The 57671-nt window shown below is 38.2% G+C and carries 55 protein-coding genes, 3 tRNA genes, 1 pseudogene and 1 riboswitch (2 of these 60 running past the window's edge); of the genes and pseudogenes, 51 read left to right on the plus strand and 8 right to left on the minus strand.

Annotated elements, in window-relative coordinates; genetic code table 11:
• The 5 genes in view from nusA to rbfA are tightly spaced (at most 24 nt apart) and all read left to right on the plus strand, a layout consistent with a single transcriptional unit that may run on beyond the window.
• Positions 1 to 764: the 3' portion of a transcription termination factor NusA gene (nusA, locus tag IGI63_RS01105; RefSeq protein ID WP_429975158.1), read on the plus strand. Its footprint begins 436 nt before the window's first position; only the last 764 of its 1200 coding nucleotides appear in the window; the start codon falls outside the window, past its left edge; it ends in the stop codon at positions 762 to 764.
• 19 nt (positions 765 to 783) lie between these two features.
• Positions 784 to 1083, plus strand: a complete 300-nt coding sequence (gene rnpM, locus IGI63_RS01110) for an RNase P modulator RnpM (protein WP_025193322.1) — start codon at positions 784 to 786, stop codon at positions 1081 to 1083.
• Entirely contained in the window at positions 1073 to 1378 is a 306-nt protein-coding gene (locus tag IGI63_RS01115) for a YlxQ-related RNA-binding protein (RefSeq protein WP_002357860.1), read from the plus strand. Before rnpM ends, IGI63_RS01115 begins: the two co-directional genes overlap by 11 nt.
• Before the next feature lie 12 nt (positions 1379 to 1390).
• A complete protein-coding gene (gene infB, locus IGI63_RS01120; protein ID WP_429975159.1) occupies positions 1391 to 3787 on the plus strand; it encodes a translation initiation factor IF-2 in 2397 nt (798 codons plus the stop codon).
• A gap of 24 nt (positions 3788 to 3811) precedes the next feature.
• Positions 3812 to 4162, plus strand: a complete 351-nt coding sequence (gene rbfA, locus IGI63_RS01125) for a 30S ribosome-binding factor RbfA (RefSeq protein WP_002360497.1) — start codon at positions 3812 to 3814, stop codon at positions 4160 to 4162.
• 372 nt (positions 4163 to 4534) lie between these two features.
• On the opposite strand, the gene IGI63_RS01130 is transcribed toward rbfA, so the two are convergent.
• Both IGI63_RS01130 and IGI63_RS01135 read right to left on the minus strand, forming a co-directional pair.
• Complete coding sequence (locus IGI63_RS01130) at positions 4535 to 5020, minus strand: toxin (RefSeq protein ID WP_002382232.1); 486 nt, start codon at positions 5018 to 5020, stop codon at positions 4535 to 4537.
• Between the two features lie 34 nt (positions 5021 to 5054).
• Positions 5055 to 5537: a helix-turn-helix domain-containing protein gene (locus tag IGI63_RS01135; protein WP_002361687.1), complete on the minus strand. Its 483-nt coding sequence runs from the start codon at positions 5535 to 5537 to the stop codon at positions 5055 to 5057.
• Positions 5538 to 5706: 169 nt separating this feature from the next.
• Here IGI63_RS01135 and IGI63_RS01140 point away from each other — a divergent pair, with 169 nt between their 5' ends.
• From IGI63_RS01140 to IGI63_RS01250, 23 genes and pseudogenes are all read left to right on the plus strand, one after another.
• Positions 5707 to 5889 (plus strand): hypothetical protein, encoded by a 183-nt coding sequence (locus tag IGI63_RS01140; RefSeq protein WP_002410734.1) that lies wholly within the window; start codon positions 5707 to 5709, stop codon positions 5887 to 5889.
• Between the two features lie 45 nt (positions 5890 to 5934).
• Positions 5935 to 6690, plus strand: coding sequence for a DnaD domain protein (locus IGI63_RS01145; RefSeq protein WP_429975970.1), 756 nt, complete (start codon positions 5935 to 5937; stop codon positions 6688 to 6690).
• An 18-nt stretch (positions 6691 to 6708) separates the two neighbouring features.
• Entirely contained in the window at positions 6709 to 7551 is an 843-nt protein-coding gene (locus tag IGI63_RS01150; RefSeq protein ID WP_429975160.1) for an ATP-binding protein, read from the plus strand.
• Between the two features lie 66 nt (positions 7552 to 7617).
• Positions 7618 to 8010, plus strand: a complete 393-nt coding sequence (locus tag IGI63_RS01155) for a hypothetical protein (RefSeq protein WP_002360492.1) — start codon at positions 7618 to 7620, stop codon at positions 8008 to 8010.
• A 19-nt stretch (positions 8011 to 8029) separates the two neighbouring features.
• Positions 8030 to 8437 (plus strand): RinA family phage transcriptional activator, encoded by a 408-nt coding sequence (locus tag IGI63_RS01160; RefSeq protein WP_002360491.1) that lies wholly within the window; start codon positions 8030 to 8032, stop codon positions 8435 to 8437.
• A 221-nt stretch (positions 8438 to 8658) separates the two neighbouring features.
• On the plus strand, positions 8659 to 9075 hold the full coding sequence (locus tag IGI63_RS01165; RefSeq protein ID WP_002382237.1) for a hypothetical protein: 417 nt from the start codon (positions 8659 to 8661) through the stop codon (positions 9073 to 9075).
• A gap of 12 nt (positions 9076 to 9087) precedes the next feature.
• The gene (locus IGI63_RS01170) at positions 9088 to 9600 is read left to right on the plus strand and encodes a phage major tail protein, TP901-1 family (protein WP_429975161.1); all 513 of its coding nucleotides are present in this window, start codon (positions 9088 to 9090) and stop codon (positions 9598 to 9600) included.
• A gap of 32 nt (positions 9601 to 9632) precedes the next feature.
• Positions 9633 to 9992: a tail assembly chaperone gene (locus IGI63_RS01175; protein WP_002357848.1), complete on the plus strand. Its 360-nt coding sequence runs from the start codon at positions 9633 to 9635 to the stop codon at positions 9990 to 9992.
• A 17-nt stretch (positions 9993 to 10009) separates the two neighbouring features.
• On the plus strand, positions 10010 to 10378 hold the full coding sequence (locus IGI63_RS01180) for a hypothetical protein (RefSeq protein WP_425139955.1): 369 nt from the start codon (positions 10010 to 10012) through the stop codon (positions 10376 to 10378).
• Entirely contained in the window at positions 10368 to 13301 is a 2934-nt protein-coding gene (locus IGI63_RS01185) for a phage tail protein (protein ID WP_429975162.1), read from the plus strand. The genes IGI63_RS01180 and IGI63_RS01185 overlap by 11 nt, the downstream gene beginning before the upstream one ends.
• A gap of 1 nt (position 13302) precedes the next feature.
• Positions 13303 to 14229: a distal tail protein Dit gene (locus IGI63_RS01190; protein WP_429975163.1), complete on the plus strand. Its 927-nt coding sequence runs from the start codon at positions 13303 to 13305 to the stop codon at positions 14227 to 14229.
• Positions 14230 to 14241: 12 nt separating this feature from the next.
• Positions 14242 to 15699 (plus strand): phage tail protein, encoded by a 1458-nt coding sequence (locus IGI63_RS01195; RefSeq protein ID WP_429975164.1) that lies wholly within the window; start codon positions 14242 to 14244, stop codon positions 15697 to 15699.
• A 32-nt stretch (positions 15700 to 15731) separates the two neighbouring features.
• Entirely contained in the window at positions 15732 to 17501 is a 1770-nt protein-coding gene (locus IGI63_RS01200; RefSeq protein WP_429975165.1) for a hypothetical protein, read from the plus strand.
• 23 nt (positions 17502 to 17524) lie between these two features.
• A pseudogene (locus IGI63_RS01205) lies at positions 17525 to 17921 on the plus strand (phage holin family protein).
• A 118-nt stretch (positions 17922 to 18039) separates the two neighbouring features.
• The gene (locus tag IGI63_RS01210) at positions 18040 to 19164 is read left to right on the plus strand and encodes an SH3 domain-containing protein (RefSeq protein WP_429975166.1); all 1125 of its coding nucleotides are present in this window, start codon (positions 18040 to 18042) and stop codon (positions 19162 to 19164) included.
• Positions 19165 to 19317: 153 nt separating this feature from the next.
• Positions 19318 to 20238, plus strand: a complete 921-nt coding sequence (truB, locus tag IGI63_RS01215) for a tRNA pseudouridine(55) synthase TruB (protein ID WP_002357840.1) — start codon at positions 19318 to 19320, stop codon at positions 20236 to 20238.
• A 25-nt stretch (positions 20239 to 20263) separates the two neighbouring features.
• Positions 20264 to 21214 carry a riboflavin biosynthesis protein RibF gene (ribF, locus tag IGI63_RS01220; RefSeq protein WP_002363808.1) on the plus strand — a complete coding sequence of 317 codons (951 nt, stop codon included), beginning with the start codon at positions 20264 to 20266 and terminating at the stop codon, positions 21212 to 21214.
• Complete coding sequence (locus IGI63_RS01225; protein WP_429975167.1) at positions 21214 to 21810, plus strand: GNAT family N-acetyltransferase; 597 nt, start codon at positions 21214 to 21216, stop codon at positions 21808 to 21810. The genes ribF and IGI63_RS01225 overlap by 1 nt, the downstream gene beginning before the upstream one ends.
• A gap of 149 nt (positions 21811 to 21959) precedes the next feature.
• Positions 21960 to 22283 carry a PadR family transcriptional regulator gene (locus IGI63_RS01230; protein ID WP_429975168.1) on the plus strand — a complete coding sequence of 108 codons (324 nt, stop codon included), beginning with the start codon at positions 21960 to 21962 and terminating at the stop codon, positions 22281 to 22283.
• A gap of 3 nt (positions 22284 to 22286) precedes the next feature.
• Positions 22287 to 22628, plus strand: coding sequence for a DUF1048 domain-containing protein (locus tag IGI63_RS01235; RefSeq protein ID WP_429975169.1), 342 nt, complete (start codon positions 22287 to 22289; stop codon positions 22626 to 22628).
• Between the two features lie 25 nt (positions 22629 to 22653).
• Positions 22654 to 22914, plus strand: coding sequence for a DUF2087 domain-containing protein (locus tag IGI63_RS01240; RefSeq protein ID WP_002360471.1), 261 nt, complete (start codon positions 22654 to 22656; stop codon positions 22912 to 22914).
• Between the two features lie 158 nt (positions 22915 to 23072).
• Complete coding sequence (locus tag IGI63_RS01245; RefSeq protein WP_002357834.1) at positions 23073 to 24248, plus strand: FtsW/RodA/SpoVE family cell cycle protein; 1176 nt, start codon at positions 23073 to 23075, stop codon at positions 24246 to 24248.
• On the plus strand, positions 24214 to 25362 hold the full coding sequence (locus IGI63_RS01250) for an FtsW/RodA/SpoVE family cell cycle protein (protein ID WP_429975170.1): 1149 nt from the start codon (positions 24214 to 24216) through the stop codon (positions 25360 to 25362). The genes IGI63_RS01245 and IGI63_RS01250 overlap by 35 nt, the downstream gene beginning before the upstream one ends.
• 61 nt (positions 25363 to 25423) lie before the next feature.
• Here IGI63_RS01250 and IGI63_RS01255 read toward each other — a convergent pair whose 3' ends face one another.
• Together IGI63_RS01255 and IGI63_RS01260 are read right to left on the minus strand one after the other, a co-directional pair.
• Entirely contained in the window at positions 25424 to 26311 is an 888-nt protein-coding gene (locus IGI63_RS01255; protein ID WP_002357832.1) for a LysR family transcriptional regulator, read from the minus strand.
• A gap of 23 nt (positions 26312 to 26334) precedes the next feature.
• On the minus strand, positions 26335 to 27210 hold the full coding sequence (locus IGI63_RS01260; protein WP_002382245.1) for a LysR family transcriptional regulator: 876 nt from the start codon (positions 27208 to 27210) through the stop codon (positions 26335 to 26337).
• Positions 27211 to 27462: 252 nt separating this feature from the next.
• A riboswitch (M-box (ykoK) riboswitch) is annotated at positions 27463 to 27633 on the plus strand.
• A 113-nt stretch (positions 27634 to 27746) separates the two neighbouring features.
• Here IGI63_RS01260 and mgtA point away from each other — a divergent pair.
• From mgtA to IGI63_RS01320, 12 genes are all read left to right on the plus strand, one after another.
• Complete coding sequence (gene mgtA / locus IGI63_RS01265; RefSeq protein ID WP_429975171.1) at positions 27747 to 30407, plus strand: magnesium-translocating P-type ATPase; 2661 nt, start codon at positions 27747 to 27749, stop codon at positions 30405 to 30407.
• A gap of 244 nt (positions 30408 to 30651) precedes the next feature.
• Positions 30652 to 31800: a radical SAM family heme chaperone HemW gene (gene hemW, locus IGI63_RS01270; protein ID WP_429975971.1), complete on the plus strand. Its 1149-nt coding sequence runs from the start codon at positions 30652 to 30654 to the stop codon at positions 31798 to 31800.
• A 225-nt stretch (positions 31801 to 32025) separates the two neighbouring features.
• Positions 32026 to 33069, plus strand: coding sequence for a heat-inducible transcriptional repressor HrcA (gene hrcA / locus IGI63_RS01275; RefSeq protein WP_156189974.1), 1044 nt, complete (start codon positions 32026 to 32028; stop codon positions 33067 to 33069).
• A gap of 54 nt (positions 33070 to 33123) precedes the next feature.
• Positions 33124 to 33663 (plus strand): nucleotide exchange factor GrpE, encoded by a 540-nt coding sequence (gene grpE, locus IGI63_RS01280; protein WP_002357827.1) that lies wholly within the window; start codon positions 33124 to 33126, stop codon positions 33661 to 33663.
• A gap of 59 nt (positions 33664 to 33722) precedes the next feature.
• Positions 33723 to 35552, plus strand: coding sequence for a molecular chaperone DnaK (gene dnaK, locus IGI63_RS01285; protein ID WP_002357825.1), 1830 nt, complete (start codon positions 33723 to 33725; stop codon positions 35550 to 35552).
• A 114-nt stretch (positions 35553 to 35666) separates the two neighbouring features.
• A complete protein-coding gene (locus IGI63_RS01290; RefSeq protein WP_002357824.1) occupies positions 35667 to 35789 on the plus strand; it encodes a hypothetical protein in 123 nt (40 codons plus the stop codon).
• A 54-nt stretch (positions 35790 to 35843) separates the two neighbouring features.
• Positions 35844 to 37013, plus strand: a complete 1170-nt coding sequence (gene dnaJ / locus IGI63_RS01295; RefSeq protein WP_002357822.1) for a molecular chaperone DnaJ — start codon at positions 35844 to 35846, stop codon at positions 37011 to 37013.
• 238 nt (positions 37014 to 37251) lie between these two features.
• Positions 37252 to 37986 (plus strand): metallophosphoesterase family protein, encoded by a 735-nt coding sequence (locus IGI63_RS01300; protein WP_002369513.1) that lies wholly within the window; start codon positions 37252 to 37254, stop codon positions 37984 to 37986.
• A 97-nt stretch (positions 37987 to 38083) separates the two neighbouring features.
• Positions 38084 to 40276, plus strand: a complete 2193-nt coding sequence (locus IGI63_RS01305; RefSeq protein ID WP_429975172.1) for a Tex family protein — start codon at positions 38084 to 38086, stop codon at positions 40274 to 40276.
• A gap of 26 nt (positions 40277 to 40302) precedes the next feature.
• On the plus strand, positions 40303 to 40764 hold the full coding sequence (locus IGI63_RS01310; protein WP_002365561.1) for a SprT family protein: 462 nt from the start codon (positions 40303 to 40305) through the stop codon (positions 40762 to 40764).
• A gap of 68 nt (positions 40765 to 40832) precedes the next feature.
• Positions 40833 to 40916, plus strand: a tRNA-Leu gene (locus IGI63_RS01315).
• Positions 40917 to 41162: 246 nt separating this feature from the next.
• Positions 41163 to 42380 (plus strand): pyridoxal phosphate-dependent aminotransferase, encoded by a 1218-nt coding sequence (locus IGI63_RS01320; protein WP_002357817.1) that lies wholly within the window; start codon positions 41163 to 41165, stop codon positions 42378 to 42380.
• Positions 42381 to 42445: 65 nt separating this feature from the next.
• Here the strand turns inward: IGI63_RS01320 and IGI63_RS01325 are convergent, their stop codons facing one another.
• Entirely contained in the window at positions 42446 to 42622 is a 177-nt protein-coding gene (locus tag IGI63_RS01325; RefSeq protein WP_002357816.1) for a hypothetical protein, read from the minus strand.
• Between the two features lie 177 nt (positions 42623 to 42799).
• Between IGI63_RS01325 and IGI63_RS01330 the strand changes: the two genes are divergently transcribed.
• Together IGI63_RS01330 and nagA are read left to right on the plus strand one after the other, a co-directional pair.
• Positions 42800 to 43627, plus strand: a complete 828-nt coding sequence (locus IGI63_RS01330; RefSeq protein ID WP_002381942.1) for a helix-turn-helix domain-containing protein — start codon at positions 42800 to 42802, stop codon at positions 43625 to 43627.
• A 100-nt stretch (positions 43628 to 43727) separates the two neighbouring features.
• Positions 43728 to 44876: an N-acetylglucosamine-6-phosphate deacetylase gene (gene nagA, locus IGI63_RS01335; RefSeq protein ID WP_002357814.1), complete on the plus strand. Its 1149-nt coding sequence runs from the start codon at positions 43728 to 43730 to the stop codon at positions 44874 to 44876.
• Positions 44877 to 44918: 42 nt separating this feature from the next.
• Here the strand turns inward: nagA and IGI63_RS01340 are convergent, their stop codons facing one another.
• Both IGI63_RS01340 and IGI63_RS01345 read right to left on the minus strand, forming a co-directional pair.
• Positions 44919 to 45305, minus strand: coding sequence for a hypothetical protein (locus tag IGI63_RS01340; RefSeq protein ID WP_002357813.1), 387 nt, complete (start codon positions 45303 to 45305; stop codon positions 44919 to 44921).
• Positions 45306 to 45318: 13 nt separating this feature from the next.
• Positions 45319 to 45978 (minus strand): DNA/RNA non-specific endonuclease, encoded by a 660-nt coding sequence (locus IGI63_RS01345; protein WP_429975173.1) that lies wholly within the window; start codon positions 45976 to 45978, stop codon positions 45319 to 45321.
• A 160-nt stretch (positions 45979 to 46138) separates the two neighbouring features.
• Between IGI63_RS01345 and IGI63_RS01350 the strand changes: the two genes are divergently transcribed.
• From IGI63_RS01350 to IGI63_RS01385, 8 genes are all read left to right on the plus strand, one after another.
• The gene (locus tag IGI63_RS01350; RefSeq protein ID WP_002380223.1) at positions 46139 to 46840 is read left to right on the plus strand and encodes an ABC transporter ATP-binding protein; all 702 of its coding nucleotides are present in this window, start codon (positions 46139 to 46141) and stop codon (positions 46838 to 46840) included.
• 9 nt (positions 46841 to 46849) lie between these two features.
• On the plus strand, positions 46850 to 49486 hold the full coding sequence (locus tag IGI63_RS01355) for an FtsX-like permease family protein (RefSeq protein WP_429975174.1): 2637 nt from the start codon (positions 46850 to 46852) through the stop codon (positions 49484 to 49486).
• Between the two features lie 183 nt (positions 49487 to 49669).
• A complete protein-coding gene (locus IGI63_RS01360; protein WP_185931576.1) occupies positions 49670 to 50203 on the plus strand; it encodes a hypothetical protein in 534 nt (177 codons plus the stop codon).
• Between the two features lie 16 nt (positions 50204 to 50219).
• Positions 50220 to 51689: a flotillin family protein gene (locus IGI63_RS01365; protein WP_002357808.1), complete on the plus strand. Its 1470-nt coding sequence runs from the start codon at positions 50220 to 50222 to the stop codon at positions 51687 to 51689.
• Between the two features lie 146 nt (positions 51690 to 51835).
• On the plus strand, positions 51836 to 52069 hold the full coding sequence (locus IGI63_RS01370; protein ID WP_002357806.1) for a DUF2969 domain-containing protein: 234 nt from the start codon (positions 51836 to 51838) through the stop codon (positions 52067 to 52069).
• A gap of 96 nt (positions 52070 to 52165) precedes the next feature.
• Positions 52166 to 52246: transfer RNA gene (locus tag IGI63_RS01375), tRNA-Tyr, on the plus strand.
• Positions 52247 to 52255: 9 nt separating this feature from the next.
• A tRNA-Gln gene (locus tag IGI63_RS01380) sits at positions 52256 to 52327 on the plus strand.
• 154 nt (positions 52328 to 52481) lie between these two features.
• Positions 52482 to 52661 (plus strand): hypothetical protein, encoded by a 180-nt coding sequence (locus tag IGI63_RS01385; RefSeq protein WP_002357804.1) that lies wholly within the window; start codon positions 52482 to 52484, stop codon positions 52659 to 52661.
• 55 nt (positions 52662 to 52716) lie between these two features.
• Here the strand turns inward: IGI63_RS01385 and IGI63_RS01390 are convergent, their stop codons facing one another.
• Positions 52717 to 53328 carry a TetR/AcrR family transcriptional regulator gene (locus tag IGI63_RS01390; RefSeq protein ID WP_002357803.1) on the minus strand — a complete coding sequence of 204 codons (612 nt, stop codon included), beginning with the start codon at positions 53326 to 53328 and terminating at the stop codon, positions 52717 to 52719.
• 175 nt (positions 53329 to 53503) lie between these two features.
• On the opposite strand from IGI63_RS01390, the gene IGI63_RS01395 reads away from it, so the two are divergent.
• Positions 53504 to 57671: the 5' portion of an acyl-CoA dehydratase activase-related protein gene (locus IGI63_RS01395; RefSeq protein ID WP_429975972.1), read on the plus strand. 80 nt of this gene lie beyond the right edge of the window; the window shows 4168 of its 4248 coding nt (coding positions 1–4168); the start codon lies at positions 53504 to 53506; its stop codon lies off the right edge, out of view.

A 57671-nucleotide genomic window follows, 5' to 3' on the forward strand; every position in this document is an offset into this window, starting at 1 on the left:
ATCGTCGTTATATCTATGTAAACTTAGGTAAAATCGAAGCAGTCTTATCAAAACAAGATCAAATGCCAAATGAATTTTACCAACCGCATGATCGGATTAAAGTTTACGTATCACGTGTTGAAAACACATCAAAAGGCCCACAAGTTTTTGTAAGCCGTAGTCATCCAGATTTACTAAAACGTCTTTTTGAACAAGAAATTCCAGAAGTTTATGATGGAATTGTTGAAATCGTAAGCGTCGCTCGTGAAGCTGGCGATCGTTCAAAAGTAGCCGTTCGTTCAACAGATCCTAATATTGATCCAGTGGGTACCTGTGTTGGTCCAAAAGGCCAACGTGTCCAAGCGATTGTGAATGAATTAAAAGGCGAAAATATGGATATTGTGGAATGGAACGAAGATCCAGCTATTTATATTAGTAATGCCTTGAATCCAGCTCAAGTATTAGATGTTATTTTTGATCCAGAAAATAGCAAAGCATGTACAGTTGTTGTACCTGATTATCAATTGTCATTAGCAATTGGTAAACGTGGTCAAAATGCGCGCTTAGCTGCTAAATTAACGGGCCATAAAATTGATATCAAATCAGAATCTGATATGGCTGAATTTTATGAACAACAAGCCAATCAAGAAGTTGCCGAAGTGGCAGAAGAAATGGATGAAGCAATTATCCATTCAGATATGACGGCAGATGATTACGAAAACTTGGCTACTGAAGAAGCAGTTGTTGAAGCAGAAATTACAGAAGGATTACCTGAACAAGAATAACGTTTTTGGAGGGTGAAAAATGAAAAAGAGAAAAATTCCAATGCGTAAATCGGTTGTTTCAGGCGAAATGAAACCGAAAAAAGAATTAGTCAGAATTACTCGCTCCAAAGAAGGCGAAGTGGCCTTAGATCCAACTGGTAAATTACCTGGACGTGGCGCTTACGTTGATTTGGATCCTGCGGAAGTCCAAAAAGCTTGGGATAAAAAAATTCTTGATCGTGTCTTAGAAACAAAATTAAGTGATGAATTTTATCAAGAACTATTGAATTATGTAACACATCAAAAAGCCCGCAAAGAGTTGTTTGGCGATGGAAAATAAAACCAAAATTTTGAACCTTTTAGGTTTAGCAATGCGCGCCGGTAAATTAGTCACAGGCGAGGAATTAACCCTTAAAGATATTCGTGCAAACAAAGCGAAATTTGTGTTTGTTGCGCAAGATGCCAGTGAGAATACTAGAAAGAAAATCAAGGACAAAAGTTCTTATTATAATGTTCCTGTTAGCGAACTGTTCAGTCAATTCGAGCTCAGCCAAGCGATTGGGCGACCACGAATGGTTATCGGAGTAACTGATGCAGGATTTGCCACCAAAATCAAGGAATTACTAAAAGGTTAGGAAGGTGATTGCATGGGAAAAAAAAGAATTTATGAACTAGCAAAAGAAATGAATAAAGCAAGCAAAGACGTTGTCGATAAAGCGCATCAATTAGGTATGGATGTTAAAAACCATATGGGCGCAATTAGTTCCGAGCAAGAAACAAAGCTTCGTCAAGCATTCGGAGGAGGAAGTACCGTAAATACTCAATCAAAAGCAACAAACAACCAAAAGCAACAAACAACACAAAATAAACCAGCCAATAAGAAACCAATGAACAATAAACCTGGTGAACAAAGAAATAACCAAAATCGTCCAAACAATCAATCAACGAATGGACAACAAAGAAACAACAACAACCAAAATCGTCACGGCCAAAGCAACACACAAAACCGTAGCAATCAAACAAATACAAACAATCAAAACCGCAATACCCAAAACAATAACGGTTCTACAACGAATCAAAATCGGACCAGCCAAAATAACAATGGCGGGAACAACCAAAACCGTGGCGGCCAAAACCGTAACAACAATTTTGGTGGCGGTCAAAATCGTAATAACCGGAATAACTTTAATAACCAAAACCGCAATCGTTTCAACAAAAAAGGGAAAAAAGGCAAACATCAACAAGAATCAGCGAAGCCAGCAGTACCAGCACGTAAATTCCGTGAATTACCAGATGTTTTAGAATATACAGAAGGTATGAACGTGGCGGATATTGCGAAAAAAATCCACCGCGAACCAGCGGAAATCATCAAAAAATTATTTATGATGGGTGTCATGGTTAACCAAAACCAAGCCCTAGATAAAGATACAATTGAATTATTAGCTGTGGACTATGGCATGGAACCGCAAGAAAAAGTCCAAGTTGATATTGCGGACATTGATAAATTCTTCGAACCAGAAGCAGTTGTTGAAGAAAACTTAACTACACGTCCCCCTGTTGTCACAATCATGGGACACGTAGACCACGGGAAAACAACATTATTAGATACATTGCGCCATTCTCGTGTGACTTCAGGTGAAGCAGGCGGTATCACGCAGCATATTGGTGCCTATCAGTTAGATATTGATGGCAAACCAATTACGTTCTTAGATACACCAGGACATGCGGCCTTTACAAGTATGCGCGCGCGTGGTGCCAGCATCACTGATATTACCATCTTAGTTGTTGCAGCGGACGATGGAGTAATGCCACAAACAATCGAGGCGATTAACCATGCGAAAGCGGCAAAAGTGCCGATTATTGTAGCAGTTAACAAAATTGATAAGCCTGGTGCAAATCCTGATCATGTGAAACAAGAATTAAGTGAACATGAATTAATTCCTGAAGAATGGGGCGGAGATACGATTTTCGTCAATATTTCAGCGAAATTCAATCAAAACATTGATGAGCTATTGGAAAATATTTTATTGATTGCTGAAGTAGAAGACTTAAAAGCTGATCCAATGCAAAAAGCAATTGGAACAGTGATTGAAGCGCGCTTAGATAAAGGTAAAGGTCCGGTTGCGACATTACTCGTTCAACAAGGAACTTTACATGTTGGTGATCCAATCGTTGTTGGTAATACTTATGGACGTGTTCGTGTGATGACCAATGACATGGGCCGCCGTGATAAAGAAGCAGGACCAGCAACTCCTGTGGAAATTACCGGATTAAATGATGTTCCTCAAGCGGGTGATCGTTTTGTGGTCTTTGAAGATGAAAAAACAGCACGTCAAGCAGGGGAAGAACGGGCTAAACGTGCGTTGCTTGAACAACGTTCAGCAAGTAGCCGTGTGACATTGGATAACTTATTTGAAAGCCTAAAAGAAGGCGAATTAAAAGAAGTTAATATCATTGTCAAAGCAGACGTACAAGGATCTGCCGAAGCCGTTTCAGCAAGTTTACAAAAAATTGATGTAGAAGGCGTTCGTGTGAAAATTGTTCACGCGGCAGTTGGGGCCATCAATGAAAGCGACGTAACTTTAGCCGCAGCAAGTAATGCGATTATTATCGGCTTTAACGTTCGCCCAACACCACAAGCGAAACAACAAGCAGAACAAGAAGAAGTTGATATTCGTTTACACCGTATTATCTATAAAGCCCTAGAAGAAATCGAAACAGCGATGAAAGGGTTATTAGATCCAGAATTTGAAGAAAAAATTACGGGTCAAATGACGGTTCGTGAATTGTACAAAGTATCTAAAGTTGGCACAATCGCTGGCTGTTATGTTACAGAAGGCTTTATTCGCCGCGATAGTGGCGTGCGTGTCATTCGTGATGGTATTGTTATTTATGAAGGTAAATTAGCAAGCTTGAAACGCTTTAAAGATGACGTGAAAGAAGTCAAACTTGGTTTTGAATGTGGCGCTATGATTGAAAACTTCAATGATTTACGTGTAGATGATGCGATTGAAGGCTTCATTATGGAAGAAATCAAACAATAATTTTAGTAATTGGAGGAAGACACTATGGCAAATTATCGTGACCGTCGTGTAGGTCAAGAAATCATGCGTGAAGTGAATGATATCTTGAACAAACGCATCAGAGATCCACGCGTCCAAGGCATCACTATTACAGATGTTCGTGTGACCGGTGATTTACAACAAGCAACGATTTATTACAGCTTGTTATCTGATTTAGCTTCCGAACAACAAAAAGCTCAACAAGGCTTAGACAAAGCCAAAGGACTGATTCGTAAAGAATTAGGACAACGGTTAACCTTGTATAAAACACCAGAGTTGATTTTTGAAAGAGACGAATCTGTCCAATACGGAAATCACATTGATGAGTTGATTCGTAAGTTGAATCAAGGTGAATAATTAAAAAGAAAAAGCACACCAGACGAATGGTGTGCTTTTTCTTTTCATGATTTCTTGATAAAATAGTCATGGAGGTGCAAAGATGAAAAGAATTGTTGTTTTCTATAAAAATGGAGATCGTTATTTAAAAGAAATGGGTTCAGGCAAGAGTTCCCTGTACTTTTTTCTTTTCTTCTTTGTACTACATAGTATGCGGGAACATATTATTCAGTTCATCGGATTTTGGCCGTCATTTATATTCGTCCTCATACTTGTCCCAAATCTTATGCTTGGCGTCGGACATATTAACCATTGGTACAAAAACCGCTCTTGAATTTTCCAGAATACTTTTAAGCATGGAACAAAATCCTTATTGATTTTGTTCCATGCTTTTTAAGTTAACCCAGTATTTAATACCATCACAGAATAATCCCTAAATTCAAAAATCCGTCCTTTATAAAGATAAGTGGCGCCATACTTTTGTCGATAGTACGTAATCACATTTTTTAATGTTTCAACATCGATTTCCAAAAATTCAGCACAAGAATAATGGTTGCTTAAGCCAGCTTCAGAGCAACGAATTAAATCGTCTAATGTAACTAATTGCTCTAAGGCCACATTGCGGGCTTTCAACTCTTGCTTCCGATTTTCTGTACAATTTTGATTTAAAATAGTGCCAACGGATGTTTGATAATGCCCGTATTCCTCGGCTAAAATATTCTTCTTTTGACGGGTACTCAATGTTTTTTCAATATAAATTTTGCCATTTCGATACAACCCATAACAACCTGTTTGATTGTATAAATCAATTTCTAAAACCGTCACATCCTTTTGAATGGAACTGACGAGTTTTTCATAATCATTCACTTTACCATTCACCTGCCATTACTTAATAAAAAGAGTAGATGGGAAGTTAATCCTCTTTTTTGTCAGAAGAAATCGATTGTTGATATTTGGCATCAATTTCATCCAAGTAATCGTGAATTTTCTCGATCTCTTCTTTTGAAAATATCTTTTCTGGATCCCCAGCGTGGGCAGCCAGTGTCATTTCGTCACGGCGAGGGAATGAGAGAATTTCTGCTTGCGTTTGTTGTTCGTGTAATTGTTGTTCGGCAAATTGATAAACGATGGCTTGTCGTTGGGGTTCTAATTTTTTATAAATGCGGTCGATAGTTGAGGCATTTTTTTCCATGGGAACTTCTTGTCCCATCAACCAGGCCTCATTAATGTCTAATGCATCTGCAATGCGATAAACTTTGTCTTGTTTTGCTTCGTAACGACCAGCTAGCCAATCGCTGATCGAAGATTTACCGATGCCAGTTTTTTTCGCTAATTCACTAGGTTTGATGTTCTTGGCTGTTAAAGCCTCTTTTAAACGGACAGCAAAAATGTTCATATTTCCGAACCTCCTGTTGCCTCAAAGTATACTATATCTGTTTAGAGAAGGCAAGTAACAATCGCAATTAAAATTAGAGGTTCATAAAACCGAACTCATGAGTTGACAGTGAAAATATTTGATGCTAAGATAGAGCCATTCAAATGTTCGGTTAACTGAACAAATTTTTTTGAACGCTTTGTTCGGAAAACCGTATTTTTCTAGAAAGGGTGAAGAAATGAGTCAGAACTATAAAAAAACGTTGTCGGATATGTTACTTTTAGCAATTATTTTATTAATAAGCAGTGTCTCAATAAAAATTGGGGCCATCGTGATTGGTATGATTGGCCTCATGGAATTACTAACAGAGTAACAATAATTTAGTCAAAAGGAGAGAAGCGGATTGGGAAAACGACGCATGTTTGCAAAAACGATTATTGATAGTGATGCGTTTTTAGATATGCCCTTATCAAGTCAGGCCCTGTATTTTCATTTAGCGATGCGTGCCGATGATGATGGATTTATCAATAATCCCAAAAAATTGCAGCGAATGGTTGGTTGTGGGGAAGACGATCTAAAATTGCTAATGGTTAAAAAATTTATTCTAGTATTTGAAAGTGGTGTGATCGTTATCAAACATTGGAAAATTCATAATTATATTCGCAGTGATCGTTACAAACCAACCTTGTATCAAGAAGAGAAAAATCAGATTGTTGAAAAAAATAGCAAAGCTTATACGTTTAAAGCAGAATCGTCTGTCAGTGGTCAACCAGCTGACTACCAACGGTTACCACAGGAAAGCATAGTCCAGTTTAAGTTAGGTCAGAGTCAAGGTAGTAGTTCAGAAAACGATTGTTTAAAGATGATTTATCATTTTTATGAGGAAAACGGCTTTGGCACACTGGCCTCAAAAACAAGCCAAGATTTTAAGTATTGGTTGCAAGATTTTATACAAAAAGGGGCTAGCCAAGAGGAAGCATGCCAATTAATCTTGCATGCTTTAGGAATTGCCGTCGATCGAAATAAACGGAATTACGGCTATGTAAATGCTATTTTGAAAAGTTGGGAGCAGCAAAATTATTTATCCGTATATGAAGTTCTGGTAAATGATAAAAAACAAGTGTTGGAGCATACGCCGCAAATGACAGAAGAATATCAAGAGTTAGGTTTTTAAAGAAAGGAGGAAATCAGTATGCATGCGACAGATCAAACTTTTCAAATACTATTGAGTCAATTGTTAGAAAAAGTTGAAGACCGTTGTCCTGAATGTGGCAGTGAACAATATGTTTGGCAACAAAAAAATAAAGATGGCACGGAACGTTGTGCCCCAACTTGTTGGTCGTGTGGGTATAAAATGCTAAAAAAACATGAACAAGAAGCCACTCAACAACGTTCTCAAGAGAGTTTTATGGCACGTACACAAAAATTTTTTCATCAAGGGTCCTTAATTGCTGATGATGCGCTACGGCAATGTCGTTTAACCAATTACCAAACCACTGAATTAGAAACAAGACAAGCAAAAGAACGGGCCTTAGCAGTAGTTTCAGCGATTGTTGAAGGAAAGCCAATCCACGTTATTTTTTCAGGGAAACCTGGTGTCGGTAAAAGTCATTTGGCTATCAGTATTTTAGTTGAAGTCTTAGAACGCTCTGCATATCAAAAGTATTGTTTATTTGTCAGCTACTCTGAGTTATTAGAAAAACTAAAAATGTCCATGAATGAATCGGCCAAAAGCCAAGCAAAGGCTCAAGCGTATATTACTAGAATGAAAAAAGCAGACGTTTTGGTCTTAGATGATTTAGGTGCTGAATTAGGAATTAAAAATAAAGTTAGTACGGATTTTAATAATGACATCTTAAATCGAATTTTAGAAGCTAGACAGAATAAAGCAACTATTTTTACTACTAATTTTTCTGGAAAACAACTGGTGGAGGCCTATGGAACACGCATTATTTCTCGTCTAATGAAGCACGCCAGTGGCTATGTTTTCCAATATAAAGACACAACAGACAAACGAATGAGGAGTGTGAAATAAATATGTTAACAATTATTATTGGGTTTATCTTTTGGACAATGACACTAATGTTAGGTTATCTAATTGGTGAAAGAGAAGGCCGTAAACATGAGTAATTTAACAAAACGTAAAAAAGATTTATTTGAAATGAAAAGCGTTGTATTTAAAGATATTTCAAAGCAACAAAGCGAAAAAGCACAAAAAAGAAAACGACTCTTACAACTAATGAATCAATATCCCGATTGGGCAAGTCAAAAAAATAAACTTATTATGCAGGAAATTCAAGAATTAGGACAAGCAATCGGTAATTGGTCGATGGATCAATCAAGACCCATCCAATCCATCAAGGCCGCATCGTTTACAAAAAGCGAGTATCTCTATTTAATTTGGCTCGGTTATTCAGATGAAGCGATTCGTCACGGCTTAGACATGTCGAAAGAGTGTTATTTTATTTATCGATTAACACTTTTAAATGAATAAAAGTAAAGGAGATTAACCAATGCGTACGTCAACATTTAATTATATCAAAGATATTTTAGCAGACTTTTATAAAACAGATGAGTATATCCGTCAACGGGAAGAAGAATTACGGCACCCTTATCAAGAAGCAGATTTAAATGCTGGTATTAGAGGACAAGGACTTCACTCTGTAGTGACCGAACGAATGGCGATTACGATAGCTATGGATCGTCGTCTGTGGAACTTAGAGAGAAATCGAGACATTATCAAAAATTGTTTAGCTGAAGCGGATGAACAAACGCGCGTGATTATTGAAGAACTATATATGAAAAAACGGCCCTCTTTAACATTAATTGGACTTGCCCAGCAATTATTTATTAGTAAAAGCCAAGCCTATAAATTAAGAAATCATTTCTTTGAAGCGGTGGCGGATGAACTAGGGATGTAAACATGGAAAAAGCGTGGAATTTTTTCAGGTGTCAACATGGTAAATTAATAGTGTCGAAAGAGATAGATAAACGTGAGGCAACCAAAAAAATGAAGACACGGAATTCTATGATTTTGACTGCTTTCTTGTGTCAGCTATGAAGGAGCAGAAAATGCCGGCTACTTTCAAGATCCTTCATTTTGACTAGAAGAGAGCCAATTTGTTAACCAATCCTGAATTTTTTGAATGGAAAGGTGGCGCTAAAAATGAATGAAGCGGAACAAGAGTTATATGAAGCCCTTGTTGCAATCTGCCAGACGTCAGGATTTTTGTTGCTAGAGGAACTGCCGACAGATTTACCAGATCAGCCATTTGTTTACTTAGGTGATAGTAAAGAATTACCTAAGCCAACTAAATCAGCTATTTTGGGTGAAATTGAATTAATAATGCATGTTTATGGTGCGTTATCTGAACGACAACAAATTTCTACAATTAAAGGAACGATTTTACGGCAGGCAACCAGTAACTTAAAACGAACGGCTCATTTTAATTGGGGTATCAAACATCAAGAAGTCAAAGCACAAATGGTAAAAGATACCAAACAAATGAAAAAAACAATTTGGCATGCTGTACTACCATTACACATGCAATTTTACTAGGAGGAATTATCAATGGGAGAAGTTATGCAAGGAAAAGACCGTATTTTATTAGTTCGTCGCTTGGATGAAGCAGCGACAAAGAAAGCAATGAAACCCTTATTTCAAATTGAACATGAATGGGAATTCTCACGTGAATCGAGCGGTACGCAAACAAAAGATGGCGTTGCGAATGCTGTTTCTGGTTTAGAAGTTACGTTATCGTTAAGCGGTTTAGCCTCTCGAGATGATGAAAATTTATACATGAAAGACGCAGTTGAAGATGGCATCTTAATGGAATTTTGGGACGTTGATTTAAAAGGTGAAAAAAATGCGGAAGGTAAATATCCAGCAATTTATGCCCAAGGTTATGTAAATTCATGGATTTTACCAGCCAATGTAGAAGAATTAGTAGAAATCGAAACAGAAGCCTCTATTAATGGCAAGCCACAAGATGGCTTTGCAACAGTAGAAGCAGATATTATTGCGGAAGCACAATATGCGTTCCAAGATACCGTTCCAGAGAAAGCACCACAACCTGGCGAATAATCAAAAAGTGTTGAATTTTAGGAGGATAAAAAATGAATTTAGAGATTAACGGAAAAACAATTGAAGTGAAATTTACGATTGGCGCGATTCGCGAATTAGATAAACGTTACCAAATTGAAAATGGCGCTGCCAAATTCGGCATGGGCATCAGTTCAGCAATGATTTATTTACGCCAATACAATCCAGTAATCTTAGTTGACATCATGGAAGCTTTACAAAGTGGGCAATTAAAAATAGGTAAGTCGGAAATTGAAGCATGGTTAATGACCCAAGATGTCAAAAAACTTTCAGATGATTTGCTTAAAGAAATGGGAAAGCAACCTCTTACAAAACCAATGATCGATCAGTTCAGCAAAGAAGCGAAGAAAGCAGAAGCGCAAGCGACCAACTAATTAAAACGAGCGATGACGTGTATCACGACATCGCTCTTTCTGCTTTTCGCTACTTAGGCTGTCGTTCGTTTGAAGAAGTGGATCGGATGACCATGTCTGAATTTGAATTACGAATGATTGCTTTTAATTTAGCAGAAGTAGATGAAGAGCGGAAAAGGCACGAGCTTGCCTACTTAAATGTTAAAGCGCAAGCGACAAACAAAAAAGGAAAACCCGTTTTTGAAAGCTTTAAAAGTTTTTATGATTATGAAAAACGAGTTGCTGAAGTTCTGGCAGCTAACCAGCCACAACGAACAAAATTAAATGAGCGGGAAAAAACGCAACTTGCCACTGTGGCAGAGCGTCTACGCCGCTATCGAGAAGGGAGGAGAGTAGATGGAGAATGACAAAGAAAAAACGCCGTTGTCGGAGGCAAAGAAAAGCCTTGTAGGCGTCCAACAAGCATTAAAAAGTATGAGCGGTGAGTATGCCTTATTAAGTGGATATTTAGGGAAAATTAGTGCGGGTGTCAATCAGTCAGCCACGGTCATGAACACATTTAAAACCGTCGTGCAACAATCTGGAGAAACAGTGAAAAAAACAGGAGACGAAACAGCAAAGGCAGCAGATCAAATGAACACAGCGTTAACAGATTCTGCTGAACAAGCCGGTGAAGCAGCTAAAAAAGCGGGGAAAGAAACCTCTGATGGCTTTACTAATGCACAAAATAATATGCTGAGCTTTGGGACGGCCATGACTAGTGCCGTTTCCTTACCTATGCTGAACGTTTTAAAAACAGCTATGGGCGTCGGTGCTGGGGTCAGTGGCGAATTTCAAGGAATGCAAGGACTGATTATGGCCAGTGCAGGAGGGATTTCTGATTCATTGCAAGGCGAGTTGCAAGGGGCATTGACTCAGATGAATCAATCATTTGAAGCGGCAGCACAAGTGATTCAAAGCGTGATGGCTCCAGGAATGGAAATTTTGGTTCAAGTGGTTATCACAGTCGTCAAAGGCATTACAGCTTTGGTGAATTTATTTATCAAATTACCAAAACCCGTCCAAGTTTTTATTGTTGCCATTATGGGCATTTTAGCCGCCATTGGGCCCATGTTGATTATGGTAACGATGGCTCAGCAAAAATTTCAACAGTTTAGTGCTGGTTTGGCTCTTGTACAAGGAAACATTGGGAAGTTAGGTGGTGGCTTATCAAAACTAAGTGCTAGTTTTAGTGCCTTAGGTGGAGGACCATTAATTTTAATTGTAGCAGCTGTTTTAGCAGCTGTAGCAGCGTTTATTTATTTCTATAAAACCAATGAAACATTTAGAAATAGTATCAATAGTTTAGCTAGTGCCATTCAAGGAGCTGTTTCAGCGGCGTTTGGCAAATTGGTAGGATTGCTACAACAGATCCAGCCGGCCTTTCAGCAAGTAATGGCAGTTTTTAAACAATTTTTTGCAGTAGGATTAGAGAAATTGGCGACTATTTTTTCAACAATTGGTCGTGTGCTAGCAGGCGTTTTTGCCAGCGGTTTGCAATTAGGTAGTAACTTATTAGGGCAATTTGGTGGCACCTTTGACAAAGCTGGTTTAGCGGTTGGTCTTTTGGTAAAAGTTCTGACAAAAGTTGCACTGGCTGCATTAGGAATTTCTGGGCCGTTTGGTCTAATTATTTCCTTGATTGTTTCATTCGTGACGGCCTGGATGAAAACCGGTGATTTGAGTGCGGGTGGTATTACCCAAGTCTTTGATAATTTAGGTAACACGATTACATCGGTTACAACAATGCTGGCAGCTAATCTACCGAAAGTTATACAACTTTTTACAACCGTCTTAACCAGTATTCTCGGGAAAATAACAGAAGCTATTCCAAGCATCGTAACCGCGTTATCTAGTTTAATTACGTTAATTGTTGGTGCGATTGTTGCCAATTTGCCAGTCTTAATTGAAGCGGCAACACAAATTATTACTACGTTGATTCAGGGGATTACAACAGTCTTACCAATGTTGATAGAAGTTGGTTTGAGCTTATTAATGACTTTAGTTAATGCGATTGTCACCGCCTTGCCAACAATTACAACTGCAGCGATTAATATCATCACTACATTAGTGACAGCTTTTGTCACAGCGTTACCAATGCTAGTTACAGCAGGTGTTTCAATTATCACGGCCTTAGTCAATGCATTTGTTACGATGTTACCGTTGATTTTGACTGCTGGTTTACAAATTTTGATGGCATTAATCACTGGGATTATGACGATTTTACCTCAGTTAATTCAATCAGCGCTGACGATTATTCTAGCGTTAGTGACTGCGTTGGTAGGTGCCTTGCCACAGATTATCAGTGCAGGTGTCAAATTGTTAATGGCGTTAATTCAAGGGATTATTTCGATTTTACCAACCTTAGTTGCGGCAGCTATTACCTTAATTTTGACATTGGTAAATGCCTTAATTGGTGCCTTGCCACAAATCATCAGCGCAGGCGTCAAATTGCTAATGGCTTTGATCCAAGGGATTATTTCAATTTTACCGCAACTGGTTACTGCAGCAATTACGCTAATTACCGCTTTAATGGGTGCGTTAATCAATGCGTTGCCACAGTTGTTAAGTGCTGGGATTCAACTGATTCAAGCCTTAATTAATGGTGTACTCAGTCTATTGGGTGCCTTGCTGTCCGCAGCAGGAACATTAATCTCACAAATGATCACGAAGATTGGTTCTTATTTTGGTCAACTGTTAGCTTCGGGCGGACAGTTAGTTGAAAATATCAAAAATGGGGTTACCAATGCAGCCGATCAGGTAAAAAATGCCATTGGTTCTGTAATTGAAGGTGCTTGGCAAGCAATCCAAGGTTGGTTTTCAAAATTCACCGATGCCGGTGCGAATATTGTCGGCATGATTGCTGATGGAATTACAGGCGCAATTGGAAAAGCCAAAGAAGCAATCGATGGGGTCGTCAGTAAAATTCGTAACTTTTTACCATTTTCACCAGCAAAAGAAGGTCCCTTATCTGATTTGCATAAATTGAATTTCGGCGGCACGATTGCCACGGGGATTTATGCAGGCGAAACAGCCGTTAGTAGAGCAATGGCTTCTATTTTAGATTTACCGCTGTTAAATGATTTTGCCTTGGACTTAGCTGGTCGAGGAAACTTCACGGCAACGATTGACCATCGTTTAGAAAATGATGCATACAATCGACCATTATTTGTGACAGTAGAGTCAACGTTAGATGGAAAAGTTGTCGCAGCAACTACTGCGCCTTATTTAGCAATGGAGTTACAACGACAACAAGTGAAACAAAATAACCGCTTAGGAAGGAGAGGATAACATGTATAAATTTGTTGATACCAATCAAGCAACTCATTCAACGCCTCTTCCTTCAGAAGCGTTGAATTTTAACGGTCAATTTTTAGAAAAAGTCATCCCTGGCTATCAAACATTATCAGTTTCAGGACGAGAATTAGTTCCAAGCGAAATTGAAAGCTATCAATTAGGGATTCGTGATGGTAAACGTCACGTTTATGCGCGAATTCCAGAACGAGAATTAACAGTCAAATATCGCCTTTCAGCTGTGAATAATGAAGCGTTTCGAGATGCATTTAATCATTTAAATGTTGCTTTGTTTACGGAAAAAGACGTTTCTATTTGGTTTAACGATGAACCGGAAATGCTGTGGTTTGGCAGTAAGTCTTCAGTGAGTGATGTACCCGAAGGCGTTAACCAAGTAACAGGCACCTTTACTTTATTGCTTTCTGATCCGTATAAATACACACGGAGTGATGCGACTAGTGTGATGTGGGGTTCGCCAACCATTACATTTCAAGTAAATTACTTAATGGGGAATACAGGCTCAGGTGCAGTTGATTTTCCAATTTTAATTGAAGGCGGGGCTTATTGGGGATCAACCATGATTACCTTTCAAAATCGGGCCTACACGATGGGGGATTTAGGCAAAGAAGTTCGGCCAATTGAAATTTATCCTACGGTTGAAGGGTTAAAAGTCAAACCGACCATTATTTTAACAGGAACCGGACGTGGTGTTTGGATTAAAACACGGAACGATACAATTAACTTAGGAGACTTTGATCGTTCGGAAATTATTATCGATACTGAAAATTTTTATCTGACAAAAAATGGTGTACCGATGATTCGACCAATGAACGATTTTTATCTATATCCCAATGAACCGCTGTATATTCAAGCCAAAGATAGCGACTTCCGCTTGACGATTCGCTATCCTAACCGATTTGTGTAGGAGGGTGATTAAATGTTAATGGCGCTGGATTTGAAAAGAACATATACGGCAATTTTGGACAATGCCTATCAAGTCAGTTATGAAAAAATAGAGAACAAAATTGGGAGTTTAGATTTTACCATGCCACTAGATGATCCTAAAAATGAATTTATTGAAGAAATGCAATGGGTGGAACTGACCGACAATGAGAATGAATATATTGGTTTATATCGCGTGATGCCAACCACAATTAAGAAAGATGCGAACAATAATCAAATTCACTACTCTGCCACAGAAGCATTATGTACCTTAGGCGATACTGTCCTATTTGGTTGTCACGAAATTAAAAACAAAACAACGAAAGAGGCCATTCAATTTCTATTGAATAAACAAAAAACAAAGCATTGGGTCCTAAAAAAATGTGATTTTTCAAGGAAATTAACCTATAAATGGGAGAATGAAAACGGGCTAGTCGAGCCTTTATTTAGCATCCCAGCCGATTTCGAAGAGGAATATCTTTGGCAATGGAATACAGAGGTCTATCCTTTTGAACTTTCATTAGTCAAACCGCCAACAGAACCAGTTGCGCGAATTCAAGAAGGTTACAACATGCAAGGATTTGAAATAGAACGTAATCCCAAGATGCTAATCAATCGGATTTATCCATTAGGTTCAGGCGAAGGTGTTAACAAAGTCAATATTCGCTCGGTCAATCAAGGGGTTCCGTATTTAGAGAACAAGGCCGCAATTGACCGCTATGGTTTATTAGAGTCAATTTGGGTGGAACAGCGTTTTTCTGATCCCAAGGCATTAAAGGAAAATGCTTTGCGAATGTTAGAAGAATGGACCAAACCACAAGTTTCTTGGGTAGTGACTGCAGCTGATTTAATTAAATTAACAGATCAACCTTTGGCAATCGATCGTTTGCGGTTGGGTACGGTTATCATGATTAATACGAATGAATTTGGGAGTGTCAACCTTCGTATCAAAAAAGAAAGTAAAAAAGATGTCTTTGGTGCCCCCCAAGACATTCAGCTAGAGTTGGGAAATCTGCAAGAAACAATTCATAGTACCATGACAGCTTTCAGTCGGAAACAAGAGATTAGCGAAACTTACGCACAAGGGGCGACGACACTTTTAAATCGTTCAATACAAGTAGAACTTAACAAGACACAGCCAGTGGAGCTGAATTTATACTTTGACGAGGACATTCTTTATGTAAACACCGCAGAATTAACGTTCAAGGCAACTGCTAAAGGACCTTCGCATTCTGTAACGAATATTGATTTGGTAGTGGATGGCAAAAAATTACCCCAACTATCATTGCAACAACAACGGCTAAACATTTTGAGTTATTTACGAAAAACAACAGATGGAAAAATCGAACGCGGCAATCACACGCTTCAATTTTTCTCTCATCAGCCACTATGGTTGGATGCTTCGGTCATCTGTCGTGTGTATATTCAATCCCAATTGGGTGGTCAGTTTTAATAAAATAATGAAAACTAGAGGAGTGTGACGAAATGTCAGTAGAACATATTGAAGAATTAGATACCCTGAATCAAGGTCGCCTTAAAATCAATGCAATCTTGGATCAGTCGAATGCATCAGCTGAGAAAGTTGATGCTTACCAAGTCCAGTTAACGAATGGAATTTCTGAAGCGAAAAACATCGCAGATGAAGCTGGCAAAGAAGCCGTACAAATTGCCACCGATGCAGGCAATCAAGCAAATGAAACAGCCAACCAAGCGATGAACAATGCCAAAACAGCCATCACGATTGCAGGAAATGCAGTTTCAACGGCAAATAATAATAAACAAGAATTTGATACTTTGCGAAATGATTTCGATCAATTAGTAGCAGAAGCGGGTGATAGTAATCCAGAAATTGTCCAAGCACGCACAGATACACAAGGCATCAAACAAGCTACCTTAGCGAATCGTCTTCAAATTGATTTGAATGACCGTATGACAAAAGCAGACGGTATTTCTTTATTGGCTAAGCCAACCACTGTCAAATTGAAGTTAGACTTTAACGGTAAAACGGCCGGCAATACAGCCACCAATGCAAACAGTTATTCCACTGATTTTACGGCTAAAATTCTTAAGAATCCAACAGACGTTTGGGAGGAAGTTTCCCAAGCGAACTACAATAAAATGGCCAGCCGTGATGATGAGGGTGTGAAAACAGGTTCCACCCAAAGCGGTGTGATTCCGCAACAATTAGCGGCCTTCAATCTCGTTGAAGCCGCAAAAAAATTAATTCCACAAATGTTTGAAACATTCACAACTGACGAGGCGGTAGCATTTATTCGCCAGAACGTTCAATTTTTTACGATTAATCAACGTGTGAAAGCTGCTGCGCCGAATAATCAAACGATTAAAATCGCTGCGTATTTACCAACTACGGATAATTGGGTAACTCAAATCCAAGAATCAGCAAAAGAGTTCATCGATTTTTCAATTCAAATCAATGATCAGAATTTTATCACAGATGAAGGTTTCATTTATTTAATGAGCTATACAGATTCATCGAATGGGGTAACGCCAGCTAGCTTAGAAGTTGATTACGTGGGGCTTCATATTGGTCTGTCTGTTGATGCCCAAGCGGTTTTAGCGAAGAGTGGTTTTGTTCAAGCAGAGCAACTCAAGACCCATGTGGAAAATCAGGATAATCCGCACCAAGTAACCGCTGAACAAGTGGGGCTAGGCAATGTAGAAAATTATGGCTTCGCATCAGACAGCGAAGCAGTCGCGGGAACTTTAACGAGTAAATATATGCACCCGAAAAACGTTGCGGAAGCGATTAAAGGTCAAGCTGTGACACAAACAGGTGATCAAGAGATTGCTGGGGTGAAGAATTTTGTGACTATGCCAACCGTCAACGGTGTGCCTTTTGAATCTTATAAAATGGCCATTTATGAAGCTAGTGGAGTCGGTGAAGTCGAGGCAAAATATCAGGCGGCCTTTAATAAGGATAATATGAAATTTGTATTAATCAGAGTTGGAAATCGTGTCGATGCATTTGTAAGATGTAATTTGAGTGATCCAACGAAATTGAATACCCACATGCCTAAAATATTTAATATACCAACTGGGTACAAAATGTCCTCAAAAATAAGTGCTAGTGTCTGGAATATTCCGCTGTCAGTTGCACCTGCCGCTTTTCCGTATCCTAATTGTAATGCACTATATGAAATCGGGAATCAAGGGATAATTTTTGCCTCAAGCAGAGCTGGAAATATTTACCTACAAGGAAGTTGGTATACGGACGATCCGTTTCCAACAAAATAACAAGCTAGTTTAGGAGACTTTTTATGGAACGTTATCTCAACACAATAACAATGCTTTTAAGCATTTTCGGTGGGATTGTCGTACGTTTATTAGGCGGATTAGATCAATTGTTGGATGTCTTCCTCTTTTTAATTATTGTCGATTTCATCACAGGTTGGATTAAGGCAATCGCCACAAAAGAATTGTCCAGTCGGATTGGTATGCTCGGAATTGCGAAAAAAGTGACGATGTTATTTGTGGTTGCCGTAGCGGTTCGTGTTGAAAAAGTTGTGGGGAACAATTTGCCAATTCGGGAAATGGTTCTGATTTTTTACATTGCGAACGAAGGACTTTCTTTTTTTTGAAAATATTGCGACCTTTATTCCTATGCCGAAAAAGTTAAAAGAGTTATTTATTCAGTTAAAAAATAAAGATGATTAAGTAGAAGTGGTCGGGACAAACGTAGAACTTTCGGCTGATTGCCGAAGAAATTACTTCTGTCTCGCCATTCATTTGCAGGTTTAAGCCATGGAAGGGAAGTTATTTTGATTTTCCTTCCATGGCTTTTTTAAGAAAGGAGCATGCTATGTTTAAAAAATTAATGATTCAACTTGCTTTAGTGATTGGCTTAAGTTTAACGATTCCGATGACGACTTGCGCTTACACTATCGAAGCGGATCCAATCAACTTTGCTTATTTTCCAGGCTCTGCAAGCAATGAATTAATTGTTTTACATGAATCAGGAAACGAGCGGAACCTAGGACCACACAGTTTAGACAATGAAGTGGCCTATATGAAACGAAATTGGTCAAATGCTTATGTCTCATATTTTGTCGGATCTGGTGGACGAGTGAAACAATTAGCTCCTGCTGGCCAAATTCAATATGGCGCAGGTTCTTTAGCTAATCAAAAAGCCTATGCGCAAATCGAATTGGCTCGAACGAATAATGCGACGACATTTAAAAAAGATTATGCTGCCTATGTTAATTTGGCCCGTGATTTGGCTCAGAACATTGGTGCTGATTTTTCGCTGGACGATGGAACAGGTTATGGCATAGTCACTCATGATTGGATTACAAAAAATTGGTGGGGAGATCATACAGATCCTTATGGTTATTTAGCGCGTTGGGGGATTAGTAAAGCGCAGTTGGCACAAGATTTACAAACGGGCGTTTCTGAAACAGGTGAGACTGTCATTATTCAGCCAGGTAAACCTAATGCGCCAAAATATCAAGTAGGACAAGCAATTCGTTTCACTTCAATCTATCCAACACCAGATGCTTTAATCAATGAACATCTATCAGCAGAGGCACTTTGGACACAAGTAGGAACAATTACAGCGAAATTACCCGACCGACAAAACCTTTACCGTATTGAAAATAGCGGACATTTGTTAGGTTATGTGAACGACGGCGACATTGCTGAACTTTGGCGCCCGCAAACGAAGAAATCATTTCTAATTGGTGTGGACGAAGGCATTGTTTTAAGAGCAGGACAACCTAGCCTGTCAGCCCCAATTTATGGTATTTGGCCCAAAAATACTCGCTTTTATTACGATGCGTTTTATATTGCAGATGGGTATGTTTTTATTGGTGGGACAGATACGTCAGGCGCGAGAATTTATTTGCCAATCGGACCAAACGATGGCAACGCACAGAATACATGGGGATCATTTACTAGCTAAAAAAAGCCACAAACTCTGCTTTTATCAGAGTTTGTGGCTTTTTTTGCATTTAGCAGAGATTTTGCCAAAGGGAATAAGCAACGGAGACTGCGAAGCTAGGTACTTTTATGCTATAATGACAAAGTTAGTATTATCGGAACTGGAGGAACTATAATGGACGGCATTTTACCGTTATGGAAAGAACGTGGCATGACAAGTCATGACTGCGTATTTAAATTGAGAAAAATTTTACATACCAAAAAAATTGGTCATGGTGGTACGCTAGATCCAGATGTCGAAGGGGTCTTACCCATCTGCGTTGGCAAAGGAACGAAAGTGATCGAATACATGGTAGATTCTGGCAAAACCTATGAAGGTGAAATTACACTTGGATTTGCTACGACAACCGAAGATGTTAGTGGCGAAATTGTTGAAAAAAAACCAGTTACAACACCTCTGTCAACTGAACAAATTGATCAAGCAATGGCCGAAATGACAGGTGAAATCACACAAATCCCACCGATGTTTTCTGCGGTGAAAGTCAATGGTAAACGTTTATATGAATATGCGCGGAATGGGGAAGAAGTTGAACGGCCCCAACGAAAAGCTATGATTTATTCATTTGAACGTACTAGTGAACCAATTTTTAACGAATCCGCTCAAACACAAAGTTGGCGGTTTAAAGTGGTCTGTGGCAAAGGAACCTATGTGCGGACACTATCCGTGGATACTGGCAAAAAATTAGGCTATCCTGCCCATATGTCGGATTTAACGAGAACGGCAAGTGGCGGTTTGCAAGCTGCGCAATGCTTAACGTTAGAAGAAGTAGCCAAACAAATGGCTGCTGAAACAATCGATCAATGCCTTTTGCCCATTGAGACAGCAGTAGAACAATTCCCACGAATTGATTTATCAGATGAATTGTATCAAAAAGTAAAAAATGGCATGCGTTTGCACAAAAAAGAATTAGGAATAAAGGCAATGCCAGAATCCTTAGTTGCCTTATTTTACCAAAATCAAGTGGTTAGTTTATACATGCCACACCCAACGCATGATAAATTATTGAAACCAAGTAAAGTTCTACGGAACAATTAAATAAAAAAGAAGGAAGTTTTTGCACATGCAAGTTATTCAACTACATCATCCCTATGAACCCAATCAAATTCCTAATGAAGAAGTCGTGATGGTCCTAGGCTTTTTTGACGGTGTCCACAAAGGCCACCAAAAAGTAATTGAAACAGGCAAAAAGATTGCTGAGGAAAAAGGCTTGAAGTTAGCTGTGATGACCTTCAACCAACACCCATCAATCGTTTTTCAAAAAGTTTTACCAGAAAATATGAAATATTTAACTAGCTTGGAACAAAAAGAACGCCTAATGGCCAACTTGGGCGTTGATATTTTATATATTGTCGAATTTACTTCAGCGTTTGCTCAATTAAAACCGCAAGATTTTGTCGATCAGTATATCGTTAATTTAAATAGTGCAGTGGCAGTCTCTGGGTTTGATTATACGTATGGTCCTAAAGAAATCGCTGGAGTCAAACAGTTACCAACTTATGCGCAAGGCCGTTTTGAAGTGGTGACAGTACCAAAAGAAGAAATGACTGGTGCCAAAATTAGCTCAACAAGAATTCGCGAAAAAATGGAAGCCGGCGAAATGGAGGAGGTCACGGAGTTGTTAGGATATATTTATGAAACAGAAGGAACAGTTGTCCATGGCGATGCTCGTGGCCGTTTATTGGGTTTCCCGACCGCTAATGTCAAAGTGAAAAGCACCGTGCGCTTACCAAGAATTGGCGTCTATGCTGTGCAAATCGAAGTTGGTGGCAAATGGTATGTCGGCATGGGCTCAATTGGTCATAATGACACCTTTGGAGAAGGACGCGATTTAACCGTGGAAGTCTATATTTTGGACTTCCATCAAGACATCTATGGCGAACAAGTGGTGGTTCGTTGGAATCATTATTTACGTGACCAAGTGAAATTCAATGGGGCTGAAGCCTTAATCGACCAATTAAAACAAGATGAACGAGATACGGCTGACTATTTCCAACAATCTGAGGACAAATAATGAAGATTCGTCAAGAAAAACCTGCAGAGTATCAAGCTGTAGAGCGTTTAACGTATCAAGCGTTCAAGGAATTAAACTTGACCGAAAACTGGCGTCCCACAGAGCATTTTATCGTGCATTTATTAAGAGAAAGTGCCGACTTTATTCCGGAGTTGTCCTTAGTTTCAGAAACTGATCAAGGAAAATTAACGGGTCATATTATGTCTTCAAAAGCCAAACTACGATTACCTGATCATACAGAGAAGGCTGTTTTGACCGTTGGGCCGCTAAGTGTCCATCCAGAAGCACAGAACACGGGCGTAGGCTCAGCGTTAATTAAGCATTCTGTGCAGAAGGCCAAAGAATTAGGCGTCGGCGGATTGATTATCCTGGGCCATCCAACTTACTATACGAAGTTCGGTTTTGTTCCAGCGACTACTTTTCAGATTACGTTACCAGAAAAAGAAACATCAGAAGCATTATTGGGTTTGGAATTACTGCCAGGTTATTTTGGTACAAGTGGTGGGGAGTGGCATTTTTCAACATGCTTTGCTTATCCAGAAACACACCTTGTAGAATTAGAAGCCTTTGAAGCAGAACTCGGAATAAATGAATAAAGAATAATAAGACGCGACAACTACTAGTTAAGTACTGGTGGTTGTCGCGTCTTTACTACTTTTTATTACAAAGTAGTTGACAGAACCGGTACTCAGTATTATTATGTAGTGGTACATAGTACTAAAGAGTAGTTTAGGGAGGAAAAGCAGTGAAGCAGACAGAGTTGCTAAAAGGCATTTTAGAAGGTTTAGTTTTAGCCATCATCCAAAGGAAAGAAACATATGGTTATGAAATTACAAAAATTTTAAATGACCAAGGTTTTACTGAAATTGTTGAAGGAACCATTTATACGATTTTACTGCGTTTAGAAAAAAATCAATGGGTTATAGCTGAAAAAAAGCCTTCAGAAAAAGGGCCAATGAGGAAGTTCTATCGCTTAACCTCATCAGGAGAAGCAGAACTCGTTGATTTTTGGCAGCGGTGGACGTTGCTTTCAAAACAAGTAAACAAGATGAAAAAAATGGAGGGATAGAGCATGTCAAATTTTAAAGCGTTGATCAAAAAAGTTGTGGGGGATAAAAAAGAGTACAAAGAATATAAACGACGGATTGCAGCATTACCAGCAGAGTATCGACAAGTATTTCAAGAAATTGAAAAATATGCATGGCATTTTTCAGATCATAGCGGAGCCAATATGTTCAATACGTTGACTGATTTACTTGATCTGTTTGAAGAAGGAGCTGCTAACGGAACACCTATCAAAAATATTACGGGAGAAAAAGTAGGTGATTTTGCTGAAACAATTGTCAATGAAGTCGCTGGCAAATGGACTGATAAACAGAAAGAAAAACTGAATCATCAATTTTCTAAACAATAGTCAAAACAAAAAAAGGAGAATAAACATGGTTGAAAATTTTTTTAAAGAAGGAAAGTTGCTGGTTATTCCCAAGAAAAATGCGAAAAAAGTCCAAGTGTTTCAACGTGTGGCCAACCAATTTGAATTTGGGAAAGAATATACGGAAAAAGAAGTCAATCAGCGACTTAGAGAAATCTATGAAGATTATGCACTTTTGAGACGGTATTTAGTAGATTATCAGTATTTAGAAAGAGATAAGTTTGGAAAAATTTATCAGAAATGTGAGCAACACACAAAAATTATATAAATGGCTTTTTTTAAAAGTAGCGAAACTAGGTGAAATGAACCAAGTCTAGCTACTTTTTGTTATGTAAGCTTAGTAATAGTTCTATAAAAAACTCTCTATTTGTTTTCTAACTCAGACTGGTAAGATTGATTTAATTAGAAAAAGATAGAGGTGAGAGAATGAATCTACGTACTTTAGGTCTAACAAAAATTCTTTTGACCTTTATTATATTAAGTATTATTGGCGCGTTAATGATTTATAGCGCCAGTAGCTATGACTTGCTGATGCAAGGCGTGAAGCCCACTGCTGTGTTTATTAAACAAGGCATTATTATGTGTCTCAGCTGGGTGCTAATGTTCGTGATTTACAAAGTTCGACTAGAAGTGTTATTTAATAAAAAAATTGCGATTGGACTGCTTTTAGTTTCGGTACTATTACTGTTAATGGTTCGACTACCTTTTTTTGGTGTAGCAGCGAATGGCGCACAACGTTGGATTTCTCTCTTTGGAATCCAATTTCAGCCATCAGAACTTTGTAATTTTGCGATTATTTATTACTTGAGCTGTTATTTAGGTGAAAAAGAAAATGGCTTGACAACGAAGCAGTTAAGAAAACAATGGCTGTTTGTTTTGGTCGTTGCATTTTTAGTTTTAATTCAACCCAAAGTTGGCGGGGCTATTCTCATTTTAGTTATTGGCAGTGTCTTGATTTTCTCAGCAAGTATTCATGCAAAATTTAGTGTAATTGCTGCGGGGATTGTCGTTGCTAGCGCGGCGCTTCTTTCTAAAATAATTATTTTTCTAGGCGATCACCGCTACTTACCACATTTTTTTGCGCATGTGTATGACCGCTTAGTTGTTTTGAAAAATCCGTTTTTATCTTTTCATGATCGCGGATTTCAGCCTTCAATGGCCTATTTGGCGATGTATAATGGTGGGTTTTGGGGCACCGGACTAGCCAATGGTATGGTAAAAAAAGGTGGCTTGCCAGAAGGTCAAACCGATTTTATTTTTGCGGTGATTGTGGAAGAACTTGGTTTGATTGGCGGCTTACTATTGCTATTTCTTTTGTTATTTTTAGCGGCCTCGATTTTGCGGAGTAGTTGTGTAATAAAGAATCATTGTTACGGCTTGTTTTTGTTAGGGGTCGGGACCTTGATTTTAGCTCAAACGGCGATTAACATTGGTGGCGTTTTGGGTTTGATTCCAATGACGGGAATTCCTTTACCGTTTGTTAGTTACGGTGGGACAAGTTATTTAATCTTTTCAGTGGCATTAGGAATCGTCATTAAAATTATTGCAAACGAAAGGCGGCAGTTAAATGGTCAATACAAAAAAATTCAACTTACATCTTAATTATGATTTATTATTGCCCATTTTTTTACTCACACTTTTATCTTCTGGTGTGCAATATTGGATTGCCGTTAATGAAGGAAAAGATGGAACTGTGCCAGCATTAAAACAACTTTTCTTTATTTTTGTTGGCTATGCAGGCATGTTTTTAGCTAGTCGGCTGTCACAGAAATTTATTTGGAAAGTAGCTCCTTTTTTCTATGGGTTTTCATTAATCTTAATGAGTGCTTTGTATTTTTCCTATGACAAAGGAATGTATTTATTGACGGGCACAAAGCGCTGGTTAGATTTAGAGTTTATTAAATTTCAGCCATCAGAAATTGCGAAAATTGCGTTTATTTTAATGTTGGCAAAAATTATTGTCCAACATGAGCAACAAGACTGGTCTGATAAATGGCGTTCAGACAAGCAACTTCTAAAAAAAATCGTTGCGGTTAGTGTCCCTGTTTTTTTCTTGATGGCGGTACAAAAAGATTTTGGGACATCCCTTGTTTTCGTAACGATTATTCTATCTCTTTTAGTTATTTCAGGAATTGATCGCAAAATTTTAATCATTATTTTCAGTGCTTTAGCAACGTTAGGCGTGGTCTTGATTCTGTTAGTCTTTACAGAGTGGGGGCACAAAGTACTCTTCTTTTTACATTTTAAACAATATCAATTGGATCGAATTTTAGCATGGATTCATCCCTATGATTATGTCGATAAAATCTCCTATCAACAAGTACAAGGCTTATTGGCAATTGGTTCGGGTGGTTTATTTGGCAAGGGTGTGCATGGGATTGAAGTGTATGTTCCTGTTCGTGAGTCTGATATGGTTTTTACTTTTATCGGGGAAGCCTGGGGCTTTGTGGGCAGTGCCACTGTTGTTTTTCTCTATTTTTACTTGTTTTATCAAGTTTTAGTAGCTGGCTTGCGGAGCAATTCGCGTTTTTGTATGTACATCTGTGTCGCCCTCATTTTTTCGCTGGTTTTTCAAACGGTGGAGAATATCGGTGCGGTGATTGGACTGTTGCCGTTAAAAGGTATTCCGCTTCCGTTTTTAAGTCAAGGAGGCACTTCGTTAGTGATGGCTATCACTTCTTTAGGATTTGTCAAAGGAAGAGAAGCCGCTACCTGAAAACACAAATAAAAACCAAGACTGGAACTCGCTTGCCGACAAGCTCTAGTCTTGGTTTTTACTATTGAAATTGTTTTTGGCATTCAGCCAAAAGTTGTTGAAGTTGTCGACTCATGTAACGTTCTTTTAAATAATAAACTGCCATGTTTCGTTTAGGTAGTTCTTGGTAAGTTAGTGTATGAATCGAATTGTCTAAAAGTTGAATATTTGTGTATTCGGGGACAATAGCGAAACTATCGGAATGAGACACCAAGTGAGTAATAAGTGAAAGAGTATCCACTTGAATGACTTTCTCTGGAGAAAAATTAGAAAACGTAGTATCTAGCCAATTGGTTAATTTGTTTTGCTCGGAAAATTCGGTATTTAAACGGACGAAGGGGTACATTGTTAGTTCTTTTAAAATTTCTTCCGTCGTAGCTTTGGCCAAAGCTGGATGATCGTTTCTTAAAATGAATTGATAATTTGCTGTAAATAAATCAATTTTACCAATATGTTCAGGTAATGGTAAGTCAGCAAAGGAAATACCAAAATCTGCATCCATTGTTTCCAAGGATTGAAGAATATTTTCTGTAATAATAGTGTGGACTTGTAAGTTGGATGAACGATCCGTTAATGTTGTCATTAGTAAGTCATTCAATTTATATTCTAAATCACAGAGATAAGTGGCTACATAAATATGGTTGGAAGAATGATTAATTTCTTTTAGCTCTTCTTCAATTGAGACCAACTCATTGGTGATGCGCCAACAATATTTTTCTAAAATTAATCCAGCTGGTGTTAAGGTGGTAGTTTGGCCTTGGCGATTAAAAAGTTCCGCGCCTAACGTTGCTTCAAGAATTTTTATTTGCTTACTTAATGCAGCTTGAGAAATTGCTAAATTTTCGGCTGCTTTAGTAAATTGTTTCACTTTGCATAACTCTAAAAAATAATGTAAACGAAATAGTTCCATGGGAATTCCTCCTTTTTCTATTCCTAGAATAAATAACGTAATTGTTCGAATAAATAACGGTGTGCTTCACAATGTCCGTGATGATTATTCTGAACTAAATAGATGGCTCGTTCTGGACTATCTTCCAGAGGAATACCAACTAAGTTACGTCTGTTTAGTTCATCAGTGAGTGAATAGGGAAGGATGCTACAGGCTTTTTCTCGTTGGACCATGTCTAAGACTAAATGAAGAGAAGGGAGTTCGATGACGATTTGCCGATTTTCCCAATTGATTTTACGTTCCCAACGTTTAAACACTTTTTTTTCATATACTTGATCGGAATATGCAGCAAAAGGTAAAGAACGAATTTCGTCAATCGTCACGCTATCGGCATGGGCTAAAGGATGATTTTTATTGACACAAAGGAGATAGCTTTCTGTATAAATTAATTCTTTCTCTAATGGAATCGAGGTATCCAAAAATATCCCAATCCCAATGTCAATTAAATCTGTTTCCAAGGCTGTTTCAAGATCGTAATAATACTTAAAATCAATACTTACATACGGATAGGATTGATTAAATAACAACAAGACTTCTCCAAATGCTTTATCTATATCAATTAAGTTTGTTCCAATCCGAATGGTCGTTGTCGATCCTTGGGTCACTAATTCATTAATCTCTTCTTGCGCTTCCTTAATGAGTGCAAAAATCATTTCTGTTCGCTTTGCGACGACTTCGCCTGCTGGAGAAAGCCGACAATGTTTCTTGTCTCTTAAAATTAATGAAGCACCTAATTCACGTTCCAACTCCTTGAGCTGGGTACTTAAATAAGGTTGACTCGTATGGAGCTTTTGAGAAGCTAAAGTAAAACTCGCATACTTTGAAACTGCCATAAAATATTCTAGTTGTTGTAATTTCATTTTCCTCACCGCCGTTTCTTTAACTATACAAAAAATAGCAGAAGAAAAGCTTCTCGACAAGGCTATTTGACGGTCTTTAGATTAATTTAACCAGTTATGATTCTATGAATAAATACGAATCATACCAGAAAACCATAGTAAATAAGCGGATTATTTTTCTTTTTGTTACTGAATGGACAAAAAGTTATCTGCTAAAAACTTTTTCTATATCGTTATTTTTTCAAGGAAGAATTATACTTGCTGTTGTAATTAAATAAGATTTGTTAGGTGAGGCTCCTATACAAACATAGGCTACTGCCCAAAAATGTCGAGAGACGCCAATGGGTAGAACAGGAACTGTCGAATGAAGGCTTTTCTTAAGGTAGCTAAAAGCAATCGCTTTTTACGTTGTATAGTGCTAAAGCTCAACGATAAGAACGATTATTCTTTGACACGTTGAGTTTTCAGCGTGTCTTTTTTTGTGGAAAGGGTGAGGAAAATGGAAGATGAACCGATCGTCAATTCAAGTCAACAACAGATAAATGAGGTGAAAGAAAATGGAAAAGAAAATGCGTCACTTGGGCCATGACTATAGTTACAAAAAGTTTGCCCATTCAGAAGTAGAAAAAGTTTTACAACGTTTCGGCTCAACTTGGGATGGCATTAAACACCAAGATATTGAAGAATTACAAGAACGTTATGGCCGCAATAAAATTATGAATGAAAAAAAAGCTTCACGGCTGCGACTTTTTATAAAATCGTATATCACGCCGTTTACTTTGGTGTTACTAGCACTAGCCACGATTTCATTTTTTACAGAATATGTCTATGCTGCGCCAGAGGAAAAAGATGTTACTGGCGTGTTAATTATGTTAGCGATGGTCATCTTAAGCGGCACGATGAGTTTTGTACAATCAGTCAAATCAAGCAATGCAGTTGAAAAATTACAAAATATGATTAAAGTTACAGCGACAGTCATTCGTGACAAGAAGCAAATGGAAATTCCTATTGAGGAAGTTGTGTGTGGCGACTTAGTCCAACTATCCGCTGGCGATATGATTCCAGCCGATTTGCGTTTAATCCAATCTAAGGACTTATTTGTTTCCCAATCATCCCTGACTGGAGAGAGTTTTCCCATTGAAAAACACGCGACTCATCAAAAAGATAGTGATCAAATTGATACAGAATACGACAATCTTTTGTTTTTAGGAACAAATGTAATTAGTGGCACTGGTTTGGGCATTGTCATTAAAGTTGGTAATCAAACTTTATTTGGACGGATGGCTTCTGATAACGGAGAAGAGCAACAGCAGACGAGTTTTGAAACAGGAATTAATAAAACAACGTGGGTGCTGATTCGCTTTATGTTGGTCATTACGCCAACTGTTTTTCTAATTAATGGGTTAACAAAAGGCGATTGGGTGGAAGCGTTAATGTTTGCGATTGCCACAGCTGTTGGCTTGACACCAGAAATGTTACCTATGATTGTAACAACCAATTTAGTCAAAGGTTCTCGAGAAATGGCTAAAGAAGGCACGATTATGAAAAATGTCAATGCCATTCAAAATTTTGGCGGGATGGATGTACTTTGTACGGATAAAACAGGTACCTTAACACAAGATAAAGTAATTTTAGAATACCACTATAATATTGGGTGCCAAGAAGATCAAAAAGTCTTGGATTTAGCATTTCTAAACAGTTATTTTCAAACAGGTTTGCGTAATTTAATGGATAACGCCGTTATTCAAGCGGCGACACAAGAAAGTGATATACAATCAGATGATTTTTATAAAGTAGATGAAATTCCTTTCGATTTCAATCGACGTCGAATGAGTGTGATTATCAAAGAGTTTAAAACGCGAGAAACACGCTTAATTACCAAAGGGGCGGTTGAAGAAATGCTCTTGGTCTGCACACAGGTACTTTTAAATGGCGAAATTGTGCCCTTAACAGAGACGCTACGTCAAAAAATTACCAAAGACGTTGAAGCTTTAAATCGAGATGGTTTGCGCGTTCTAGCAATTGCCGATAAAAAAGTCGAAGCGGCTGAATGGGAGTATACAACTAAAGATGAATCAGAGTTGATTTTACAAGGTTATCTTGCCTTCTTGGATCCGCCAAAAGAAACAGCAGCGGCAGCTATTCACGCCTTGCATCAACATAATGTAGCTGTGAAAGTATTAACGGGGGACAATCAGTATGTGACGCATTCTGTTTGTAAAGAAGTTGGTCTGGCTGGCGAAAAAATTATTACAGGAAATGAACTTCAACAATTAAACCAAGAAGAATTAAGAAAAACCGTTCAAGCGTATAATATTTTCGCCAAAATTACGCCTGACCAAAAAGTTCGTATTGTAAATGCGTTAACTGAAAATGGTCAAACTGTTGGCTTTTTAGGTGATGGAATAAATGATGCTGGAGCAATGCGTGCTGCTGATGTAGGAATCTCTGTTGATACAGCTGTCGATGTGGCGAAAGAATCGGCGGATGTAATTTTATTGAGAAAAGATTTAATGGTTTTAGAAAAAGGAATTTTATCTGGACGGCGCGTGTTTACGAACACGATGAAGTACGTCAAATTAACAGCAAGTTCTAATTTTGGCAATGTTTTTTCCGTGATCCCAGCAAGTATCTTTTTACCATTTTTACCGATTGCTCCGATTCAATCGCTATTATTAAATCTAATTTACGATACTTCGTGTATGTCAGTTCCTTGGGACAAAGTAGATGAAGAATACGTAGAAAAACCAAAAAAATGGGAACCAAAATCAATTGGTAATTTTATGCGTTGGTTTGGCCCAACGAGTTCTATTTTTGATATTGTTACCTATTTATTTATGTATTTCATTGTGTGTCCGGCTATCCTAGGTGGCTCATTCTTTGAATTAAATGGAGCAGATCAATTGATCTTTATCGGTATTTTCCATGCAGGGTGGTTCATTGAGTCCTTATGGTCCCAAATGCTCGTCTTGCATTTCCTACGAACAGAAAAAATGCCTTTCCTTCAAAGTAGTGCTTCTGGAATTATGACGTTAGTCACTACAGCAGGGATTGTTCTCGGAACTGTTTTACCCTTTACCGCTTTCGGTGCAGAACTAGGGTTTGTCGGTTTATCACCAAGCTATTTCTTGTATTTAATCCCGACAATTGTTGCTTATTTAGCACTGGTTGCGTTCATTAAAGTTTTATACGTCAAACGTTACGGTCAATTACTGTAACTGATTTGTACTATCTATATATAGAAAAATTTTTTTACTTTTCTTTCAAGGTTGAGGAGGTGTCGGTTTTTATGACAGCTCCTCGTTGTTGTTTTAAGTGACTGTGCGAATTTTTTTATGGATTTATTTGTCATTTACAGTTAGTATGGCTAGTAGAGACTTTCCAAAAAGAACGAGCTTTTTGGTAATAAGGAGATAAAACGAGCTAATGACCAAAACAAACCAACTTTCAACTTCAACGCCGATGTTCGATCGGTCGGCCTATATTCATATTCCATTTTGTGAGCATATTTGTTATTATTGCGATTTTAACAAGGTCTTTTTAGAAGGACAACCAGTTGATGAATATATTCAGAGTTTATTAAAAGAAATTCAACTTACGCAAGCATTGTATCCAGAACAAGAAATGAAAACCATCTATATTGGCGGAGGCACGCCAACTTCATTATCAGCGAAACAGTTAGATGTGCTACTAAAAGGGGTTCGCGAACAGCTAACGTTTGATGAGCGAAATGAATTTACGGTGGAAGCAAACCCTGGTGATTTAACCCAAGAAAAATTACAAGTCATGAAAAACTATGGCGTCAATCGTCTTTCGATGGGCGTTCAGACATTTGATGATCGCTTGCTCAAAAAAATCGGTCGCAAGCACACCGCCGCAGATGTTTATGAAACAATGAAATTTTTAGAAAAAGAAAATTTTACCAATGTCAGTATCGACTTAATCTATGCTTTACCTGGACAAACATTGGAAAGTTTTCGCGATACTTTGACAAGAGCCTTAGCATTGGACTTGCCACACTATTCGCTTTATTCATTAATTCTTGAAAATAAAACAATGTTCATGAACTGGGTTCGTCAAGGACGGTTACAGCTGCCTGAAGAAGAAATCGAAGCACAGATGTTTGACGAAACGATTGAAGCAATGGAGAAAAAAGGACGTCATCAATATGAAGTCAGTAATTTTGCTTTAACAGGAAAAGAAAGCCAGCATAATCTGGCTTATTGGAATAATGACCACTACTATGGATTTGGCGCAGGTGCCAGCGGCTATCTTGGGCAAACTCGTTACAAAAATCATGGTCCAATCCAACATTATTTAAAACCCTTACGAGAAAATCACTTGCCAATTGTGGAGACCGAAGAATTAACTCGTCTAAATCAAATAGAAGAGGAGTTATTTTTAGGCTTACGTAAAAAAGTAGGCATTTCTAAACAAAAATTCCAACAAAAATTTCATGAACCAATTGAAGCAATTTATGGAGAGGTCATTCAACGCTTAATCAAAGAAGAATTATTAATTGAAGAAGCAGATATCTTACGTTTAACGAAAAAAGGACTATTTGTGGGGAATAATGTTTTTGAAGCATTTTTGTTAAGTGAAAAAGAGTAAAAAAATAAAAAAATCATCGAAGTGTGACAAAGCATTTCGATGATTTTTTTATTACAAAAGTTGGTATTGATGGTTTTTGAAGGTGGTTTGCAGCGGTTAGCACTCTTGTGTGAAGAGTGCTAAAAAGTTGCGTATTTCCCTTGACAAAAAGGTAAGGACTTGTTATATTAGTATATGTAGTTAGCACTTAGATGTTAAGAGTGCTAATGAAGGGTGGTAATAACGATGATTACAGAAAGACAACAAAATATCTTGAGACTTATCATCCGAAATTACACGAACACGGGCTTACCTGTCGGTTCTAAGAAATTGATGGAGGATGGCATTGCCTCTAGTTCTGCCACAATTCGTAATGATATGAAAGCGTTAGAAGAATACGGCTTATTAGCTAAGACCCATTCTTCTTCAGGGCGAATCCCCTCAATGGCTGGTTATCGTTACTACGTGGATCATCTTTTACAACCAACACAAGTAGAAGAGAACGAACTTAGAAGGATCCGTCAATCTTTTGGAAAAGAATTTCATGAGATTAATGATATTATTCGACAATCAGCTGAAATTCTATCAGAATTGACAAGTTATACTGCTTTTTCATTAGGACCTGAAGTGAAAGAACGGAAATTAACCGGCTTTCGAATGGTTCCTTTGAATGATCGGCAAGTCCTTGCTATTATAGTGACAGATAAAGGCAATGTTGAAAACCAAGTATTTGCCATTCCTGCCGCTGTTTCTAGCCAAGATCTTGAAAAAATGACACAAATCATCAATGATAAGTTGGTTGGACAACCTTTGTTGACCGTTTATCATCGTTTGCGGACGGAGATTCCGATGATTTTACATCGCTATTTCCAAACGCCAGAAGGAATGATGAACTTATTCGATGAGATGTTAGGACATGCCTTTGAAGAAAAAGTCTTTGTCGGTGGTCGCATGAATTTGTTAGATTTTGGCATCAAACAAGATATTGAACAATTGAAATCTGTCTATTCCTTTATGCAAAATTCTGATGAGCTGACGCATTTATTAAATGGTTCTGCAACAACAGAAAATCCAATTGTTTTTCGTATCGGCTCAGAAATTGGCAACAATCTCTTAGAAGATATGAGCATGATCACTGCTACGTATGAAGTATCAGGACATGGCAAAGGAACAATTGCCCTGCTAGGGCCAACCAGTATGCCGTATTCAAAAATATTCGGTTTGGTAGACACGTTTCGACATGAGCTAGCTTCACAACTAGGTGACTATTACCGTTTTTTAGGTAATTAAGCAAACATTGTTAGGATAAGAAGTAGATGCATAAAGAGAAAGGAAGTTGCTGAAGTGAGTAAAAAAGAAGAGAAGCAAGAAGAATTACAAGAAGAAATGGAAGCTGTTGATGCTGCTGGCGTTTCTGAAGTAGAAGTTGAAGCAACAGAGATTGAAAATCTTAAAGCAGAGCTTTCCGAAATGGAAGACAAGTTCTTGCGGGCAAGAGCCGAAATTGCTAATATGAGCAATCGAAATAAAAACGAACGAGAATTATTAGTTCGTTACCGCTCACAAGATTTAGGTAAAAAGATTTTACCATCCATTGATAATTTAGAACGAGCAATGGCCATTGAAGTATCAGATGAACAAGGCGAAAGCTTGAAAAAAGGTATTTCGATGGTGCTAGAAAGTATTACTGTGGCTTTAAAAGAAGAAGGAATTGAAGAAATCCCAGCAATGGGTGAAACCTTTGATCCAAATTTACATCAAGCCGTTCAAACAGTCCCTGCTTCTGAAGAAACCCCAGCAGATACCATTGTTGAAGTTCTACAAAAAGGGTACAAATTACAAGATCGTGTGTTACGACCATCAATGGTCATTGTTGCACAATAACAAACGTTAATTAAAAATATATTATTATAGAAAACTAATACAGATTGGAGATATTCACTATGAGTAAAATTATTGGTATTGACTTAGGAACAACAAACTCAGCTGTCGCAGTACTAGAAGGCGGCGAAGCGAAAATTATTGCAAACCCAGAAGGTAACCGCACAACTCCTTCGGTCGTTTCATTCAAAAACGGTGAAATTCAAGTGGGCGAAGTAGCAAAACGTCAAGCTGTTACAAATCCTAACACGATTTCATCTATTAAACGTCACATGGGTGAAGCTGGCTACAAAGTTGATGTTGAAGGAAAATCATATACACCACAAGAAGTTTCTGCAATGATCTTACAATATTTAAAAGGTTTTGCTGAAGACTATTTAGGTGAAAAAGTTGAAAAAGCAGTTATTACAGTTCCTGCATATTTCAACGATGCGCAACGTCAAGCAACAAAAGATGCTGGTAAAATTGCTGGTTTAGAAGTAGAACGGATCGTTAACGAACCAACAGCAGCAGCTTTAGCTTATGGCTTAGATAAAACAGACAAAGATGAAAAAATTCTTGTCTTTGACCTTGGTGGTGGTACATTCGACGTGTCAATCCTTGAATTAGGCGATGGCGTTTTCGATGTATTATCAACAGCCGGTGATAACAACCTAGGTGGGGATGACTTTGATAATAAGATCATTGACTACATGGTTGCAGAATTTAAAAAAGAAAATGGCATTGACTTAGCTAACGATAAAATGGCATTACAACGTTTGAAAGATGCTGCTGAAAAAGCGAAAAAAGACTTATCAGGTGTAACAAGCACACAAATCAGCTTGCCATTTATTACTGCTGGCGAAGCAGGACCATTGCACTTAGAAATGAACTTAACTCGTGCAAAATTTGATGAATTAACAAGTGATTTAGTTGAACGTACAAAAGTACCAGTACGTCAAGCCTTAAAAGATGCTGGATTAAATCCTTCTGAAATCGACGAAGTTATCCTAGTTGGTGGTTCAACACGTATTCCAGCTGTAGTTGAAGCTGTTCGCAAAGAAACAAACAAAGAACCAAACAAATCAGTTAACCCTGACGAAGTAGTAGCAATGGGTGCTGCAATCCAAGGTGGTGTAATCACTGGTGATGTTAAAGACGTTGTCTTATTAGACGTAACACCGTTGTCATTAGGGATTGAAACAATGGGTGGCGTATTTACAAAATTAATTGATCGTAACACTACGATTCCAACAAGTAAATCACAAGTATTCTCAACTGCTGCTGACAATCAACCAGCTGTTGATATTCACGTTTTACAAGGTGAACGTCCAATGGCCGCTGATAATAAAACATTAGGTCGTTTCCAATTAACAGATATTCCTGCAGCTCCTCGTGGTGTGCCACAAATTGAAGTAAGCTTTGACATTGATAAAAACGGGATTGTAAATGTTCGTGCGAAAGACTTAGGCACTCAAAAAGAACAAACAATCACGATTAAATCTTCTTCAGGTTTATCTGATGATGAAATCGAACGTATGGTGAAAGATGCTGAAGCAAACGCTGAAGCAGATAAACAACGTAAAGAAGAAGTTGACTTACGTAACGATGCAGATGCTTTATTATTCACTGTTGATAAAACATTGAAAGAATTAGAAGGCAAAGTAGACGCTGAAGAAGTGAAAAAAGCAGAAGATGCGCGTGATGAATTAAAAGCAGCCATCGAAGCAAACGATATCGAACAAATGAAAGCAAAACGTGATTCATTGAATGAAATCGTCCAAAACTTAACAGTAAAACTTTACGAACAAGCTGCGCAACAACAAGCACAAGAAAATCCTGAAGCTGCCCAAGGTGGCGCTGATGATGTTGTTGATGCTGATTTTGAAGAAGTAAATGGTGATGACAAATAATCAATAACAATTGATTTTAGGGACTGGATCATTAGTACAATGACTAATGTCCCAGTCCCTTGTCTTTTGTGAGAAAATCAACCACAATCAAGTTAGCAAGAAACTATTTAGGTTTTGAAAGAACTGTGGTATGATTACAACGATGTTAAACAAGCTGAAAATACCTATTCACAGCTAGTAACACTGATTCAAGGTGTGACAGATAATCCAACCAGAGAGACCGAAAGCAATCGATGAATTTGGCTGGTTCTAAACACATTGTAAAGTTTGAAGAAAGTTGGAGGGAAGTCAATGGCGACGAAACGAGATTATTATGAAGTGCTAGGATTAGCAAAAGGTGCTTCAGATGATGAAATTAAAAAAGCATACCGCAAACTTTCCAAAAAGTACCATCCAGATATTAACAAAGAAGCCGATGCGGAAGAAAAATTTAAAGAAGTTTCTGAAGCGTATGAAGTATTAAGTGATCCACAGAAAAAAGCGGCCTATGACCAATATGGCCATGCAGGAACTGATCCTAATTACGGTGGCGGCGCTGGTGGCTTTGGCGGTTTCGGTGGCGGCGGATTTAGCAGTAGTGGTTTTGGTGGATTCGAAGATATTTTCGATTCATTCTTTGGCGGCGGCGGTGGCCGTTCTGTTGATCCAAATGCACCAAGACAAGGCGCCGATTTACAATATACAATTCAATTGAAATTTGAAGAAGCTATTTTCGGTGTCGAAAAAGAGATTAAGTACAATCGAGAAGATACTTGTGCAACCTGTGGCGGTAATGGCGCCAAACCAGGCACACACCCAGAAACTTGTCATAAATGTCATGGCTCTGGAACAATCAATGTTGAACGTCAAACGCCATTAGGTCGTATGATGAGTCGTCAAACTTGTGATGTGTGTCATGGCACAGGGAAAGAAATTAAAGAACCATGTCCAACTTGTCATGGCACAGGTCATGAGAAAAAAGCACATACTGTCAAAGTAAATGTGCCTGCTGGAGTAGAAGACGGCCAACAAATGCGCTTAGCTAACCAAGGAGAAGCGGGTACCAATGGTGGACCATATGGTGATTTATATGTAGTCTTTCGTGTTGAAGATAGTGATATTTTCGATCGAGATGGCGCAGAAATCTACTATGATTTACCAGTAAGTTTTGTCCAAGCGGCTCTAGGGGACGAAGTAACTGTACCAACTGTTCATGGTGACGTGAAATTAAAAATTCCGGCTGGAACACAAACTGGCACAAACTTCCGCTTAAGAGGCAAAGGTGCGCCACGTTTACGTGGTGGGGGCAATGGTGATCAACACGTGAAAGTGAAATTAATAACACCAAAAAATCTTAATGAAGAACAAAAGGATGCCCTACGAGCTTTTGCAAAAGCTGGCGGACAAAATGTAACTGAACAACAAGAAGAAGGCTTCTTTGATAAAATGAAAGATGCGTTTGGCGGTAAGAAGAAAAAATAAACCAAACGAGTCAGAGACAAAAGCAGTTAGCTCCAAGTGTTCATCACTCTCGAAGGCTAAATTGCAACGAGTAATTGTAGGTGCTGCTTTTGTTCAACTGATTATTTTAAGATTTAGAGAGTGGGACATAAGTCGTTTTGACTTATGTCCTATTTTCGTTTTTTATTTCCAAACATTTTACGAGAATATTTTAAAATTTAGCGTATACTTAATATAAGCAAGTTAGGAGGGCTTATTTATGAAACCATATGTTTATGTAATCAGTGATATTCATGGACAAGCAGATTTGTTTGATGCCTTACTCACAGACTATGACCCAGTCGAGCATCAGCTAGTTTTAATTGGTGATTTAAACGACCGTGGTCCGCATTCTAAAGCCTGTTTTCTCAAAGGAAAAGAACTTGTCGAGCAACACGACGCTGTTTATTTACGAGGCAATCATGAAGAATATTTTTTGCAGTTTCTTCAAAATCCAGAGGACTGGTTTGCAGGATATGTTCGCAATGGTGGCAAGGAAACAATTGAAAGCCTCTTGCATCCAGGAGCTACTGCAGAATACTCACCAACAGAAATGGCCTTAATGATCCGTAGTCGCTATCCAGAGTTAATTGATTTTTTAACAAAACGACCACTTTATTTTGAATGGCAGCATTACTTATTTGTGCATGCTGGGGTTGATTTAACGATGGAAGATTGGCGGCAAACAGCCCCTAAGGATTTTTTGTGGATTCGTGAACCCTTTCATCAAGGGAAAAATAATACAGGCAAGACCATTGTTTTTGGTCATACCATTACTCCGATGTTACATGGTGATATGCAGACCACGGACCTTTGGCAAAGTGATGGAAAAATTGGGATAGATGGTGGTGCTATTTTTGGCGGCTCTGTACATGGTGTGATTTTTAATGAAAAAGGCATTGTCCAAGATATCGAATATCAAAAACGCACCCCTGCGTGGCAACCAGAATTTTGATTCCTTAATCGCATGAATCAGTTACCTCACTTCTATATTTAGAAGCAAAAATATGCTAAAATAGATAAGTATGCATAAGAAAAGAGGTATCTAGTTAATGGCAGAAGCTTATAACGAAGAAGTAGTAGCGCTACTTCAAAAAGAATTGACAACGTATCGTTCAAAACAAATAACAACGGTTTTAACTTTATTAAATGAAGGAAATACAGTTCCTTTTATTGCCCGTTACCGGAAAGAAATGACTGGAAGTTTAGATGAAGTCCAAATCCGTGAAATAGAAGAACGTTATCATTATTTACAAAACTTGAAAAAGCGGAAAGAAGAAGTTCTCCGTTTAATTGAAGAGCAAGGAAAACTAACAAAAGAACTCAAAACAGATATTCAAAAAGCAGTAAAAATGCAACAAGTGGAAGATTTATATCGACCATATAAACAAAAACGTCGGACCAAAGCGACTATCGCGAAAGAAAAAGGGTTGGAACCATTAGCAGATTGGTTGCTCTCTTTACCTGAAAACGCGGATATCTTAGCCAAAGCGGCTACTTTTATTAATGAAGAAAAAGAAGTTGCAACCGCCGAGATAGCCTTGCAAGGTGCTCATGAAATTTTAGCAGAACGTATTAGCGATGAACCAAAATACCGAACATGGTTACGTGATTATATGGTTAAACATGCGCAATACGTTAGCGTAGTTAAGGATGAAGAAAAAGACGAAAAGCGGACCTATGAAATGTATTACGATTTTGCAGAACCAGTTAGCAAAATGGTGCCGCACCGTATCTTAGCAACGAATCGTGGTGAAAAAGAAGACATTTTAAAGGTTTCCCTTGTCGCTGATGAAACAAAAATTAATGATTATTTCCAACGTCAACTAATCGGCAAACAAGCAACAAGTTTTGCTGCTCCATACATTGAGGCTGCTTATTTAGATAGCTATAAACGATTCATTGGACCAGCGATTGAACGGGAGATTCGCAATGAATTAACAGAAAAAGCTGATGAACAAGCGATTGCAATTTTCGGTGAAAATTTACGTAATTTATTATTACAGTCACCACTTAAAGGAAAAGTTGTTCTAGGATTTGACCCGGCTTATCGGACAGGCTGTAAATTAGCAGTTGTCGATGAAACTGGTAAAGTTTTAGCAATTCAAGTGATTTATCCACATAAACCAGCTACTGCTGCGAAACGTGAAGCCGCTGGTCCAGCCTTTAAAAAGATCATTGAAGACTATCAAGTGGACATGGTAGCTATTGGAAACGGAACGGCAAGTCGTGAATCTGAATTGTTTGTGGCAGAGCAATTAAAAGCGGTGAAACGGGACGTCTTTTACGTGATTGTTAATGAAGCAGGGGCTTCCGTTTACTCTGCGAGTGAAGTGGCTCGTAAAGAGTTTCCTGATTTACAAGTCGAAGAACGAAGTGCGGTCAGCATTGCACGTCGTTTGCAAGATCCGTTGGCAGAATTAGTAAAAATTGATCCCAAAGCAGTCGGGGTCGGTCAATATCAGCATGACGTATCACAAAAACGTCTTGCCGAGCAATTGGATTTTGTTGTAGAAACTGCGGTAAACCAAGTTGGTGTTGATGTGAATACAGCGAGTGCTCAACTTTTACAACATATTTCTGGCTTAAATAAAACAACGGCGCAAAACTTAGTCACTTATCGTGATGAAAATGGTGTCTTTACAGCACGAAATCAAGTCAAAAAAGTACCTCGTTTAGGACCAAAAGCATTTGAACAAGCAATTGGCTTTTTACGAATTCCTAATGGCAAAAATGTGTTAGATAACACTGGCATTCACCCAGAAAGTTATCCAGTAGCACAAGCAATTTTAGAAAAAGCAGAGATTGCTTCTAAAGAATTAGGGACAGCAGAAGCTATCGAAAAATTGAAACAGTTACCAGTGAATCAATTAGCTACTGAGTTAGAAGTAGGTTCAGAAACACTCACAGATATTATTGCTAGTTTAATCCAACCAGGTCGTGATATGCGCGATGAGATGTCCGCGCCACTTTTACGTAAAGACGTGTTGACGATGGAAGATTTGAAACCAGGAATGGAAATGCAAGGGACTGTTCGAAACGTAATTGACTTTGGTGCGTTTGTCGATATTGGTGTGAAGCAAGATGGCTTAGTCCACATTTCTAAGTTAAGTACTAAATTTGTTAAGCACCCAACGGATGTTGTTGCGGTGGGTGATGTAGTCACAGTTTGGGTAGAAGATGTTGACTTGAAAAAGGGGCGAATTAGTTTAACCATGTTGCCTCGGGCTGATAGAAAAGAGTAACAATGAAAGAGTCTCAACCAGTCTTGATGACAGATCAAGCGCTTCAAACGCTAGTGGAAAAAATTTCAATCGTATTTTTTCAGAAACCTTTTCTGCATCAAGCTACATTTAATCGGCGGTTAAAAACTACGGGCGGTCGCTATCATTTAGCTTCGCATCACCTGGATTTTAATCCAACTGTCTTTTTAAAGTATGGACAAGAGGAACTGGAAAAAGTCATTAAGCATGAGTTATGTCACTATCATTTACATTTAGCTGGCAAAGGCTATCAGCATAAAGATAAGGACTTTAAAGAGTTATTGGCTAAGACTGGCGGTGCCCGTTATGCACCGCCTCTAGTAGAACGGAAAAAAGCAGTTTTCCATCAGTACCAATGTCAGTCTTGTGGAGAAGTCATCCTCAGAAAACGACGAATTGATACGACACGATATGTCTGCGGAAAATGTCATGGGCGTTTGTCCTGGCAAGCGAAAAAAGAACAAATCTAACAATTCTGGTCTTTGTTATCTTGACAAAGACCAGTAATTATTTTAGGATAAATAAGTGCTCTTAAAATGCAGATGTGTTGGAATTGGCAGACAAGCATGATTGAGGGTCATGTGGACAGATGTCCGTGTGGGTTCGAGTCCCATCATCTGCATCAACTAGTATAACAAGAGGTCGGGACAGAAGTGTTTAACTCCGAGAAATAAGAAGGAGTTGCTTCTGTTCCCGCCGTTTATCAGTTTTTGAGCGTGGAGCAAAAATCCAAAGTGATTTTTGTCCCACGCTCTTGTTTATTACGGAAAAACCATCAATTTTTTATTAAATTCTGATATTTATTATTGCTTTTTCATTATAGTTGGCGTAACTTTAGAGTATAAATTTGTGAAGCGAGGGAGTCCGTGTGAGAAATTTTAAAAAATCTGATAAATTAAATAACGTAAGTTACGATGTCCGTGGTCCTGTTTTAGAAGAAGCAGAACGCATGCAAGAAGAGGGCATACGTATTTTGAAATTAAATACAGGTAATCCAGCGCCATTTGGTTTTGATGCCCCAAATGAAATTGTGCGCGACATGATTGTAAATGTTCGCGATTCAGAAGGTTATTCCGATTCAAAAGGTATTTTTTCTGCAAGAAAAGCGATTGAACAATATTGCCAATTAAAAAAATTTCCTAATGTAACGATTAATGATATTTACACTGGTAATGGCGTGAGTGAACTAATTACCATGTGTATGCAAGGCTTGTTAAATAACGGCGATGAAGTACTTGTGCCAATGCCAGACTATCCTTTATGGACTGCATCTGTTTCTTTGGCGGGCGGTACGCCCGTTCATTATATTTGTGATGAGCAAGCAGAATGGTATCCAGACATTGATGATATAAAATCAAAAATAACTTCGAATACAAAAGCAATCGTTATTATAAATCCAAATAATCCGACTGGTGCTTTATATCCGAAAGAGTTATTACTAGAAATTGTCGAAGTGGCACGTCAAAATGATTTAATTATTTACTCCGATGAAATTTATGATCGTTTGGTCATGGACGGTTTGGTTCATGTACCGATTGCTACATTAGCGCCTGATTTATTTGTCGTAACATTGAATGGTTTGTCAAAATCACATCGAGTGGCAGGCTTCCGATGCGGTTGGATGGTGTTAAGTGGAGATAAATCACGAGTAAAAGGGTATATCGAAGGGCTAAATATGCTTGCTTCCATGCGGTTATGCTCGAATGTGTTGTCACAACAAATCATTCAAACCGCATTAGGCGGCTATCAAAGTGTCGATGATTTACTTTTACCAGGTGGCAGAATTTACGAACAACGAGAATTTATTTACAATGCGATAAATGATATTCCTGGTTTATCAGCCGTGAAGCCTAAAGCAGCTTTCTATATTTTCCCGAAAATTGATACGGCCAAATTTGACATTTATGATGATGAAAAATTTGTTTTAGATTTCTTACACAAACATCATATTTTATTAGTCCATGGTGGTGGGTTCAACTGGCAACAACCAGATCACTTCCGTATTGTTTATTTACCGAAGATGGAAGACTTAAAAACTACAGCAGATAAAATGCGTGAATTTTTAAGTACCTACAAACAAAAATAAAAGAACTACCAAAAAATAGCCTCTAACGAAGCTATTTTTTGGTAGTTCTTGTTTTATCAACAATACTATTCTGCGGTTTCACATGCTTTTTTACTAATAATCATTCGGTTGGTATATTTTTCTTCCATATCAGGACTAGGATTTGCTACTACGATGAGATAAGAATTTTCATACTCCTTCTCCACAAAGCCTGAATAATTTGTTTTTTCCCAAATGAAGTGAACCTTTTTCTCTTCGGCCATACAATAACACTCCTTTTTAATAAAAATGAACCTATTTATTTTCTAAGAAAACCTTAGATAATGTTCTTGCAGTATATTATGCAATAAAGTACAATAAAAGCATAATGCGAATTCGCATATTTTGACAAAATCCCCATTTTGCAAGGAAAATGGCCGATATAAATAGGAGCTATTGTGATGAATTCTTTAGGTGCAGTTATTAAAGAAATTAGAAAAAATAGAAAATTGACACAGAAAATGTTATCAGAAGACATCTGTTCGCAAAGTGTTTTAAGTCGCATTGAAAACAATGAAGAGTTGCCAAACGTTCTCGTGATGCAACAACTTTGTGATCGTTTAGGTGTGACTGTTGACCAGATTATGCGTTATAAATCTGGTGATGTGCACGTTGTTACGTATTCATTTGAAAAAATGGCTGAATATTTTCGCCATAAAAAATATCAATTATTATTAAATTATTTAAAGGAAAATCGTATTGAAGAACAATTGTATTTAGATACGGACTGGCAAAAATATTATTATTATTTAGGTAGTTGTGAATTGTTTGTTCTAAATGATTATGAAAAAGCTATTGCTAGCTTGCGTAAAGGGTTATCTTTCACCTATAAAGCCGATAAGTTAAATGTTTCTGATTTAGAGATTCAATTAATTAGTTGTCTAGGTGCCACTTATGGTTACATGGGCAATCGAGTAGAAGCAGAACGATTTTTAAGTTTGAGTATTCATTATTTTAATCAATTGCCAAATGAACGCAGTAATGCAGAGTTAACGAAAATATTTTTTAATTATGCTGATTTCTTATTTAAAAATTATACAGAAAAAGATGCCGAAATTTATGTGGATCAAGGAATTACTTGGGCCCGCAAAAAAAATAGTTATTATTATTTAAGTGAATTATTAAATCTAAAATATTTAGTTTTAATGAGAAAGAATAAACATGAAGAAGCAGAACGTTATCTGAACTTAGCACAACAAATGAAAAATGTGGAAAGTGGCAATCTTTAAAAAATACTCAGAATTGCTTAAAAGGTCTACACCATTTCTTGACTTTTGTACTGATTAAGAGTACTTTTGAAGTAAGTAAAATAAAGAAAGAAGGATGAAGATGAAAACATTTATCTTTGCAGACAAGTTCTTTTTAAAAAGCGATGTTAAAGGACCTGGTTATTTAGAAATCACGGATGGTATCTTTGGTAATTATACAAAAGATGAACCGCAAGGGGACGTAAAAATTATTCGTGAGGAAGGCAAATGGATTGCCCCAGGTTTAGTGGATACTCATATTCATGGTTACATGAATCATGACGTAATGGATAACGATGCAGAAGGCATTAAAGTGATGTCTGAAGGCTTATTATCTTGTGGTGTAACTTCATTTTTACCAACAACGTTAACTTCAAGTAAAGAACGTTTAACAGACGTTGCACGTACGATTGGTCAAGTCTACCAAGAAGTACCTGGTGCAAAAATTCAAGGGATTTACTTTGAAGGACCTTTCTTTACTGAAGAACATAAAGGCGCACAAAATCCAAGTTATTTTGGAGATCCAGACCTTGATACATTCCACGAATGGCAAGAAGCTTCAGGCGGAATTATTAAGAAAATTGCGTTGGCACCAGAACGTAATGGTGTGAAAGAATTTGTTGAAACCGTTACAGATGAAGGTGTCGTTGTTGCTTTAGGCCATAGTAATGCGACCTTAGAAGAAGCTGATGTGGCAGTTGAAGCAGGCGCTAGCGTTTTTGTTCATGCATATAATGGGATGCGTGGCTTAAATCACCGTGAACCAGGGATGGTTGGTGCATTGTTAACGTTACAACACGTTTTCTCTGAATTAATTTGTGATGGACACCATGTACATCCGCAAGCGGCTGAAGTATTGATGGAAAAAGCGGGCCATGATCACGTTGCGTTAATTACAGACTGCATGATGGCTGGCGGTATGCCAGATGGTAACTACAATTTAGGTGAATTTCCTGTTGTGGTAGCAGAAGGAACGGCTCGTTTGGATACTGGGAACTTAGCAGGAAGTATTTTAAAACTAAAAGAAGCAATTAAAAATGTAGTTGATTGGGGTATTGCAACACCTGCACAAGCAATTATGATGGCTTCATTAGTTCCTGCGATCAGCTGTAAAATTGATGATCAATGTGGCATGATTGCAAATGGTCGTGATGCTGACTTTATCGTATTAGAACCAACAATGGAATTAGCAGCTACTTATTTAGATGGCGTTGAACGTTATCGAGCATAAGACACAAGAAAAAGCTTGCGGAAATTTATCCGCAAGCTTTTTTTATAATTCTTTTGGTAAAATCGCAGAAGTGATTTCTTTGTTCTCGTAGGCAATAAAAAAATCGATTAATTGCTTGTCAAATTGCTCAATATCCTCTTTGTAAAGGGAGCTAGGAATCACAAAGGTTTGCTCTAGAGTGCCTGCTAGATAATCGCCATCTAAACTTTGGGCGACAACTAAAAATTCTTGTTCGCGCCAATGTTCCACATCTGTTTCAGAAATGGTTTCTGGAGAGGCTAAAAATTTACAATTTTCGACAAACTGTTCATCAATTTCTTCACTGAAGGTTAATTCAGCATCCTCTTCTTGAGGTTGAGAGAGGATTGCTTGCAAAAATGTTTGTGGTTTTGCATCGGGTAATGTTTCTTTTAGCTGTTCAAAATCCAATGAAAGTTCCTCCTTATTGTTTGTTTAAAATAGTTACTGAAAAATCAATGGGTGAATTTGTTTTAAGGCTTTTGGCTTCTAAGATGATTTTTTCAGCCAACAAATCGTTTCCGTTATATACAGGTGTCACGCGATAGCGAACGGTTTCGCCGTGATCAAGAGCTGCCCGAATCTGATTTTCATATTTCGTCATATAAGGAGTGTTGACAGGATTCTGATACAAGGTGGTTAAGTTACGTGGATCATCACCACTGCCTCCCATTTGACGGCCGATTAGGTGGCCACGCGAATGATTAGCTTTTCCTGAAATGAAACCAGCTGGTCGAATATCTTTATTAGCGGAAGTTCCTGTATTGATCATTGCGGGTTTTAATAGCGCATCAGCGCCTGTCGCTCGTTTTAGACGATCTAGTGAATGATAAGTAATCCAGCCGTTTGAGCTATCCTTTAATTCCTCTGCTGAAAATGTGGCTTTACCATTTTCAATGGGTCCAGGATTATCTCCTTTTGGTGCTGGTGTGCTTGAGGGGGTGGTTGTTTGTGGTTGGACATTAAATAAATCTTGTAAAGCATCAGGAACTTTAACGCCAACCGCGCCTAAAATTAAAATGATTAATGCGCCAATCAGCATGATGGTTGAATTAAATGGTGGTTTCTTCTTTCTGTTTGCCATAACGTGCTCCTCTAATTTTATACTTGCAATAGTCCAAATTTAAGTGGACCATCTTTTCTATTATACGTAAATTTGCTAAAAAATCAAAAAAGGCTTTTCTTTGAAAGACTTGTTTTCTCAGATATGTTACTATTTTAATGTAGAAGGGAAGGGATAGTGGATGGCCTATATTGAAGTCAAAAATGAATACAAGCGTTACCAAATGGGAGAGACAACTATTACTGCGAATGACGGCATTTCTTTTGAAGTGGAAAAAGGAGAAGTAGCGGTTATTTTAGGCCCCAGCGGTGCTGGAAAATCAACTGTTTTAAATATTCTTGGTGGAATGGACAGCTGTGATGAAGGGGAAATTATTATTGATGGCACAGATATCGCTCAGTTTTCAGAGAAACAATTAACCACTTATCGACGAAATGATGTCGGGTTTGTTTTCCAATTTTACAATTTAGTCCCAAATTTAACGGCAAAAGAAAATGTCGAATTGGCTTCGCAAATCGTTGCGGATGCGTTGGATTCGACCAATGTTTTACAATCGGTGGGTTTAGGGGAACGTTTAGATAATTTTCCAGCGCAACTTTCTGGTGGTGAACAACAACGAGTAACCATCGCCCGTGCGATTGCTAAAAAGCCCAAGTTACTTTTATGTGATGAACCGACAGGAGCACTGGATTATGAAACAGGGAAACAAATTTTAACCATTTTGCAAAACACTGCTCGTGAAACTGGAACGACCGTCTTAATTATTACCCACAATTCAGCCATTGCAGAAATGGCCGATCGGGTAATTCGAATTAATGATGCGAAAGTTCGCGAAATGACTGTGAATGATCAGCCTAAATTGGTTACTGAAATTGAATGGTAGGTGCCTAAAATGAAGAAAACAGCGCTAATTAAAACAAGCTTACGTGAAATTAGACAATCTACTACACGGTTTTTATCGATTATGGGGATTATTTTCCTTGGTGTAATGGTCTTTGTTGGTTTGAAAGCTACTGGACCAGATATGATTAAAACCGCGAATAATTATTACCAGAAAGAGCAGCTTCCAGATGCGCGAATAATTTCTACAATGGGACTGGAAAACAAAGATTTAACAACACTACAGTCTTTAAAAGATGTCGAAACAGTTGTGCCGCGGTATACAATAGATGCCACGATTGGGCCGCAAAATAATGCAGTAAAATTGTTTGGCTATCGAAAAAATCAAGCAGGATCGGTTAACTATCAAGTAGTTGACGGTCGGTTACCTAAACAAACAAATGAAATTGCATTAGATACATTAGCGAAAACTAGATATGACTATAAAATGGGTGATAAAATCACTTTAAACGATGCAGCGATTAAAGAAAAAGGACTAACACAAACTCATTTTACTGTTGTCGGATTTATCAATTCACCAGAATATATTGATAATACATCCAGGGGAACCACAACGGTCGGTTCTGGAACGTTAAACTTTTTTGGCGTGGTTTCGGAAAAAGCCTTTGACAGTCAACGGTATCCAGAATTGCTAATCTCATTTCGTTCATTAAAACATCAAAATACGTATTCCTCTGATTATGAAAAGAAAAGAGAGCAGGCCTTAAATCAAGTAAAAGAGACACTGAAAAATCGGCCAGAAGAACAGGTTGCGGCTCTGCGTGATTCGGCTCAGCCGGACATTAACCAAGGTCGGCAAGCGCTGGAAACGGGAAAACAAGCACTTGCGCAGTTGGAGCAACAACCAGGAATTCCAGCTGAGATGCTTGAAAAGCAAAAAGACGAATTGGCTAAACAAGAACAACTGTTGGCTGAAAAAGAAACAGAGCTAGCCAATTTGAAAGCCCCAACGTATTATTATTTTACTAGGGAAGACAATCCAGGATTTTCTGAATATCAAGATAACGCTGATCGGATTTCTTCTTTAGCCACGCTGTTCCCGTTGTTCTTTTTCCTAATTGCGGCATTAGTCAGCTTAACTACCATGACGCGTATGGTGGAAGAAAAAAGAATGGAAATTGGTAGTTTGAAAGCTTTAGGTTATCGTAATCGTGAAATTGCTTCGATTTTTATTACCTATGCAACGGTTGCCAGCCTAACAGGTGCATTATTAGGATTGGCAGTTGGCTATTATCTATTCCCTAAAATAATTTTTGATGCCTACGGTCAAATGTACAATATTCCTGATTTAGTTACACCGTGGTACTTATATTACAGTTTATGGGGCATCATTGTAGCCTTAGCTTGTACTGTGGGAGCGGCCTTAGTGACATTAAGAATCGATTTATTAAGTACCCCAGCTACCTTGCTAAGACCCAAAGCGCCGAAAGCAGGCCAACGGATTTTACTAGAACGAATCCGCCCTTTATGGCAACGCATGAGCTTTATTCAAAAAGTGACCGCTAGAAATCTGTTCCGCTATAAACGACGGATGCTGATGACCGTTATCGGAATAGCTGGTTGTATGGGGCTGTTAATTGTTGGTTTTGGTTTACGCGATTCAATTGTGGATGTCGCTACAATTCAATTTAATAAAATCTGGCATTACCAAGCAGTCGTGACTTTTAAAGAGCAAACGACACCTGAAGAGACAAAAGAGTATCAAGAAACGTTGCGCAAACTGGATGGTTTGAATAAAACAATTCCGTTATATTCAGAAATCTTTAAAACGAAGGGCAAAGGCGCACCAACTCAAAATATTACTCTTTATGTGCCACAAGATCCTTCGAAAATGGCTGAGTTTCAATTATTTAATGATCGAGTCACTGGAGAAAAATATTCCCTCAACGATGACGGTGTAATCATTAATGAAAAATTAGCTAAATTATTTGGCTATAAAGTAGGAGATCAATTAAATTTAGAAAATAGTGATAATCAAACCTATCACGTGAAAATTGCCGCGATTGCAGAGAACTACACGGGTCATTTTGTCTATATGACGCCGAAACTCTACCAGACGATGACGAAACAGAAGCCGGAGTATAATACAGAATTCCTACTTTTTGACAAAAAGTTATCCTCAAAACAAGAAACCTCAATCGGAGAGGCGTTGACAAAACAGCCGAAAGTGTTGAACATTACGTTTTTAACTGCGATGAAAGGTTCGTTTGATGATATGCTGAAAAGCCTTGATATTGTCATTTGGGTACTAATTGCTGTTTCTGGTTCTTTAGCGTTAATTGTGTTATATAATTTAACCAACATTAATGTTTCTGAACGGATTCGAGAACTTTCCACGATTAAGGTTTTAGGGTTTTACGATCGTGAAGTCACCACCTATGTTTACCGTGAAAACATTATTTTAACGTTCATTGGTATTATTGTTGGCTGCTTCTTTGGGAAAATTTTGCATCAGTATATTTTAGCAACCGTTGAAGTTGATTTAATTATGTTTTCGCCAATTATTCATTGGCCAAGTTATCTGTATTCCGCAGTCATCACCATGTGTTTCACGTTGTTTGTGATGGTCATTATGCATCGGAAATTGAAGAAAATCAATATGATTGAAGCGTTAAAATCAAATGAATAGCACATTTTAAAAAACGAGGAGTCCGTAGAAGTTCGATAATTCTAGGGCTGCTCGTTTATTGTTGCTTCTTTTATTAAGAAAAAATAGGTCTTAAGATGTATCTTTTGAGATTTATTTGGAAATTACTACTCTTTTTATTTAAAAATTGGTACACTATTACTAGGTTATAGCACAGAAAGGAGTGTGGGAAAAGTGTTAGAAGGTCTACCATTGGAAACGGTTTATTTTTATGCATTAGTGGGGAGCGCGGTCCTCGCTTTTTTACTAATTATTTTTGGGGATGTTTTTAATTTTGATGGACCGGTTGACCCAATGCTGATTATTCCATGGATTGCTTTTACCTCGCTGTTTGGGTACCTTGGGGAAGAATTAACAGCGGTGAATAGTTGGCTTATTTTAATTATCAGTGGTATTCTTTCAACCATTATTGTTTTCTTCCTAAATTTTTATGTGTTGGTCCCTTTGAAAAATTCGGAGGCCACAATTTCTATTTCGGAAAAAGACATGGAGGGTCGTGTTGCTACTGTGATTACCCCAATTCCTGTCCGGGGAATGGGCGAGATTCAATTGAAGAGTGTCACAGGTTCGTTAAGTCGACCAGCAGCATTTTATGTGCCACAAGAAGTGGCTGCGCCAAGAGGTAGTGAGGTATTGATTATTGAATTGAAAGAACGGGTTTGTTATGTCATTCCTTACGAAGGCAGTCTAAAAATATAGAGTAGGAGAGAAGAAAATGGGGATTTTGTTACCGATTATTATTGCAGTTTTAGTATTATTAATGTTATTAATTGTGTTTGTTTCTAAATATCAGACAGCCAAACCTGATGAAGCGTTAATTATCAGCGGGAGCTATCTAGGCTCTAAAAATGTTCATGTAGACGAAGGTGGCAACAAAATTAAAATCGTTCGTGGCGGTGGTGCGTTTGTCTTACCAGTGTTCCAACGTTCAAATCGAATTAGTTTGCTTTCAAGTAAATTAGATGTTTCTACACCAGAAGTGTACACAGAACAAGGGGTTCCTGTGATGTGTGATGGGACATCAATCATTAAAATTGGTTCGTCAGTTGAAGAAATTGCGACAGCAGCGGAACAATTTTTAGGAAAAACAACAGAAGAATTAGAAAATGAAGCACGTGAAGTATTAGAAGGACATTTACGTTCGATTTTAGGTTCAATGACAGTGGAAGAAATTTACCAAAATCGTGATAAATTTAGCCAAAGTGTACAAGAAGTTGCCAGTGTTGACTTAGCTAAAATGGGCTTAGTTATTGTGTCGTTCACAATTAAAGAAGTTCGTGATAAAAATGGATACTTGGATTCATTAGGGAAACCAAGAATCGCTCAAGTTAAACGTGATGCAGATATTGCAGAAGCAGAAGCTTTGAAAGAAACTCGCATCAAAAAAGCGGAAGCAGAAAAAGAATCACAACAAGCGGAATTGCAACGTCAAACAGAAATTGCAGAAGCTTCAAAAGAAAAAGAATTGAAATTAGCGTTATACAAACAAGAACAAGATATTGCCAAAGCCAAAGCAGACCAAGCCTATAACTTGGAAAGCGCGCGTGCACAACAACACGTGGTGGAACAAGAAATGGAAGTCAAAGTTGTTGAACGTCAAAAACAAATTGAGTTAGAAGAAAAAGAAATTACGCGTCGTGAAAAACAATACGACTCAGAAGTGAAGAAAAAAGCCGATGCAGATCGTTACGCACGCGAACAAGAAGCTCTTGCTCAAAAAGCACGCGAAGTAGCAGAAGCCGAAGCAGAACGCTTCAAAGTTGAAGCATTAGCCGAAGCGGAAGCCAATAAAACGCGTTTAACAGGTCAAGCGCAAGCCGAAGCTATTTTAGCTCGTGGTGCAGCGGAAGCCGAAGCCAAACAAAAGATTGCTGATGCCTTCAAAGAATATGGTGAAGCAGCTGTGTTAAGTATGGTGATGGAAATGTTACCACAATTAATGAAAGAAGCAGCACAACCATTGGGCAACATCGACAAGATTTCAGTGGTAGATACAGGCGCAGGTGGCGAAAATTCTGGCGCCAACCGTATTACCAATTATGCAACAAACTTGTTGGCTGGTACACAAGAAACACTAAAAGAAACAACGGGCCTCGACGTGAAAGAGCTAATTGAAAACTTTTCTAAAAAAGGTACCTCAAATAGCGTGAACTATCATGCAACAGAAGGTTCAGAAAAAGAATAGAAATCAGCCTTTAAGGAGTAGCGAATCGCATTTCGTTACTCCTTAATGCTGCATTGAAACGATAAACGAACAATCTGACAGAGAAATAGCGAGTGCTTGTTTTGTTTCAAAGATTCTGATAACATAGAGTTCTTGGAGGGATAGAGATGTCAAAAAAGAATAAAGATATTGAAGTACGTGTTGAAGAAGAAAAAGCCCAATACAATGGAGCAAATGTTTTAATGAACAAATTATTTATTGGTAAAAAAGAAATCGGTCGTGTCATTCCGCAAAATGATAAAAAATTCATCATTGAAATTGATGGCAAGCAAGAAGGTACAGCAAAAAATCTGGACGAAGCCTTTGAAACAATTATTCGTCAATGGAATTTAAGTGAATAAAAAATAAATAACAATTTTTTTAAAAAAAGGGTTGCTTTTTTCTGGAAAAGATTGTATTATAACTAAGTCAGGTCGTTACAGCGACAATGACTTTTTGGAGGAATAGCGAAGTGGCTAAACGCGACGGACTGTAAATCCGTTCCTTAGGGTTCAGTGGTTCGAATCCACTTTCCTCCATTTTCTTTTTGGGGTATAGCCAAGCGGTAAGGCAACGGACTTTGACTCCGTCATGCGTTGGTTCGAATCCAGCTACCCCAGTTTTCAGAACATTTCTGGTAGAGAGATGTTCTTTTTTTGTATAATTATATAACAAAAATGAGGTAAGATTTTCCTCATGTACAGGCTAGAAAAGTTTTCATTTATATAAGAATATGCTAAAGTATTAAGAAAGAATAGTCTGGAGTTGATAAGAATGAACTTTAAAGAAAAAATTACAGAAATGGTTGAAAATGTTTACGATTTAGCACGCGATGGTAAGTATGATGTCAAAGTTGACTTAATTCCTCGTAAAAAAGGCAACATCAAAAGTGGTGTTAAAGTCACTTCTTCAAGAAATACAGCCCACAATATCAAATGGCGTTCAAAAAACTAACTCGTCTTTAACAGAAACACCGGAGCAGACAACATTATTGTCTACTCCGGTGTTTTTATTTTTCTAATTCGATGCCTAAGACAGTTAAATGACCATTACCAACTAATTTGATAACTAATTGGGCTAAGTGATTGGGTGTCATATCCGTTTCGCTAGTAATCCACCAATGAAGGGTACCGATGAAGATAGAGGTCATGTATTCAATAACAAAATCTATCGGTACGTCAATATCATTTTCGGTAATACGCAACTGCGAAAAAATCGTCGCATATTTTTCTTCGATAATTTCAGCTAAGCGTTTTCGAAAGTGTTCGTTGAAATTATTGTCCATGATAGTTAAGAAGAAAGATTTGTTCTCTTGAATATTAATATAGAGTTGCGTCAGAAGTTCTTCAATGTGCTTCACGCGGACACGGTTGCCATTAACCAGTTGTTGCGAATCAAGAATAGCGGTAAAAGCACTAAGCGTAAAGGTGAAGATTGCATCATACAAATGCTGTTTGTCTTTAAAATGAGCATAAAAAGTCGCACGATTAATCATAGCTTCATCAGCAATATCCTGAATCGTCACCGCTTCGTAGCCTTTCGTTTCTACAAGTTTAAAAAAAGCTTCAATAATCATTTTTCTGGTTCGTTGTACTCTAAGGTCTGTTTTCTTTGCCATCATAAATTCCTTTCGAGATAGTCAACATTCGCGGAAACTTTGTTGTTTATCTCACAAAATAGGGTAAATTGCTTGTTGCAAATCATTTAGAACCTTTCTAAAATAGGTATATCTATTATAACAAACAGTTTGTATAATAATCAACAAACTGTTGAAAAATGAAGGGGTATTTTAATTGATGGTTATGAGAGCAGGGATTGATGTTGGGTCAACGACAGTAAAATTAGTATTTTTAAATAAGCAAAATCAGCCTATTTTTACAAAATATGAACGCCATTTTTCAGATGTCAAAGCAGCAACGGAACGCATTTTAAAAGAAGGGCTAGCAAGGATCGGTGCAGACCAACCTGTGACAATGAGCATAACTGGCTCTGGTGGTATGGGGCTGGCTGAGGTATTAGGGATTCCCTTTGTTCAAGAGGTTATCGCGTGTACACGAACTGTTGAAACAATAATCCCAGAAACGGATGTTGCTATTGAACTTGGCGGAGAAGATGCAAAAATCACTTTTTTTGATGGTGCTTTAGAGCAACGAATGAATGGTAGTTGTGCAGGTGGGACAGGCGCCTTCATCGATCAAATGGCTGTTTTACTTAAAACGGATGCCAATGGAGTGAATGAATTGGCGAAGAATTATCAAACTATTTATCCGATTGCTTCCCGCTGTGGGGTTTTTGCTAAAACGGATGTTCAACCTTTAATCAATGAAGGAGCAGCGAAAGAAGATATCGCGGCGAGTATTTTTCAAGCGGTAGTTAATCAAACAATCGCCGGGTTAGCTGCTGGTCGCAAAATTAAAGGTAAAGTAGCGTTTTTAGGGGGACCTTTATTTTTCATGTCAGAATTGAGAAAACGGTTTATTGAAACCTTAGCAATTCAGCCAGAAGATGTTATTTTTCCAGAACAACCGCAACTGTTTGTAGCAATGGGTGCAGCACTTTATTCAGAAGATGCAGCCGAATGTACATTGGAAGAATTAATTCAGCGCTTAGTGAACAGCCAGGCTACTGATTTACAGCCGAGCGACACGTTACCACCGTTATTTAACAGCGCAGAAGATTTGGCAGATTTTCGAGAAAGACACGCGCAAGCTCAAGCAACGGAGAAACCTTTATCTCAACATACTGGCGTGACCTTTTTAGGGATTGATGCAGGCTCTACAACGACAAAAGTCACATTGATTGATGAAGATGGTCATTTGTTGTTTTCTTTTTATGGTAATAACCAAGGGCAACCTTTAGAAACCACCATGACAGTACTGAAATCACTTTATCAACAACTGCCTGAAGAAGTTTTTATCGGAAAAGCGGCTGTTACAGGATATGGAGAACAGCTAATAAAAAATGCGTTAAAAGTCGATATTGGTGAAGTTGAAACGATGGCCCATTACAAAGCAGCCAACCATTTTCAGCCAGGTGTGGATTTTATTTTGGATATCGGAGGACAAGATATGAAAGCGATGACCATTAAAAATGGCGTGCTTTCCTCCATTCAATTAAATGAAGCTTGTTCTTCTGGGTGCGGTTCTTTTATCGAAACCTTTGCGCAATCTTTAAAATATAATGTGAAGGATTTTGCTTTGGCCGCTTTAGAATCGCAAGCGCCTGTTGATTTAGGTTCTCGGTGTACTGTTTTTATGAACTCAAAAGTGAAACAGGTTCAAAAAGAAGGGGCCTCTGTCGGCGATATTTCTGCTGGACTATCTTATTCAGTCATCAAAAATGCCATTTATAAAGTCATTAAGGTTCGCCGACCTGAAGAGTTGGGAGAAAAGATTGTCTGCCAGGGAGGAACATTTTACAATGAAGCGGTCTTGAGAGCTTTTGAAAAAATTAGCGGTCGTGAAGTGGTTCGTCCATCTATTGCTGGTTTGATGGGGGCCTATGGCGCAGCGCTGATTGCTTTGGACGCTTATGAAATTGGGGAAGAAACCACGCTTCTTTCTTTAGAAGAGTTAGCGGCATTTACCTCTGAAAAGGAATTTACTCATTGCGGCTTGTGTGAAAACAATTGTCAATTAACGGTCACAGTGTTTTCAGATGGGCGCCAATTTATTACGGGAAATCGCTGTGAACGTGGTGCACGAATTAAAATTAAACGAGAAGAACGCAAAGTGAATTTGGTTGATTATAAGTACCGCAAGTTATTTAAGTACCGACCTTTGCGGGAAAATAAAGCGTTTCGTGGGCGCTTGGGTATCCCTAGAGTCCTAAACATGTATGAAAATTATCCTTTGTGGCATACATTTTTTACTGACTTGGGCTTTCGGGTCGAATTATCGCCACGTTCTAATAAGCAAATCTATGAACAAGGCCTTGAAACGATTCCCAGTGATACGGTTTGTTACCCAGCGAAAATGGCGCATGGACATATTCAAGCATTAATTGATGCGCAAGTGCCAATTATCTTTTATCCTGGTGTCGTTTTTGAACAGCAAGAAACAGTGGAAGCGGATAATCATTTTAATTGTCCAATTGTGCAAAGCTACCCAGATGTCATTCGAAATAATGTGGATGCCATCAGAGAGGGCCAAGTAGATTATCGAAATCCCTATCTTAATTTAGCGAATGAAGCAGCAGTTGCCAAAGTTTTAGCTGAAAATTTTGCTGATTTAGGGATTTCCTTAGAAGAAATTCAAACAGCGCTGCATCATGCTTATCAAGAATTAGCAGCTTTTAAAAAAGAAATTCAAGAAAAAGGCGAAGAAACGTTAGCCATGTTAACTGAAAAAGGCCAGAGAGGGATTGTCTTATCGGGGCGACCGTATCACTTGGATCCAGAGATTAATCACGGCATTGCCGAAGTCATTACACAGGAAGGATTCCATGTCTTGACAGAAGACAGTATCTCGCATCTTGGAGACGTGCAGAATTTACGTGTGGTGAATCAATGGGTCTATCATTCTCGCTTATATGCGGCGGCTAAAGTAGTGGCTAAGACGAAAAATTTAGAACTTGTCCAACTGAATTCCTTTGGTTGCGGCTTAGATGCTGTGACAACCGATCAAGTAGAAGAAATCATGGATCGGTCTGGCAAAATTTATACAGTCCTCAAAATCGATGAAGGTGCGAATTTGGGCGCAATTCGTATTCGGTTGCGCTCCTTGAAAGCGGCTGTCAATGAGCGGGAGAAGCAACAGTTTGTTCCGCATATGCAAATGGAAGAGCCGGAGAAAATTGTGTTTACAAAACAAATGAAAAAAACACATACTTTACTGTTACCAATGCTTAGCCCGATTCATCAATCTGGATTAGTCGATGTAGCATTACAAGCTTCTGGCTATCATGTCGTCTGTTTGCCTGCGCAAGACAAAGAAGCTGTGAATGTCGGGTTAAAATATGTCAATAATGATGCGTGTTACCCAGCAATTATTTCCATCGGACAACTAGTTGAAGCTTTGGAAAGTGGTCAATATGATTTGGATAATGTCAGTGTCTTAATGACGCAAACAGGGGGCGGTTGTCGCGCAACGAATTACATTCCATTATTACGAAAAGCCTTAAATGATGCTGGTTTTTCTCAAGTTCCTGTAGTTTCAGTTTCGATGGGCAATAAAGGAGTCGAATCCAATCCAGGATTTAAATTTACGTTGCCAATGATCAAGCGCTTAGTAGTTGCCTTTTTATATGGTGACTTATTCGAACGAGTAGTTTATCGAACAAGACCTTATGAAACAGAAAAAGGAATGGTGGATCAACTGCACCAAGATTGGCTAAAAAGAGTGGAAGCCAATGTCCGGAATGGTTCGCTGACACAATTTAATCACTTCATGAAAAAAATTATTCGGACGTTTGATGAAATTCCTTTACAAGAGATAAAAAAACCAAAAGTCGGTGTGGTCGGGGAAATTTTAGTGAAATATTCGCCGACAGCGAATAATGATATTGTGCGTTTGCTAGAAGAAGAAGGTGCTGAAGCAGTTGTGCCAGATATTGTTGGCTTTATGAACTATTCTTTGTACAATCAAATTTGGAAATACGAAAATATGGGCATGTCAAAACAAAGCAAACGTTTAGCAGAATTTGCGATAAAAATCATTGAATTGGTAGAAAAACCAATGGATAAGGCATTGAGAAAATCGGTCCGTTTTGATGGTATTCATTCCATTTATGATATGGCAGCAGATGCAAGTAAAATTTTATCAATTGGTAATCATACAGGTGAAGGTTGGTTTTTAACAGCTGAAATGATTGAGCTCTTAAAACATGAGGTGAATAACATCGTTTGTATGCAGCCGTTTGGGTGTTTACCAAACCATATTGTTGGAAAAGGGGTCGTGAAAGAGCTACGACGTCAATATCCGCAAGCAAACATTGCGGCGGTGGATTATGATCCAGGGGTATCTT

The organism is Enterococcus sp. DIV0086, assembly GCF_050498705.1.
In the GTDB taxonomy this organism is placed as follows: Bacteria; Bacillota; Bacilli; order Lactobacillales; family Enterococcaceae; genus Enterococcus; species Enterococcus faecalis.

What these genes read in the sequence shown, in the direction of transcription:
- dnaJ (WP_002357822.1), top strand. Translation starts at nt 35,844, where the DNA reads ATGGCGACGAAACGAGATTATTATGAAGTGCTAGGATTAGCAAAAGGT.
- rbfA (WP_002360497.1), top strand. Translation starts at nt 3,812, where the DNA reads ATGGCAAATTATCGTGACCGTCGTGTAGGTCAAGAAATCATGCGTGAA.
- IGI63_RS01250 (WP_429975170.1), top strand. Translation starts at nt 24,214, where the DNA reads ATGGTCAATACAAAAAAATTCAACTTACATCTTAATTATGATTTATTA.
- hrcA (WP_156189974.1), top strand. Translation starts at nt 32,026, where the DNA reads ATGATTACAGAAAGACAACAAAATATCTTGAGACTTATCATCCGAAAT.
- IGI63_RS01195 (WP_429975164.1), top strand. Translation starts at nt 14,242, where the DNA reads ATGTTAATGGCGCTGGATTTGAAAAGAACATATACGGCAATTTTGGAC.
- IGI63_RS01300 (WP_002369513.1), top strand. Translation starts at nt 37,252, where the DNA reads ATGAAACCATATGTTTATGTAATCAGTGATATTCATGGACAAGCAGAT.
- IGI63_RS01325 (WP_002357816.1), bottom strand. Translation starts at nt 42,622, where the DNA reads ATGGCCGAAGAGAAAAAGGTTCACTTCATTTGGGAAAAAACAAATTAT.
- IGI63_RS01305 (WP_429975172.1), top strand. Translation starts at nt 38,084, where the DNA reads ATGGCAGAAGCTTATAACGAAGAAGTAGTAGCGCTACTTCAAAAAGAA.
- IGI63_RS01365 (WP_002357808.1), top strand. Translation starts at nt 50,220, where the DNA reads ATGGGGATTTTGTTACCGATTATTATTGCAGTTTTAGTATTATTAATG.
- IGI63_RS01385 (WP_002357804.1), top strand. Translation starts at nt 52,482, where the DNA reads ATGAACTTTAAAGAAAAAATTACAGAAATGGTTGAAAATGTTTACGAT.
- IGI63_RS01310 (WP_002365561.1), top strand. Translation starts at nt 40,303, where the DNA reads ATGACAGATCAAGCGCTTCAAACGCTAGTGGAAAAAATTTCAATCGTA.
- IGI63_RS01240 (WP_002360471.1), top strand. Translation starts at nt 22,654, where the DNA reads ATGGTTGAAAATTTTTTTAAAGAAGGAAAGTTGCTGGTTATTCCCAAG.
- IGI63_RS01115 (WP_002357860.1), top strand. Translation starts at nt 1,073, where the DNA reads ATGGAAAATAAAACCAAAATTTTGAACCTTTTAGGTTTAGCAATGCGC.
- hemW (WP_429975971.1), top strand. Translation starts at nt 30,652, where the DNA reads ATGTTCGATCGGTCGGCCTATATTCATATTCCATTTTGTGAGCATATT.
- IGI63_RS01200 (WP_429975165.1), top strand. Translation starts at nt 15,732, where the DNA reads ATGTCAGTAGAACATATTGAAGAATTAGATACCCTGAATCAAGGTCGC.
- IGI63_RS01210 (WP_429975166.1), top strand. Translation starts at nt 18,040, where the DNA reads ATGGCTTTTTTAAGAAAGGAGCATGCTATGTTTAAAAAATTAATGATT.
- IGI63_RS01355 (WP_429975174.1), top strand. Translation starts at nt 46,850, where the DNA reads ATGAAGAAAACAGCGCTAATTAAAACAAGCTTACGTGAAATTAGACAA.
- IGI63_RS01260 (WP_002382245.1), bottom strand. Translation starts at nt 27,210, where the DNA reads ATGAAATTACAACAACTAGAATATTTTATGGCAGTTTCAAAGTATGCG.
- IGI63_RS01350 (WP_002380223.1), top strand. Translation starts at nt 46,139, where the DNA reads ATGGCCTATATTGAAGTCAAAAATGAATACAAGCGTTACCAAATGGGA.
- IGI63_RS01235 (WP_429975169.1), top strand. Translation starts at nt 22,287, where the DNA reads ATGTCAAATTTTAAAGCGTTGATCAAAAAAGTTGTGGGGGATAAAAAA.
- mgtA (WP_429975171.1), top strand. Translation starts at nt 27,747, where the DNA reads ATGGAAAAGAAAATGCGTCACTTGGGCCATGACTATAGTTACAAAAAG.
- IGI63_RS01370 (WP_002357806.1), top strand. Translation starts at nt 51,836, where the DNA reads ATGTCAAAAAAGAATAAAGATATTGAAGTACGTGTTGAAGAAGAAAAA.
- IGI63_RS01185 (WP_429975162.1), top strand. Translation starts at nt 10,368, where the DNA reads ATGGAGAATGACAAAGAAAAAACGCCGTTGTCGGAGGCAAAGAAAAGC.
- IGI63_RS01190 (WP_429975163.1), top strand. Translation starts at nt 13,303, where the DNA reads ATGTATAAATTTGTTGATACCAATCAAGCAACTCATTCAACGCCTCTT.
- nagA (WP_002357814.1), top strand. Translation starts at nt 43,728, where the DNA reads ATGAAAACATTTATCTTTGCAGACAAGTTCTTTTTAAAAAGCGATGTT.
- IGI63_RS01145 (WP_429975970.1), top strand. Translation starts at nt 5,935, where the DNA reads ATGTTTGCAAAAACGATTATTGATAGTGATGCGTTTTTAGATATGCCC.
- IGI63_RS01175 (WP_002357848.1), top strand. Translation starts at nt 9,633, where the DNA reads ATGAATTTAGAGATTAACGGAAAAACAATTGAAGTGAAATTTACGATT.
- IGI63_RS01390 (WP_002357803.1), bottom strand. Translation starts at nt 53,328, where the DNA reads ATGATGGCAAAGAAAACAGACCTTAGAGTACAACGAACCAGAAAAATG.
- infB (WP_429975159.1), top strand. Translation starts at nt 1,391, where the DNA reads ATGGGAAAAAAAAGAATTTATGAACTAGCAAAAGAAATGAATAAAGCA.
- IGI63_RS01170 (WP_429975161.1), top strand. Translation starts at nt 9,088, where the DNA reads ATGGGAGAAGTTATGCAAGGAAAAGACCGTATTTTATTAGTTCGTCGC.
- IGI63_RS01225 (WP_429975167.1), top strand. Translation starts at nt 21,214, where the DNA reads ATGAAGATTCGTCAAGAAAAACCTGCAGAGTATCAAGCTGTAGAGCGT.
- IGI63_RS01160 (WP_002360491.1), top strand. Translation starts at nt 8,030, where the DNA reads ATGCGTACGTCAACATTTAATTATATCAAAGATATTTTAGCAGACTTT.
- dnaK (WP_002357825.1), top strand. Translation starts at nt 33,723, where the DNA reads ATGAGTAAAATTATTGGTATTGACTTAGGAACAACAAACTCAGCTGTC.
- IGI63_RS01245 (WP_002357834.1), top strand. Translation starts at nt 23,073, where the DNA reads ATGAATCTACGTACTTTAGGTCTAACAAAAATTCTTTTGACCTTTATT.
- IGI63_RS01345 (WP_429975173.1), bottom strand. Translation starts at nt 45,978, where the DNA reads ATGGCAAACAGAAAGAAGAAACCACCATTTAATTCAACCATCATGCTG.
- IGI63_RS01330 (WP_002381942.1), top strand. Translation starts at nt 42,800, where the DNA reads ATGAATTCTTTAGGTGCAGTTATTAAAGAAATTAGAAAAAATAGAAAA.
- IGI63_RS01150 (WP_429975160.1), top strand. Translation starts at nt 6,709, where the DNA reads ATGCATGCGACAGATCAAACTTTTCAAATACTATTGAGTCAATTGTTA.
- IGI63_RS01255 (WP_002357832.1), bottom strand. Translation starts at nt 26,311, where the DNA reads ATGGAACTATTTCGTTTACATTATTTTTTAGAGTTATGCAAAGTGAAA.
- truB (WP_002357840.1), top strand. Translation starts at nt 19,318, where the DNA reads ATGGACGGCATTTTACCGTTATGGAAAGAACGTGGCATGACAAGTCAT.
- rnpM (WP_025193322.1), top strand. Translation starts at nt 784, where the DNA reads ATGAAAAAGAGAAAAATTCCAATGCGTAAATCGGTTGTTTCAGGCGAA.
- IGI63_RS01135 (WP_002361687.1), bottom strand. Translation starts at nt 5,537, where the DNA reads ATGAACATTTTTGCTGTCCGTTTAAAAGAGGCTTTAACAGCCAAGAAC.
- ribF (WP_002363808.1), top strand. Translation starts at nt 20,264, where the DNA reads ATGCAAGTTATTCAACTACATCATCCCTATGAACCCAATCAAATTCCT.